The organism is Pseudomonas sp. FYR_5, assembly GCF_043106315.1.
Taxonomy (GTDB): Bacteria; Pseudomonadota; Gammaproteobacteria; order Pseudomonadales; family Pseudomonadaceae; genus Aquipseudomonas; species Aquipseudomonas putida_Y.
In genome coordinates this window covers 1-40,854 of record NZ_JBICMK010000003.1, presented here as the reverse complement: position 1 = coordinate 40,854, position 40,854 = coordinate 1, and the positions used below count along the sequence as shown (strand labels likewise).

Genomic DNA, 40,854 nt, shown 5'->3' with positions numbered 1-40,854 from the left:
GTTCTGCTGCGTGGTACCAAGCGTGACGACGTTGAGCGTGGTCAGGTTCTGGTCAAGCCAGGTTCGGTCAAGCCGCACACCAAGTTCACCGCAGAAGTCTACGTCCTGTCGAAGGAAGAAGGCGGCCGTCACACTCCGTTCTTCAAAGGCTACCGTCCACAGTTCTACTTCCGTACCACTGACGTGACCGGTAACTGCGAACTGCCGGAAGGCGTTGAAATGGTAATGCCAGGTGACAACATTCAGATGACTGTTACCCTGATCAAGACCATCGCAATGGAAGACGGTCTGCGCTTCGCTATCCGTGAAGGCGGTCGTACCGTCGGCGCCGGCGTTGTGGCCAAAATCATCGAGTAATCACTCGACCGATTGAAAAAAACCCCCGCTCAGCGGGGGTTTTTTTTATTGGGTTGACACTAAATGGGGGCGTCTATAGAATCACGCCTCCTTTTAGCGGGCGTAGTGCGTCCGTTGGGAACAGCCTGGAGTCTGAAATCCAATGCAAAATCAGCAAATCCGTATCAGGTTGAAGGCTTTCGACCATCGCCTGATCGACCAATCCACCCAGGAAATCGTGGAAACCGCGAAACGTACTGGTGCACAAGTGCGTGGTCCAATTCCACTGCCTACCCGCAAAGAGCGTTTCACCGTTCTGGTTTCCCCGCACGTCAACAAAGACGCGCGCGACCAGTACGAGATTCGCACTCATAAGCGTGTTCTGGACATCGTCCAGCCAACGGATAAAACCGTTGACGCGCTGATGAAGCTTGATCTGGCGGCAGGTGTGGAAGTACAGATCAGCCTCGGCTAAGACTTCGGTCTAGTCGTGTAACGCTCTGAAATGGGCGGCCATAGCGGGTGAAAGCCCCGTACACTCATGAGGTTTACAACATGACTATTGGTGTAATCGGTCGCAAGTGCGGTATGACCCGCATTTTCACCGAAGAAGGTGTCTCCATTCCGGTCACGGTCATTGAGATCGAGCCGAATCGCGTCACCCAGTTCAAAACTGAAGAAACCGATGGCTACCGTGCAGTGCAAGTCACTGTCGGCGAGCGTCGTGCTTCGCGTGTGACTGCCGCTCAGGCAGGCCACTTCGCCAAGGCCAACGTTGCCGCTGGTCGCGGTGTTTGGGAGTTCCGTCTTGAAGAAGGCGATTTCCAGGCTGGCGATCTGATCAAAGCTGAACTCTTCACTGCAGGCCAGCTGGTTGACGTTACTGGTCAGTCCAAAGGTAAAGGCTTCGCCGGTACCATCAAGCGCTGGAACTTCCGTGGTCAGGACAACACCCACGGTAACTCCGTGTCGCACCGTGTTCCTGGTTCCATCGGCCAGTGCCAGACTCCTGGTCGTGTGTTCAAGGGCAAGAAAATGTCCGGTCACATGGGCGCCGAGCGCGTGACTGTTCAGTCCCTGGAAGTAGTTCGCGTAGACGCTGAGCGCAACCTGCTGCTGATCAAGGGTGCCGTACCTGGCGCTACTGGCGGCGACGTGGTTGTACGTCCAGCTGTCAAGGCTCGCGGTTAAGGGGAAACTGACATGCAACTTAATGTAAATGACGCTCAGGCGATCGAAGTTTCCGAACTGACTTTCGGTGGCGAATTCAACGAGACGCTGGTTCACCAAGCAGTCGTGGCCTACATGGCCGGCGGCCGTCAGGGCACCAAGCAGCAGAAGACCCGTTCCGACGTGGCTGGTGGCGGTAAGCGCCCATGGCGTCAGAAGGGTACTGGCCGTGCTCGTGCTGGTACCACTCGTGGTCCGATCTGGCGTGGCGGTGGTGTAACCTTCGCAGCTCGCCCACAAGATCACTCGCAGAAGCTCAACAAGAAGATGTATCGCGCAGCTCTGCGCTCCATCCTCGCTGAGCTGGTGCGTAGCGACCGTCTGGTCGTGGTTCAGGACTTCGCTGTTGAAGCACCGAAAACCAAAGATCTGCTGAACAAGCTGAACGGCATGGGTCTGAGCGATGTATTGATCGTTTCCGACGCTGTTGATCAGAACCTGTACCTGGCTGCTCGTAACCTGCCGCACGTCGATGTACGTGACGTACAAGGTTCCGACCCGGTCAGTCTGATCGCATACGAGAAAGTGTTGATCACTGTCTCGGCCGTGAAGAAATTCGAGGAGCTGCTGGGATGAACCAGGAACGCGTATTCAAAGTCCTCCTTGGCCCGCACGTTTCCGAGAAGGCTACCGTTCTGGCTGAGAAGAAAGGCCAGTTCGTATTCAAGGTTGCTACTGATGCAACCAAGCTGGAAATCAAGAAAGCTGTCGAAGGCCTGTTCAACGTAAAAGTTGAAAACGTGTCGACTGTTAACGTTCTGGGTAAAACCAAGCGTACCGCACGTGGTCTGGGCAAGCGTAATGACTGGAAGAAGGCGATCGTCTCCCTTCAGCCAGGCCAAGATCTCGATTTCAGCAGCAGTGCTGAGTAAGGAAGGGGTGCATCATGGCAATCGTTAAATGCAAACCGACTTCCCCTGGCCGCCGTTTCGTGGTCAAGGTGGTCAACAAGGAGCTGCACAAAGGCGCTCCTCACGCACCGCTGATCGAGAAAAAATCGAAGTCTGGTGGTCGTAACAACAATGGCCGCATTACCACTCGTCACGTTGGTGGTGGTCACAAGCAGCATTACCGTCTGGTCGACTTCCGTCGCAACGACAAAGATGGCATTCCAGCCACTGTCGAGCGTATCGAATACGATCCGAACCGTACTGCTCACATCGCCCTGCTGTGCTACGCAGACGGTGAGCGTCGCTACATCATCGCGCCTAAGGGCGTGAGCGCTGGCGACCAGCTGATCGCAGGTGCCCTGGCCCCAATCAAGGCCGGTAACTCCCTGCAGCTGCGCAACATTCCAGTAGGTAGCACCATTCACGGCATCGAACTGAAGCCGGGTAAAGGTGCTCAGATCGCTCGTTCCGCTGGTGCTTCGGCTCAGCTGATCGCTCGCGAAGGTGTCTACGTGACCCTGCGTCTGCGCTCTGGTGAAATGCGTAAAGTCCTGGCTGAGTGCCGTGCGACCCTGGGCGAAGTCTCGAACTCCGAGCACAGCCTGCGTTCGCTGGGTAAGGCTGGTGCCAAACGCTGGCGCGGCGTTCGCCCAACCGTTCGTGGTGTTGCCATGAACCCGGTTGACCACCCACACGGTGGTGGTGAAGGTCGTACCTCCGGTGGTCGTCATCCGGTATCGCCATGGGGCTTCCCAACCAAGGGTGCTAAAACCCGTGGTAATAAGCGTACCGACAACATGATCGTCCGTCGTCGCAAGTAACTAGAGGGATACGACAGTGCCACGTTCTCTGAAAAAAGGTCCTTTTATCGATCTTCACCTGTTGAAGAAGGTCGAAGTGGCGGTGGAGAAGAACGATCGCAAGCCAGTTAAAACCTGGTCGCGTCGCTCGATGATCCTGCCACAAATGGTCGGTCTGACCATCGCGGTTCACAACGGTCGCCAGCATGTTCCAGTTCTCGTGAACGAAGACATGGTCGGCCACAAACTGGGCGAGTTCGCCGGTACCCGCACCTATCGCGGGCACGTGGCTGACAAGAAAGCCAAGCGTTAAGGGGTAAGGAAATGGAAGTAGCCGCTAAGTTGTCGGGCGCTCGCATCTCCGCCCAGAAAGCCCGCTTGGTCGCCGACCAGATCCGCGGGAAGAAGGTGGGCGAAGCGCTCAACCTGTTGGCCTTCAGCAGCAAAAAAGCCGCTGAAATCATGAAGAAAGTCCTCGAGTCGGCCGTAGCCAACGCCGAACACAACGAAGGCGCAGACGTTGATGACCTGAAGGTCTCCACCGTCTTCGTCAACGAAGGGCGTTCGCTGAAGCGCATCATGCCACGTGCCAAAGGCCGTGCTGATCGCATCGTCAAGCGGTCTTGCCATATCACTGTCAAGGTTGCGGACAAGTAACGGAGTCGATCAGATGGGTCAGAAAGTACATCCCACTGGCATTCGCCTGGGAATCGTCAAGGAGCACACCTCCGTCTGGTACGCAGACGGTGCTACTTACGCAGATTACCTGTTGAAGGATCTGAAAACGCGTGAGTACCTCCAAGACAAACTAAAAAGCGCGTCCGTAAGCCGTATCGATATTCATCGTCCGGCTCAAACTGCACGCATCACCATCCACACCGCTCGTCCCGGTATCGTTATCGGTAAGAAAGGTGAAGATGTCGAGAAGCTGCGTCAGGACCTGACCAAGCAGATGGGTGTGCCTGTGCACATCAACATCGAAGAGATCCGCAAGCCGGAACTCGACGCTATGCTGGTTGCGCAGAGCGTAGCTCAGCAGCTGGAACGCCGTGTAATGTTCCGTCGCGCCATGAAGCGCGCGGTACAGAACGCCATGCGTATTGGTGCCAAGGGCATCAAGATCCAGGTGAGCGGTCGTCTCGGCGGTGCTGAGATTGCTCGTACCGAGTGGTATCGCGAAGGTCGTGTGCCTCTGCACACCCTGCGTGCCGATATCGACTACAACACCTACGAAGCTCACACCACTTACGGTGTGATCGGTGTGAAGGTTTGGATCTTCAAAGGCGAAGTTATTGGTGGTCGCCAAGAAGAACTGAAACCACAAGCACCAGCGCCTCGTAAAAAAGCTGCTAAGTAAGGGGTACGCCAAATGTTGCAACCAAAGCGTACAAAATTCCGCAAGCAGATGACTGGCCACAACCGTGGTCTGGCACTGCGCGGTAGCAAAGTCAGCTTCGGCGAATTCGCCCTGAAAGCTGTTGCTCGCGGTCGCCTCACCGCTCGCCAGATCGAGTCTGCACGTCGTGCACTGACCCGTCACGTTAAGCGTGGCGGTAAGATCTGGATCCGTGTGTTCCCGGACAAGCCGATCTCCAAGAAACCTCTCGAGGTTCGTATGGGTAAAGGTAAGGGCTCCGTGGAGTACTGGGTTGCCCAGATTCAGCCAGGCAAAGTCCTGTACGAGATCGAGGGTGTTTCTGAAGAGCTGGCGCGCGAAGCTTTCGCCCTGGCTGCTGCAAAGCTGCCTCTCGCCACCTCCTTTGTTAAGCGGACGGTGATGTGATGAAAGCGAATGAACTTCGTGAAAAATCGGCACAGCAACTGAACGAGCAACTGCTCGGCTTGCTGCGCGACCAGTTCAATCTGCGTATGCAGAAAGCAACTGGCCAGTTGGGGCAGTCGCACCTGCTCTCGCAAGTTAAGCGTGACATCGCTCGCGTGAAAACTGTGCTCAACCAGCAGGCAGGTAAGTGATCATGGCTGAAGCTGAAAAAACCGTCCGTACGCTGACTGGCCGTGTCGTCAGCGACAAAATGGACAAGACCATCACCGTTCTGATCGAGCGTCGCGTAAAGCACCCGATCTACGGTAAATACGTTAAGCGTTCGACTAAGCTGCACGCGCACGACGAAGCCAACCAGTGCAAGATCGGCGACAAGGTTTCCATCCGTGAAACCCGTCCGCTGGCCAAGACCAAGTCCTGGGCACTGGTTGAAGTCCTCGAACGCGCTGTTGAAGTCTAAGGGCTAGGGGTCGGAGAAATTTTATGATTCAGACTCAATCCATGCTCGATGTGGCCGATAACAGCGGCGCTCGTCGCGTCATGTGCATCAAGGTACTCGGCGGTTCGCACCGCCGTTACGCCGGCATCGGTGACATCATCAAGGTTACCGTCAAGGAAGCAATTCCGCGCGGTAAGGTCAAAAAAGGCCAAGTGATGACCGCTGTTGTCGTACGTACCCGTCACGGTGTTCGTCGCGCTGACGGTTCCATCATTCGTTTCGACGGCAACGCTGCTGTTCTGCTGAACAACAAGCAAGAGCCGATCGGCACTCGCATCTTCGGGCCAGTGACCCGTGAGCTTCGTACTGAGAAGTTCATGAAGATCGTCTCGCTCGCCCCTGAAGTGCTGTAAGGAGATCCGACATGCAAAAGATTCGTCGTGACGACGAGATCATCGTGATCGCCGGCAAAGACAAAGGTAAGCGCGGTAAGGTGCTGAAGGTTCTGGCTGATGACCGTCTGGTTATCGGTGGCGTGAACCTGGTCAAGCGTCATACCAAGCCTAACCCGATGGCGGGCGTACAGGGCGGTATCGTCGAGAAAGAAGCGCCTCTGCACGCTTCCAACGTTGCCATCTTCAACGGTGAAACCAACAAGGCTGACCGCGTTGGTTTCAAAGTAGAAGACGGTAAAAAAATTCGTGTCTTCAAGTCGACCCAAAAAGCGGTTGATGCTTGAACACTGCTAGGTAGAAGACCATGGCACGACTGAAAGAGATTTACCGGAACGAAATCGCTCCTAAGCTTAAGGAAGAACTTAAGCTGTCGAACGTGATGGAAGTTCCGCGCGTTACCAAGATCACCCTGAACATGGGTCTGGGCGAAGCGATCGGCGACAAGAAAGTCATCGAGCACGCTGTTGCCGACCTGGAAAAGATCACCGGTCAAAAGCCGGTCGTGACTTTCGCTCGCAAATCCATCGCTGGCTTCAAAGTCCGCGAAGGCTGGCCGATCGGCGTCAAGGTGACCCTGCGTAGCGACAAGATGTACGAATTCCTGGACCGCCTGCTGGCGATCTCCCTGCCTCGGGTTCGCGACTTCCGCGGCCTGAATGCCAAGTCCTTCGATGGTCGTGGCAACTACAGCATGGGCGTGAAAGAGCAGATCATCTTCCCGGAAATCGACTACGACAAGATCGATGCTCTGCGCGGTTTGGACATCACCCTGACCACCACTGCTCGTTCGGACGACGAAGGCCGCGCTCTGCTGCGTGCTTTCAAGTTCCCGTTCCGCAACTGATTGGAGTAGGAAAATGGCCAAGAAGAGCATGAAGAACCGCGAGCTGAAGCGTCAGCTCACGGTAGCAAAGTTCGCCAAGAAGCGTGCTGAGCTGAAAGCGACCATCGTTAACCAGAATGCCTCTCCAGAAGAGCGTTTTGCTGCCGTTGTCGCTCTGCAGAAGCAGCCACGTGACGCTAGCGCTTCGCGCCTGCGCAACCGTTGCCGCCTGACCGGTCGTCCTCACGGTGTATACCGTAAGTTCGGCCTGGGCCGTAACATGCTGCGTCAAGCTGCAATGCGTGGTGACGTGCCGGGTCTGGTCAAGGCCTCCTGGTAATCGCTGCAGGCAAGGCGCTGGTGGAAGGGGAGCAATCTTCCGACCGCCGGTGACCTCGCCAACAAACAAGCCCCTATATGGGGCTTGTTTCGTTTCTGCCTTGTGTCTAGAATGACCGGCTCACCTGAGCCTGGGTTTTTGCCCAATCCGTTCGGGTGGTTGTCATAGCCGCAAGGCTAATAATTCTTGTATCAGGAGCATCTAGCCCATGAGTATGCAGGACCCGTTAGCGGACATGCTAACTCGCATCCGTAATGCCCAGATGGCTGAAAAGTCCGTCGTAAGCATGCCTTCCTCTACCCTGAAGGTCGCGGTTGCCAAAGTTCTGAAGGACGAAGGTTACATCGCTGGCTACCAGGTAACTGGTGAGGCCAAGCCTTCCCTGTCGATCGAACTGAAGTACTTCGAAGGCCGTCCGGTCATCGAGGAACTGAAGCGCTCCAGCCGTCCAGGCCTGCGCCAGTACAAGGCCGTCACCGATCTGCCGAAAGTACGTGGCGGTCTGGGCGTGTCTATCGTCTCCACCAACAAAGGTGTGATGACGGATCGCGCTGCGCGCGCTGCCGGTGTCGGCGGCGAAGTTCTGTGCACAGTGTTCTAAGGGGGGATAGACATGTCTCGCGTCGCTAAGAACCCCGTTAAGCTGCCATCCGGTGTCGAAGTCAAATTCGCCGGTCAGCAGCTTTCGGTGAAGGGTGCCAAAGGTACTCTCGAACTGAACGTTCACTCGTCTGTTGAAGTTACCGAAGAGTCTGGTGAGCTGCGTTTCGTCGCTCGCAATGGTGACCAGCAAGCTCGTGCCATGGCCGGTACCACCCGCGCTCTGGTCAACAACATGGTCCAAGGCGTAAGCCAAGGCTTCGAGCGCAAGCTCCAGCTGGTCGGTGTTGGTTACAAGGCACAGGCTAAAGGCACCGTCCTGAACCTGGCCCTGGGCTTCTCTCACCCAGTGGACTACGAACTGCCAGCCGGTATCACCGCTGAAACACCTAGCCAGACCGACATCCTGATCAAGGGTATCGACAAGCAGCTGGTAGGTCAGGTGGCCGCTGAAATCCGCGACTTCCGTCCGCCAGAGCCTTACAAAGGTAAAGGTGTGCGTTACGCGGACGAAGTAGTCCGTCGTAAAGAAGCCAAGAAGAAGTAGGGCCTAGTAAATGACCGACAAAAAAGTTATTCGACTGCGTCGCGCTCGCAAAGCACGTCTCAAGATGCACGAACTCGAAGTCGTGCGCCTGTGCGTGTTCCGCTCCTCGCAGCACATCTACGCCCAGGTCATTTCGGCCGACGGCAGCAAGGTTCTGGCAAGCGCCTCGACCTTGGACAAAGACCTGCGTGATGGCGCCACTGGCAACATCGACGCGGCCACTAAGGTTGGCAAGCTGGTAGCTGAGCGTGCGAAAGCCGCCGGTGTATCTCAAGTTGCCTTTGACCGTTCCGGCTTCAAGTACCATGGCCGCGTCAAAGCGCTGGCTGATGCTGCTCGTGAAGGCGGGCTGGAGTTCTAAGTTATGGCAAATAACGATCAAAAGCGCGACGAAGGCTACATCGAGAAGCTGGTTCAAGTTAACCGCGTTGCCAAAACCGTAAAAGGCGGCCGTATCTTCACTTTCACCGCGCTGACCGTGGTGGGTGATGGTAAAGGTCGTGTTGGCTTCGGCCGTGGCAAGTCGCGCGAAGTACCAGCCGCGATCCAGAAAGCCATGGAAGCTGCTCGCCGCAACATGATCCAGGTTGACCTGAAGGGCACCACCCTGCAGTACGCCACCAAGGCTGCCCACGGCGCCTCGAAGGTTTACATGCAGCCTGCCTCGGAAGGTACCGGTATCATCGCCGGTGGCGCAATGCGTGCTGTCCTGGAAGTTGCTGGTGTTCAGAACGTTCTGGCCAAGTGCTACGGTTCGACCAACCCAGTGAACGTGGTTTACGCCACCTTCAAGGGTCTGAAAGCCATGCAATCTCCTGAATCCATTGCCGCCAAGCGTGGCAAGAGCGTCGAGGAGATCTTCTGATCATGGCAACCGTAAAAGTAACGCTGATCAAGAGCGTCTCGGGCCGTCTGCCTAACCACAAGCTGTGTGTTAAAGGCCTGGGTCTGCGTCGCATCGGTCACACTGTAGAAGTCCAGGATACTCCCGAGAACCGCGGGATGATCAACAAGGCTTACTACATGCTGAAGGTCGAGGGCTAATCGATGAAACTCAATGATCTGAGTCCAGCGCCGGGTTCCCGTCGCGAGAAGCATCGTCCAGGTCGTGGTATCGGTAGCGGTCTGGGTAAGACCGGCGGCCGTGGCCACAAAGGTCAGACTTCCCGTTCGGGTGGTTCGATCGCTCCTGGCTTCGAAGGCGGTCAACAGCCGCTGCACCGTCGCCTGCCGAAGTTCGGCTTCGTTTCCCTGAAGGCCATGGACCGCGCCGAAGTGCGTCTGTCCGAGCTGGCTAAAGTGGAAGGCGACGTGATCTCCGTGCAATCCCTGAAGGATGCCAACGTGATCAACCAGCACATTCAGCGTGTGAAAATCATGCTGTCTGGCGAAGTTACTCGCGCAGTCACCATCAAGGGTATCGCAGCCACCAAGGGTGCGCGTGCGGCTATCGAAGCAGCTGGCGGCAAATTCGAGGAATAAATGGCTAAGCAAGGTGCTCTCTCTTCGCTCGGTAAGGGCGGGATGTCGGAACTCTGGGCTCGTCTGCGCTTTCTGTTCATGGCGATCATCGTCTATCGGATAGGTGCGCATATCCCGGTTCCCGGCATCAATCCGGACCGTCTGGCGGATCTGTTTCGGCAGAATGAGGGGACCATTCTTAGCTTGTTCAACATGTTTTCCGGTGGCGCGCTCGAACGCATGAGCATCTTTGCACTGGGGATCATGCCGTACATTTCGGCATCGATCATCATGCAGTTGATGACGGCGGTCAGCCCGCAACTGGAGCAGTTGAAGAAGGAAGGTGAAGCTGGCCGTCGCAAGATCAGCCAGTACACCCGCTACGGCACCGTTATCCTGGCACTGGTCCAAGCCATTGGCATGTCCATTGGCCTGGCCAACCAGGGCGTGGCGTTTTCTGTAGGCCTGGGCTTCCACGTCGTCGCTGTTTCCACTTTCGTGGCAGGCGCGATGTTCATGATGTGGCTGGGCGAGCAGATCACCGAGCGCGGTGTGGGCAACGGTATCTCGATGTTGATCTTCGCAGGTATCGTTGCCGGTCTTCCGAGAGCAATCGGGCAGTCTTTCGAGTCTGCACGCACAGGCGATATCAACATTTTCGCCCTGGTCGCTATCGGTCTGCTGGCAGTAGCGATTATCGGTTTTGTGGTGTTCATTGAGCGTGGTCAGCGTCGTATCGCCGTTCATTACGCCAAGCGTCAGCAGGGCCGCAAGGTCTTCGCTGCGCAGACCAGCCACTTGCCGTTGAAGGTGAACATGGCGGGGGTTATCCCGGCCATTTTCGCGAGCAGCATTCTGCTGTTCCCGGCTTCGCTGGGTGCCTGGTTTGGTCAGTCCGAAGGTATGGGCTGGCTGCAGGACATCTCGCAGTCGATCGCTCCTGGTCAGCCGTTGAACATTCTGCTGTTTAGTGCAGGGATCATTTTCTTCTGCTTCTTCTACACAGCGTTGATGTTCAACCCGAAAGACGTAGCGGAAAACCTGAAGAAGTCCGGTGCCTTTATTCCGGGCATCCGTCCTGGTGAGCAGTCGGCGCGCTACATTGATGGCGTTCTGACCCGTTTGACCATGTTCGGTGCTCTTTACATGATGGCCGTCTGCCTTCTGCCCCAGTTCCTGGTGGTGGCAGCAAATGTGCCGTTCTACCTTGGCGGGACCTCGTTGCTGATTGTGGTAGTGGTTGTGATGGACTTCATGTCCCAAGTACAATCGCACCTCGTTTCGCACCAGTACGAATCCCTGATGAAGAAAGCCAACCTGAAAGGCTACGGTGGCAGCGGTCTGCTGCGCTGATACGCCCCTAAGGTTCGAGGAGTCGGTAATGAAAGTTCGTGCATCGGTGAAAAAGCTGTGCCGTAACTGCAAGATCATCCGTCGCGAAGGCGTCGTACGAGTGATCTGCAGCGCGGAACCGCGTCACAAACAGCGCCAAGGCTGAGTGTGATCTGCGCTTCAAACCCAGCAGCTAGTGTGCTGCTGGGTTGATTATTCGTTTCTACAGCGATATTATCTCGCGCCCTATTTCTTGGCTTCCGGGGCGTAGGTAGCTGTCAATTGGAGTCCCACTGAATGGCCCGTATTGCAGGCGTCAACATTCCAGATAACAAGCATACTGTTATCTCGCTGACCTACATCTATGGTGTCGGTCGCACAACTGCACAGAAGATTTGTGCAGACGCTGGTGTAAACCCAGCCGCTAAGATCAAGGATCTGAGCGACGAGCAAATCGAAACCCTGCGTGGCGAAGTCGCGAAGTTCACCACCGAAGGTGACCTGCGTCGTGACGTCAACATGAAGATCAAGCGCTTGATGGACCTGGGTTGCTACCGCGGCCTGCGTCATCGTAAAGGTCTGCCGGTTCGCGGTCAGCGCACCAAGACCAACGCACGCACCCGTAAGGGCCCGCGTAAGCCGATCCGCAAGTAATCGCCCAGGAATATAGACATGGCAAAACCTGCTGCTCGTCCTCGTAAGAAAGTCAAAAAGACAGTGGTTGATGGCATCGCCCACATCCATGCTTCTTTCAACAACACCATCGTGACCATCACCGACCGTCAGGGCAATGCTTTGTCCTGGGCGACCTCCGGTGGTTCGGGTTTCCGTGGTTCGCGCAAATCCACCCCGTTCGCAGCCCAGATCGCTGCTGAGCGTGCTGGTCAAGCTGCGCTGGAATACGGTCTGAAGAACCTCGACGTTAACGTCAAGGGTCCAGGTCCAGGTCGTGAGTCCGCCGTTCGTGCATTGAACAGCTGCGGCTACAAGATCGCCAGCATCACCGACGTGACGCCAATCCCGCACAACGGGTGCCGTCCGCCGAAGAAGCGTCGCGTGTAATCAGGAGACAGAAGAATGGCACGTTACATTGGTCCAAAATGCAAACTGTCTCGTCGTGAAGGCACTGACCTGTTCCTGAAGAGCGGCGTTCGCGCTCTGGAATCGAAGTGCAATATCGAAGCAGCCCCAGGTATCCACGGCCAGCGCCGTGGCCGTCAGTCCGACTACGGCACCCAGCTGCGTGAGAAACAAAAAGTCCGTCGTATCTACGGTGTTCTGGAGCGTCAGTTCCGCGGTTACTACCAAGCTGCTGCCTCGAAAAAAGGCGCAACCGGTGAGAACCTGCTGCAACTGCTCGAGTGCCGTCTGGATAACGTCGTTTACCGTATGGGCTTCGGCTCGACTCGTTCCGAGTCCCGTCAGCTGGTTTCGCACAAAGCGATCAGCGTCAACGGTAAAACTGTAAACATTCCATCCTACCAAGTTCGTCCGGGTGACGTGGTCGCAGTCCGCGAGAAATCGCTGGGCCAGTTGCGCATTGTTCAAGCCCTTGAACTGTGCGCCCAGCGTGGCCGCGTTGAGTGGGTTGACGTGGATGCTGCTAAAAAGTCGGGCGTTTTCAAGAACGTTCCTGCTCGCAGCGACCTGTCTGCCGACATCAACGAAAACCTGATTGTCGAGCTCTACTCCAAGTAAGGGCTAGAAAATAGGTGCATCCATGCAGATTTCGGTAAATGAGTTCCTGACTCCCCGCCATATTGATGTGCAGGTAGTCAGTCCGACCCGCGCCAAGATTACGCTCGAGCCTCTCGAGCGTGGTTTCGGCCATACCCTGGGCAACGCGCTGCGCCGCATCCTGTTGTCCTCCATGCCTGGCTGTGCAGTAGTCGAGGCCGAGATCGATGGCGTACTCCATGAGTACTCCGCGATCGAAGGTGTTCAGGAAGACGTAATTGAAATCCTGTTGAACCTGAAAGGCCTGGCTATCAAACTGCATGGTCGTGACGAAGTTACGCTGACCTTGTCGAAAAAGGGTTCGGGGGTGGTTACCGCTGCCGATATTCAGCTGGATCACGATGTCGAGATCGTCAACCCCGATCACGTAATCGCGAACCTGGCGTCGAACGGCGCTCTGAACATGAAGCTCACTGTAGCTCGTGGTCGTGGTTACGAGCCGGCCGACTCCCGTCAAACCGACGAAGACGAAAGCCGTAGCATTGGCCGTCTGCAGTTGGACGCTTCGTTCAGCCCGGTGCGTCGTATCGCCTATGTGGTCGAGAACGCCCGTGTTGAACAGCGTACCAACTTGGACAAACTGGTCATTGATCTGGAAACCAACGGCACCCTGGATCCTGAAGAGGCTATCCGCCGCGCTGCGACCATTCTGCAACAGCAGCTGGCCGCGTTCGTCGACCTCAAGGGTGACAGCGAGCCTGTCGTAGTCGAGCAGGAAGACGAGATCGATCCGATCCTGCTGCGTCCGGTTGACGACCTGGAACTGACTGTACGTTCGGCCAACTGCCTCAAGGCGGAGAACATCTACTACATCGGCGACCTGATTCAGCGTACCGAAGTAGAGCTGTTGAAGACTCCTAACCTGGGTAAGAAGTCCCTGACTGAAATCAAGGACGTTCTGGCCTCTCGTGGTCTGTCTCTCGGCATGCGCCTCGACAACTGGCCGCCTGCAAGTCTTAAGAAAGACGACAAGGCGACCGCCTGATCGTCGTAATCACCGAACGTAGTGTTTGGTAAGGAATGAATCATGCGTCATCGTAAAAGTGGACGTCACCTGAGCCGCACCAGCTCTCACCGCAAGGCTATGTTCCAGAACATGGCAGTGTCGCTGATCGAGCACGAGCTGATCAAAACCACCCTGCCGAAAGCCAAGGAACTGCGCCGCGTTGCCGAGCCGCTGATCACCCTGGCCAAGGAAGACAGCGTTGCTAACCGTCGTCTGGCCTTCGACCGTACCCGTTCGAAGTCCGCTGTTGGCAAACTGTTCAACGATCTGGGCAAGCGTTACGCCACCCGTCAGGGCGGCTACCTGCGCATCCTGAAGTGCGGTTTCCGCGCTGGCGACAACGCGCCTATGGCGTACGTCGAGCTGGTTGATCGTCCGGTCGGCGGTGCTGTAGAAGCTGCTGAGTAAGACGTTCTGTCTGCTACAAAAAACCGGGCCTAGTGCCCGGTTTTTTGTTTGTATGGCCATTGTTTATTTCTATTGATGTAAGTCATGTAATAAATTTGTCCCTGTGATCTCGCTCGGCAATACTCTCTTCACAGCCGATTAGCCGGCGTTTGAAGACCGATAAGGAGAGCCCATGAGCAAGATTCTCACTACCGCTAGCGGTGCACCTGTAGCCGACAACCAGAACTCCCGCTCCGCCGGCCCGCGCGGTCCGCTGCTGCTCGACGACTTCCACCTGATCGAGAAGCTCGCCCATTTCAACCGCGAGAACATTCCAGAACGCCGCGTCCATGCCAAAGGCTCGGGTGCCTATGGCACTTTTACCGTTACTCACGATATTACCGGCTATACCAGCGCCAAGCTGTTCGAAGAGATCGGTAAACAAACTGAGACTTTCTTACGTTTTTCCACCGTTGGTGGCGAGCGCGGTTCGGCAGATACCGAGCGTGACCCGCGCGGTTTCGCGGTGAAGTTTTACACCGAGGAAGGCAACTGGGACATCGTCGGTAACAACACGCCAGTATTCTTCATTCGCGACCCACTGAAGTTCCCGGACTTTATCCACACCCAGAAGCGCCATCCGCAGTCCAACCTGAAGAACGCTCAGATGATGTGGGATTTCTGGTCGCACTCTCCTGAAGCGCTGCACCAGGTAACCATCCTCTTTTCCGACCGTGGCATTCCGGACGGCTACCGCCATATGCATGGCTTTGGCAGCCACACCTACAGCCTGATCAATGCAAAGGGTGAGCGCACTTGGGTCAAGTGGCACTTCAAGACTCAACAAGGCATCAAGAACCTCACCCCGGCAGACGCTGCACGCCTTGCAGGTACCGACCCGGATTACGCTCAGCGAGATCTGTTTGAGGCCATCGAACGTGGCGACTACCCGCGCTGGACGGTCTGCATTCAGGTGATGAGCGAAGCCGAGGCTGCTAGCCGTGACGAGAACCCATTCGACGTGACCAAGACATGGTCGCAGAAGGACTATCCGCTCATCGAGGTGGGTGTGCTGGAGCTCAATCGTAACCCGCTCAACTATTTCGCAGAGGTCGAGCAGGCTGCGTTCGGGCCGAGCAATATGGTGCCCGGCGTCGGTCTTTCGCCAGACCGCATGCTGCAAGGCCGCGTATTCGCCTACGCTGATGCGCACCGCTATCGCGTGGGTACCAATCACCAGCAATTGCCAGTCAACGCGCCACGCTGCCCGGTTAACAGCTATCAGCGCGACGGCTCCATGGCCACCGGTGGCTACGGTAGTGCACCGAACTATGAACCAAACAGCTACAGCGGCGCCCCGAAACAGTCCCCACGTCATGCTGAGCCAGCATTGGCCATGAATGGTTCGGCTGATCGCTACGATCACCGCGAAGACACCGACTACTTCAGCCATGCCGGCGCTTTGTTCCGTTTGATGAGCGATGAGCAGAAGGCCCTGCTGATCAGCAACATCGCCGGTACCATGGCGGGCGTCAGCGAAGACGTGATCCAGCGTCAGTTACAGTACTTCTTCAAGGCGGATCCGGCCTACGGTGAAGGGATTGCGAAGGCTTTGGGCATCAATCTCGCCTAAGTCGAAGTGATAAGAAGAACCGCCCTCATTTGGGCGGTTTTTCAATGAATATCACTACTGTTTAACCGATTTTTTGCGTCTGATTGCGCGTTTTTCAGTGACCGTAGACAAAAGCTGGTTCACACTATGTGGCATAGACGTTTTCACATGGAGAATCAGGGCGATGCAAGGCCACCCGGATGTAATCAACTATCTCGTCACGCTGTTGAAGGGCGAACTGGCGGCACGCGACCAGTACTTCATTCATTCGCGCATGTACGAAGACTGGGGCCTGTCCAAGCTCTACGAGCGCATCAACCACGAGATGGAGGAAGAGACGCAGCACGCCGATGCCCTGATGCGTCGTATCCTCATGCTCGAAGGGACCCCTGACATGCGTGCGGATGACCTGGAGGTCGGCAGCACCGTGCCGGAAATGATCGAGGCAGACCTCAAGCTCGAATACAAGGTGCGCGGTGCGCTTTGCAAAGGCATCGAGCTGTGCGAATTGCACAAGGATTACGTCAGTCGTGACATCCTGCGTGCGCAGCTGGCCGACACCGAAGAAGATCACACTTACTGGCTCGAGAAGCAGCAGGGCCTGATCAAGGCCATCGGGCTGGAAAACTATCTGCAGTCGCAGATGTAAGTTATCCACAGACACAAGTAAAAGCCCCTGGCACCAACGGTACCAGGGGCTTTTTCATTGCGTTGACGGCACTCAGGCCCGATCCCGCTCCAGCAATGGTTTCAGGTAATGGCCGGTATACGACTGTTTCATCACGCTCAGCTCTTCTGGCGTACCGCAGGCAATGATCTGCCCACCCTTGGAGCCACCCTCAGGGCCCAGGTCAACCAGCCAGTCGGCGGTCTTGATCACATCCAGGTTATGCTCGATCACCACCACGGTATTGCCGTGGTCGCGCAGGCGATGCAATACGTCCAGCAGTTGCTGGATATCGGCAAAGTGCAGGCCGGTGGTAGGTTCGTCGAGGATGTACAAGGTCTTGCCGGTATCGCGCTTGGACAGCTCGCGCGACAGTTTCACCCGCTGCGCCTCACCGCCGGACAGCGTGGTCGCTGACTGCCCCAGTTTGATGTATGACAGGCCCACGTCCATCAACGTTTGCAGCTTGCGCGCCAGCGCCGGCACCGCATCGAAGAACTCTCGGGCATCCTCGATGGTCATTTCCAGCACCTCGTGGATGTTCTTGCCCTTGTACTTGATCTCCAGGGTTTCGCGGTTGTAGCGCTTGCTCTTGCACACGTCACACGGCACGTAGATGTCCGGCAGGAAGTGCATTTCCACCTTGATCAGGCCATCACCCTGGCAGGCCTCGCAACGGCCACCCTTGACGTTGAACGAGAAACGCCCCGGGCCATAACCACGCGAGCGTGACTCCGGTACACCAGAGAAAAGTTCGCGGATCGGCGTGAAGATGCCGGTGTAGGTCGCCGGGTTGGAGCGTGGGGTGCGGCCGATCGGGCTCTGGTCGATATCCACCACCTTGTCCAGGTGCTGCAGGCCGTCCATGCTGCTGTGTGGCGCGGCTTCCAGGCTGCTTGCGCCATTGAGGGCGGTGGCGGCCAAGGGGTAAAGGGTATTGTTGATCAGCGTCGATTTACCCGAGCCGGATACACCGGTCACGCAGGTCAGCAGGCCGATCGGTAGTTCCAGGTCGACGTTCTGCAGGTTGTTGCCACGCGCACCCTTGAGCTTGAGCTGCAGCTTCTTGTTGCGCGGTGTGCGCTTGGCCGGCACAACGATCTTCTTGCGCCCGGACAGGTACTTGCCAGTCAGCGAGTCAGGGTGGTCCATGACCTCCTGAGGCGAGCCTTCGGCGACGATCTGCCCGCCGTGCACACCAGCGCCAGGGCCGATGTCGACCACGTAGTCGGCCAGCCGGATGGCGTCCTCGTCGTGCTCCACCACGATTACCGTGTTGCCCAGGTCGCGCAAATGGTTGAGGGTGGCCAACAGGCGGTCGTTGTCGCGTTGATGAAGGCCGATGGACGGTTCATCGAGGATGTACATCACCCCCACAAGACCGGCGCCGATCTGGCTGGCCAGGCGGATACGTTGCGCTTCACCACCGGACAGGGTGTCGGCGCTACGATCCAGGGTCAGGTAGTCGAGGCCGACGTTGACCAGGAACTGAAGTCGTTCGCAGATTTCCTTGAGGATTTTTGCCGCGATTTCGCCACGCCGGCCGGTCAGGGTCAGTTCGCCAAAGTAGTTGCTGGCTTCACCGATCGGCATATTGGTTACCGCCGGCAGGGTCTTCTCGCCCACCCACACATGGCGCGCCTCGCGGCGCAGGCGCGTACCCCGGCAATCCGGGCACGGTTGCGTGCCAAGGAATTTAGCCAGTTCTTCACGCACCGTGGCCGATTCGGTTTCGCGGTAGCGGCGCTCAAGGTTCGGCACAATGCCTTCGAACGGGTGCGATCGCTTGACGATGTCGCCTCGGTCGTTGAGGTACTTGAAGTCGACACTCTGCTTGCCGCTGCCCTGCAGGATCACCTTCTGGTGTTCGGCCGACAGCTCGCCGAAAGGCTCTTCCAGGCTGAAGCCATAGTGCGCGGCTAACGAACCGAGCATCTGGAAGTAGTACACGTTACGCCGGTCCCAGCCGCGGATCGCGCCTTCGGCCAAGGTGAGTTCGGTGTTGACCAGGCGTTTGGTGTCGAAGAACTGCTTGACCCCCAGGCCGTCGCAGGTCGGGCAGGCGCCAGCCGGGTTGTTGAAGGAGAACAGCTTCGGTTCCAGCTCGCTGATCGCGTGGCCGCACACCGGGCAGGCGAAGCGCGCGGAGAAGATCGTCTCTTCGCCTTGTTCGCCGTCCATCGGTGCCACCAAGGCAATACCATCGGCCAGCTTCAACGCGGTCTCGAACGATTCGGCCAGGCGCTGTTGCAGGTCGGCGCGGACTTTGAAACGGTCCACCACCACATCGATGCTGTGCTTCTTCTGCTTGTCCAGCTTGGGCAACTCATCGAGTTCGTAGAGCTTGCCGTTGACCCTGGCCCGCACGAAGCCCTGGGCGCGCAATTCGTCAAACACCGCCAGATGCTCACCTTTGCGCTCGCGCACTACCGGCGCGAGCAGCATCAGCTTGCTGCCTTCCGGGTTTTCCAGAACCAGGTCGACCATCTGGCTGATCGTTTGCGCCTCCAGCGGAATATCGTGGTCCGGGCAGCGTGGCGTACCGACGCGGGCGTACAGCAGGCGCAGGTAGTCGTAGATTTCGGTGATGGTGCCGACCGTGGAACGCGGATTGTGCGAGGTCGATTTCTGCTCGATCGAAATCGCCGGCGACAGGCCTTCGATGGTGTCGACGTCGGGTTTTTCCATCATCGACAAAAACTGCCGGGCGTAGGCCGACAGCGACTCCACATAGCGGCGCTGGCCTTCGGCGTACAAGGTATCGAACGCCAGGGACGACTTGCCGGAACCGGACAAGCCGGTGATCACGATCAACTTGTCCCGGGGCAGGGTCAGGTCGATGTTCTTCAGGTTGTGGGTACGTGCCCCACGAATCAGGATCTTGTCCACTACGGCCTCGCTCGGCGGGCATAAACAAGGAAGTATACGGCGCCCTGCCAGTACGCGGCAAAGCGTCGCGTAGATGCCGTCAAGCTGTCGGACTGATAGAATCGCCGCCGGTTCACACGAGGTTAATCCATGCACGACACCCACAACGAACGCATGAGTGGCGGCGAAACCCGCGCCGCTGGCGGCCTTGCCCTGGTCTTTGCCTTTCGTATGCTGGGCATGTTCATGGTCTTGCCGGTACTGGCCACCTACGGCATGGACCTGGCTGGCGCCACGCCTGCGCTGATCGGCCTGGCCATTGGTGCCTATGGCCTGACCCAGGCGGTATTTCAGATCCCGTTCGGGATGATTTCCGACCGTATCGGTCGCCGGCCGGTGATTTATCTGGGGCTGGTGATCTTTGCCCTTGGCAGCGTGCTGGCGGCCCAGGCCGACTCTATCTGGGGCGTGATTGCCGGGCGCATCCTGCAGGGCGCCGGGGCAATTTCTGCCGCGGTCATGGCGTTGCTGTCCGACCTCACCCGCGAACAACACCGGACCAAGGCCATGGCCATGATCGGCATGAGCATCGGCTTGTCGTTTGCTGTCGCCATGGTCGTTGGTCCACTGCTGACAAGTGCCTTTGGTTTGTCAGGTTTGTTCCTGGTCACGGCTGGGCTTGCCCTGGTCGGCATCCTGTTGATCGCGTTTGTCGTGCCCAACACCCACAGCATCCTGCAGCACCGCGAGTCGGGTGTGGCGCGCCAGGCCATCGGCCCGACCCTGCGCCATCCGGACCTTCTGCGCCTGGACATAAGCATTTTCATCCTGCACGCCATCCTCATGGCCAGCTTCGTTGCGCTGCCGCTGGCGTTCGTCGAGCGTGGTGGCCTGCCCAAGGAGCAGCACTGGTGGGTGTACCTGACCGCGCTGTTCATCTCATTTTTTGCAATGGTCCCGTTCATCATCTACGGCGAAAAAAAGCGCAAGATGAAACGTGTGTTGGCCGGCGCGGTCAGTGTCCTGCTGCTGACAGAGATATACTTCTGGGAGTGGGCTGACGGTTTGCGCGGACTGGTGATTGGCACCGTGGTATTCTTTACCGCATTCAACCTGCTGGAGGCTTCGCTGCCTTCTCTGGTGAGCAAGGTGTCGCCTGCCGGTGGCAAGGGGACGGCAATGGGGGTGTATTCCACCAGCCAGTTCCTCGGTGCTGCGTTAGGCGGGATTCTGGGTGGCTGGCTGTTCCAGCACGGTGGGCTGGACACGGTGTTCCTCGGTAGCGCGGCGCTGTGTGTTATCTGGCTGATCGTTGCCTTGCGCATGAACGAGCCGCCATATGTGACCAGCCTGCGCATGCCCCTGACGCCTGAGGCGGTCCGGGAAGCCGGCCTGACCGAGCGCCTGATGGCCGTGCCGGGTGTGACCGACGCTGTGGTGGTGGCAGAAGAAGCCGCCATCTATATCAAACTGGATACGAAAATTTTGGACCGTGCGACCCTGGAGCGACTGGTGAATCCAGCCTCTTCGGCGTGCGAAGCCTAGGAGAACGTTATGGCCCGTGGGGTTAACAAAGTCATTCTGGTCGGTACCTGTGGCCAGGATCCCGAAGTCCGCTACCTGCCCAACGGTAACGCCGTGACCAACCTGAGCCTGGCCACCAGCGAGCAGTGGACTGACAAGCAGTCGGGCCAGAAGGTCGAGCGTACCGAGTGGCACCGGGTGTCGCTGTTCGGCAAGGTTGCCGAAATCGCTGGCGAATACCTGCGCAAAGGTTCGCAGTGCTACATCGAAGGCAAGCTGCAGACCCGCGAGTGGGAAAAAGACGGCATCAAGCGCTACACCACCGAGATCATCGTCGATATCAACGGCACCATGCAGCTGCTCGGCGGTCGTCCGCAAGGCCAGCAGCAGGGCGGCGACCCGTACAACCAGGGTGGCGGCAATTACGGTGGCGGCCAGCAGCAACAATACAACCAGGCACCGCCACGCCAGCAGGCCCAGCGCCCGCAGCAGGCCCCTCAGCGCCCAGCGCCGCAACAGCCTGCGCCGCAGCCGGCTGCTGATTTCGACAGCTTCGATGACGATATTCCGTTCTGATCAGAGCGGTAAGGCGTTCAGCAAGACCAGAAACCCGGGGCAGTTGCCCCGGGTTTTTTTATGGGCCGCACCGCGTATCTGACAGCGCTTTCAATAAAACAACCGCGGCTCAGGCGAATCCAGCAGGCTTGCCAGCTTGGTCAGGGCAAAGGCCAGTTCCTGGCGGCTGGGTGCCATCAGGGCGATGCGCACACCGCTGGTGGCGTGGCTGCGTTCTGGCAGAAACTGGCTGCCGCTGACCACCGTTACGCCGTTGTCACGCGCCAGGTTGGCAAACTCGTCGCTGGTCCACGGTTCTGGCAGCTCCAGCCAGATATGGAAGCTATGGGGCTGAATGCGGATCTTGTATTGGCCAAGAATCTCCCTGGCCATGCGCTGGCGCGCGGCCGCCTCTTCCTGCTGCATACGCACCAACTGGTCGGCCTTGCCGCTGTTGATCAGGTTACTGGCCAGTTGCGCCATCAATGGCGATGGCATCCACACGCTGCTGCGTACCATCGATGATAACCGTGACAGGGTTTGCGGCGGGGCGTACAGGTAGCCGATGCGCAGCGCCGGCAGCACGCTTTTGGACAGGCTGGTGAGGTATACCGAGCGCTCTGGCGCATACGCTGCAAGCGGCTTGTAGTCTGGGCTGGGCTCGAGAAAACCGTAGATATCGTCATCCACGATGAACAGGTCGAACTCACGGGCGATCTCGGCAATAGCCTGACGCCTTGCTGGGGGCATGATCGAGTTGGTCGGGTTTTGGTGCGTGGTGACGCACACCAGCAGGGAAGGGCGGTGTTCCAGGCAGGCCGCGCGTAATGCCTCCGGGATGAGCCCGTGTTCGTCCACGGCGACGCCGCGCAGGCGTCGGCCCATGCTGTGGGCCAGGGATATGATGCCCGGGTAGCAGAGCGACTCGCACAGCACCACATCGTCACTCTTCGACAGGCTGCTGATGGCCACCAGCAGCCCATGCTGGGCGCCAGCGGTCAGTACTACCTGTTGCCAGCGCGCATCAGGCAGCCAGCGCTGTAGCCAGGTCGCACCGGCTTGTTTGTGGGACGTGTGGCCACCCTCTGTCACATAGTCGAGTACCTGCCCCAAGTCCGAGGAGGCGGCCAGTTCGCTGATAGCCGTGCCTAGCCATTCGCTCATGTGAGCGTCGTTGGGCTTGATGATCGAGAGATCAATCTGGCTGCTCTCTCCGGCCACAGGGGCGGGCACCGACGGGGCGGTTAATGGCTGTCGCAATTGCCTGACAAATGTGCCTCGGCCTACCTCGCCCGCCACCAAGCCGCGCTTGGCTGCTTCGTCGTAGGCCCTGCCAACAGTGCCGGGGGTTACGTTCAGCGCCTCGGCGAGGTCCTTGAGTGTGGGTAAGCGATCGCCTTCTGCAAGCCGACCACTTTCGATGTCCTGTTCAAGGGCATCAGCGATCATCAGGTAAACCGGCTGTGTTTGATGGCTGTATTGAGGGACCCACATGGAGATGGCACCAGACGCTGCAAGAGCGCGAAAGCCTAGCATGAAAGCTCTGATGCAGGTAATGATAGTAATTGGTTGGATTGAGTTGGTTTTATTTTAGATTGAATCGATTCAATTTTTGAAATTACAATCATCGCACCGATCAGGCCAGCCGCACTCGGGCTGTGCCTGGCTTAAACGCTCCACTGGATGGACATTGCTATGGAAATTTTGGGTTCTTACTGGGCGGAGCACTGGTTGCTGGCCATCCTCATGCTTGGCGCGATCGCCTTCGTTGCAGGTTTCGTCGACAGCATTGCCGGTGGTGGTGGTTTGTTCCTGGTACCGGGCTTTCTGCTGGTTGGCATGCCGCCGCAGGTGGCACTGGGTCAGGAAAAACTGGTCAGTACCCTCGGCACACTGGCGGCTATACGAAACTTCCTGGCCAACAGCAAGATGGTCTGGCAGGTAGCGTTGGTCGGGGTGCCGTTTTCGCTGCTAGGCGCCTATCTGGGGGCTCACCTGATCGTATCGATCTCGCAGGAAACTGTGGGCAAGATCATCCTGGCACTGATCCCGCTCGGCATTCTCATTTTCCTTACTCCCAAGGACCGCCCGGTCGAGGAGCGCGAACTGTCATCGCGCATGCTGTTCACCGTGGTCCCGCTGACCTGCCTGGCCATTGGCTTCTATGACGGCTTCTTCGGCCCCGGCACCGGCAGCATGTTCATCATCGCTTTCCATTACCTGTTGCGCATGGACCTGGTCTCCAGTTCGGCCAACTCCAAAACCTTCAACTTCGCTTCCAACATCGGCGCGTTGGTCGCCTTCGTCAGCGCAGGCAAGGTCGTTTACCTGCTGGCATTGCCACTTGTGGCCTGCAACATCCTCGGTAACCACCTGGGCAGTTCCCTGGCCTTGCGTAAAGGTAACGACGTGGTGCGCAAGGTGTTGGTGTTCTCGATGCTCTGCCTGTTCACCAGCCTGGGCGTGAAGTACCTGACCTGACCCATTGATAGGAGATAACGAATGAAAACCGCATTTGTAACCGGTGCTTCCTCAGGCTTTGGCCGCGCCATCTGCTGCACTCTGATCGGCAAAGGCTACCGCGTGGTCGGTGGGGCCAGGCGCATGGACAAACTGAAAGCACTGGAGGCTGAACTGGGCGCCAATTTCATTCCGCTGGCGCTGGATGTCACTGATTCAGTATCGCTCGAGAAGGCGGTCGAGCAGATGCGTGAGGCGTCGCTGCAGATCGATCTGCTGGTCAACAACGCGGGGCTGGCGCTGGGCGTGGACCGTGCCCAAGCCAGCAGTGCCGCAAACTGGCAGCAGATGATCGACACCAACATCACCGGCCTGGCCATGGTCACCCACAAGATTCTGCCGCAGATGGTGGAAGCCGATAGCGGCATGATCATCAACATCGGCTCGATCGCCGGCACTTACCCCTATCCCGGCGGTAACGTGTATGGCGCCAGCAAGGCGTTCGTCCGCCAGTTCAGCCTCAACCTGCGTGCTGACCTGGCTGGCACCCGCGTGCGAGTGAGCAACATCGAGCCGGGGCTGTGCTCAGGCACTGACTTCTCGGTGGTGCGCCTGAATGGCGACCTTGACGCCGTGCAGGCCCTGTATCGGGATGTAGAGGCCCTCCTGCCGGAGGACATTGCAGCAACGGTAGCCTGGGTTGCCGAGCAGCCGGCGCATGTAAACATCAACACCATCGAGATCATGCCTGTGGCGCAGAGCAGTGCGGCACTGAATGTGGTGCGCAACCTGCCACGTACCTGATCGGTGCTGTACCACTGACTCAGGTCATCGCACCTTCTGGATTCTTGACTAGTCTTATCGTTTGGCGGCTATCAATTGGCCGCCACCGTGACTACCAAGAGGCGCCGGCAATGTTCCGTGCGTCCACCACCTGATCAGGAGTGCACGATGGACCTGAACCGTCGGCAGTTCTTCAAGGTCGCCGCCGTCGGCCTTGGAGGCTCGAGCCTTGCAGCGTTGGGCATGGCCCCGACGCCGGCATTCGCCGAGCAGGTGCGTCACTTCAAGCTGGCGCATACCAAAGAAACCCGTAACACCTGCCCATACTGTTCGGTCGGCTGCGGCCTGATCATGTACAGCCAGGGTGATGCGGGAAAAAACGTCAAACAGAACATCATCCATATCGAAGGGGACGCCGACCACCCGGTCAACCGCGGCACCCTCTGCCCGAAAGGCGCCGGCCTGTTGGACTTTATCCACAGCCCGAGCCGCCTGCAGTACCCCGAGGTTCGCAAGCCGGGCAGCAAAGAATGGGTGCGGGTCAGCTGGGACGAGGCGCTCGACCGCGTCGCCGACCTGATGAAGCAGGACCGCGATGCCAACTTCATCGAGAAGAACGCCCAAGGGCAAACAGTCAACCGCTGGCTCACCACCGGTTTTCTTGCTGCCTCCGCCGCCTCCAGCGAGGCTGGTTACCTGACCCACAAGGTCGTCCGCGCAACAGGCATGCTGGGGTTCGATAACCAGGCACGTGTCTGACATGGCCCGACGGTGGCAAGTCTTGCCCCGACGTACGGCCGTGGCGCCATGACCAACCACTGGTCCGATATCGCCAACGCGAATCTGGTCCTGGTGATGGGTGGCAACGCAGCAGAAGCGCACCCGTGCGGCTTCAAGTGGGTGACCGAGGCCAAGGCGCACAACAAGGCGCGGCTGATTGTGGTCGACCCGCGGTTTACCCGTACCGCTTCGGTGGCGGATTACTATGCACCGATCCGTACTGGTACCGACATCGCCTTCATGGGCGGGCTGATCAACTATCTGCTTAGCACAGACAAGATCCAGCACGAGTACGTGCGCAACTACACTGACGTGTCGTTCATCGTCAAAGAGAACTATGGCTTCGAGGACGGGCTGTTCAGCGGCTACGACGAGGCCAAGCGTGTGTACGCCGACAAGTCCGGTTGGGGTTACGAGTTGGGCGAGGACGGCTATGCCAAGGTCGACCCGACACTGCAGCACCCTCGCTGCGTGTTCCAGTTGATGAAGCAGCATTACAGCCGCTATACCCCGGAACTGGCGAGCATGACCTGTGGCATGCCACAGGACGCCATGATGAAGGTCTGGGAAGAGATCGCCTCCTGCTCGGTACCGGGCAAGACCATGACGATCCTCTATGCGCTCGGCTGGACGCAGCATTCGATCGGCGCGCAAATCATTCGTAGCGCGGCCATGGTCCAGTTGCTGCTGGGCAACGTCGGCATGCCGGGTGGCGGGGTCAATGCGTTGCGTGGACACTCCAACATCCAGGGCCTGACCGACCTCGGCCTGTTGTCCAACTTGCTGCCGGGTTACCTGACCTTGCCCGGCGATGCCGAGCAGGATTACGCCGCCTACATCGACAAGCGCGCCTCCAAGCCACTGCGCCCGGGCCAGCTGTCGTACTGGCAGAACTACGGCAAGTTCCACGTCAGCCTGATGAAAGCCTGGTACGGGGCCAACGCCACGGTAGAAAACAACTGGGGCTACGAGTGGCTACCCAAGCTCGACGTGCCGGGCTACGACGTGCTGCGCATGTTCGAGATGATGGACCAGGGCAAGGTCAACGGCTATATGTGCCAAGGTTTCAATCCGATTGCAGCGCTGCCGGACAAGAACCGTGTCACCGCGGCGATGAGTAAGCTCAAGTGGCTGGTGGTCATGGACCCGCTAGCTACCGAGACATCGGAGTTCTGGCGCAATGCCGGGCCGTTCAACGACGTCGACACGGCCAATATCCAGACCGAAGTGATCCGCTTGCCCACTACCTGTTTCGCCGAGGAAGACGGGTCGCTGGTCAACAGCAGCCGTTGGCTGCAATGGCACTGGAAGGGCGCAGACGGCCCGGGCGAGACCCGTACCGACGTGCACATCATGAGCGAGTTGTTCCTGCGCCTGCGCCAACGCTACCAGGCCGAGGGCGGCGCCTACCCCGACCCGATAATGAACATCAGCTGGCCGTACAAGATACCTGAGGAGCCATCCCCGGAGGAGTTGGCCAAGGAGATGAACGGCTGGGCGGTGGCCGATGTCACCGACCCGACTGGCGCGGTGATCAAGGCGGGCCAGCAACTGGCGGGCTTCGGCCAGCTCAAGGACGATGGCAGCACCGCGTCTGGCTGCTGGATCTTCGCCGGCTGCTGGACCGAACAGGGCAACCAGATGGCTCGCCGCGACAACAGCGACCCGTATGGCATGCACCAGGTGCAGAACTGGGCCTGGGCCTGGCCGGCCAACCGCCGCATCCTCTACAACCGGGCCTCCAGCGACCCGCAAGGCAAGCCTTGGGACCCGGAGAAAAAGCGCCTGGTGTGGTGGAACGGCAAGGCCTGGACCGGCACCGACGTGCCGGATTTCAAGGTCGACTCGCCGCCCGAAGCGGGGATGAACCCGTTCATCATGAACCCCGAAGGCGTGGCGCGTTTCTTTGCCATCGACAAAATGGCCGAAGGCCCGTTCCCCGAGCACTATGAGCCATTCGAAACACCGATCGGCATCAACCCGCTGCACCCGCAGAACAAGAAGGCCACCAGCAACCCGGCCGGGCGCATCTTCGATTCTGTATGGGACACCCTCGGCACGCACGACGAGTTCCCCTATGCGGCGACCACCTACCGGCTGACCGAGCATTTCCACTTCTGGAGCAAGCATTGCCGGCTCAACGCCATTGCCCAGCCCGAGCAGTTCGTCGAGATCGGCGAGGTGCTGGCCAACGAGAAAGGCATCAAGGCCGGCGACCGGGTACGGGTGTCGAGCAAGCGTGGGCATATCGATGCGGTGGCGGTGGTAACCAAGCGGATTCGCCCGCTGCAGGTCAACAATCAGACCGTGCACCAGATCGGCATCCCGCTGCACTGGGGCTTCACCGGCGTTACCCGGCATGGCTACTTGACCAATACCTTGGTGCCGTTCCTCGGTGATGGCAACACGCAGACGCCAGAGTCCAAGTCGTTCCTCGTCAAAGTGGAGAAACTCTGATGGCCAGCCAAGACATCATCGCCCGCTCGGCCACCACTACCGTCCCGCCCTCGGTGCGTCAGCAGCAGGAGGTCGCCAAGCTGATCGACACTACCAAGTGCATCGGCTGCAAGGCCTGCCAGGTGGCGTGCTCGGAGTGGAATGAACTGCGTGACGAGGTTGGCCATAACCACGGCACCTACGACAACCCCCAGGACCTCACTGCCGAGACCTGGACACTGATGCGCTTTACCGAGCACGAGCGCGACGACGGCAACCTGGAGTGGCTGATCCGCAAGGACGGCTGTATGCACTGTGCCGACCCAGGTTGCCTGAAGGCCTGCCCTAGCCCGGGTGCGATCATCAAGCACGCCAACGGTATCGTCGACTTCAACCAGGACCACTGCATCGGCTGCGGCTACTGCATCGCCGGCTGCCCGTTTGACATCCCGCGCATCTCGCAGAAAGACCACAAGGCGTACAAGTGCACCCTGTGTTCCGATCGCGTGAGCGTGGGGTTGGAGCCGGCGTGCGTGAAAACCTGCCCTACCGGTGCGATCGTGTTCGGCAGCAAGGACGAGATGAAAGTGCATGCGGCCGAGCGCATCGTCGATCTGAAGTCGCGGGGCTACGACAACGCCGGGTTGTACGACCCGGACGGCGTCGGTGGTACCCACGTGATGTATGTGCTGCACCATGCCGACACGCCGAAGCTGTATGCCGGCCTGCCGGACCAGCCAGTGATCAGCCCGTTGGTGGGGTTGTGGAAGGGCTTCACCAAGCCGCTGGCGCTGCTGGCCATGGGTGCGGCGGTGCTGGCGGGGTTCTTCCACTATGTGCGCATTGGCCCACAGCGGGTTGAGGAGGATGAGCACCCGACACCGCCGGACGAAAGCGTGCATCAAGTGGACCCGTCGGTCCATGTCTATGATCCGAAGCAGCCCGGTGGGCAAGGGGAGCAGCGGCCATGAACGACAACAAACCCATCCTGCGCTACAACGCCAACGAGCGTAGCAACCACTGGGTGGTGGCGATCCTGTTCATCCTGGCTGGGCTGTCGGGGCTTGCGCTGTTCCATCCGGCGCTATTCTGGCTCAGCAACCTGTTCGGCGGCGGGCCGTGGACGCGCATTCTGCATCCCTTCATCGGGGTAGCGATGTTCGTGTTCTTCCTCGGCCTGGTAGTGCGCTTCTGGCGGGCCAACTTCATCACTGCCAACGACCGCCTGTGGCTGCGCCGGGTGGACCGGGTAATGCGCAACGAGGAGGAGGGGGTGCCGCCGGTCGGCAAATACAATGCCGGGCAGAAGCTGCTGTTCTGGACCCTGCTGGTGTGCATGCTGGTGCTGCTGATCAGTGGCGTGGTGATCTGGCGGGCATACTTCAGCCATTGGTTTGGCATCGATGCCATTCGTTTGTCTGCGCTGTTGCATGCGCTGGCGGCCTTCGTGCTGATTCTCAGCATCATCGTGCACATCTACGCCGGCATCTGGATCAAGGGCTCGATCGGCGCCATGCTGCATGGCTGGGTCAGCCGCGCCTGGGCACGCAAGCATCATGAGTTGTGGTACCGCGAAGTGACCGGCGAAAAGACGCCGGGTGATCACGGACGAAAAAAAGGATGAGCGCTTGAGCATCATACTTGAACCCGGGCAGATCGAAGCGTCGGCGGTCACGCCGCCATTTCTGCACCTGCCTGCTGGCAACCTGTTTGAACTGCGCGCCGCCCGCCTGGAGCAACTGGCTGAGGGCAACGCGCTTGGCGACTACCTGAGGTTGATTGCGCGTTTATGCCGCATCCAGCAGCAGCTTGTGGATAACCCGCCCAGCGGCTTGCCCGTGGCCGAGGAGCGTCAGCGCCTGTGCATGGACCATGGTTTGCCGCCGCTGGCGGCTGACAGCCTGGTGCGTGAAGGGCCGTGGCTGGTCTGGTTGCAGGCACTGCTAGAGCACCTCAGCGGCGAACGCAGTGGCCCGCTGGGTGAGGCGCTGCAGCTGCTACGAGGCAGTGATGACTATCAGCGCAAGGGCTGGGGCATTGCTTTGCTGGCAGGCCAGTACGATGGTGTGCCCGCAGCACTGGTGCCGTTCCTCGGGGCCGCGTTGCAGGCGGCTTGGTCCAGCTGGTTGCTGGCGCTGCCCGTACACCAGCTCAAGCCTGCCGGCAGCCTGGCTCAATGCCCGGCTTGTGGTTCGCCGGCGATGGCCGGGGTGGTGCGCAACCGTGGAAAGCACAACGGCTTGCGTTACCTGGCCTGTTCGTTGTGTGCCTGTGAGTGGCATGTTGTGCGAGTCAAGTGTGTGTACTGCGAGTCGAGCAAGGACTTGCGTTACACCAGCCTTGAGGATGATCGCCATGCACCCGGCAAGGCGCCACTGCGCGCCGAGTGCTGCCCAGGTTGCGACAGCTACCTGAAGCAGAACTACCTGGAGAACGATGCGGCGGCCGAGCCGCTGGCCGACGACCTGGCCAGCCTGGCCTTGGATATACGCCTGGACGGGGAGGGTTTCCATCGCCTGGCGCCCAACCTGATGCTCGCCCCGGGTAGTGGGTGAGGGTCTACACTGAAACACCGACTTGCCTTCGTAGCTACAGGTAATTGCGCCAACCTTCAGGATGACGCTGTACTTGTAGGAGCGGGTTCACCCGCGAATGGGCCAGCACAGACAACGGATCAGTCCAAGGTAGTACCGCATGTCCAACAGCCTAGCCAGCGACACCCCACGCCTTCCGTCCATCGATACCCTCCTGCGCCACCCGGCTTGCCTCCCGCTGATCGACCGCCACGGTCGCGACGCCGTGCTGACTACCCTGCGCCAGTTGCTCGACGACCTGCGCGAGCCCGCCCGTAATGGCGAACTCGGCAGCGCCGAGCTGGCCCCGGAAATCCTCCTTGGCCGCAGCGGCGAACGCCTCGCCCTCCAGCAACGTAGCCAGGTTCGCCGCGTGTTCAATCTCACCGGCACCGTGCTGCACACCAACCTGGGCCGCGCCTTGCTACCGGAAGAAGCCATCGAGGCCATGCGGACCGCCGCTCGTTATCCGCTCAACCTGGAATTCGACCTGGCCACCGGTAAACGGGGTGATCGTGATGACCTGATCGAAGGCTTGATCCGCGAGTTGACCGGTGCCGAAGCCGTCACCGTGGTCAACAACAATGCCGCCGCCGTGCTGCTAGCGCTCAACAGCCTGGGCGCGCGCAAGGAAGGCATCATCTCTCGCGGCGAGCTGATCGAGATCGGTGGTGCCTTCCGGATTCCCGACATCATGGCCCGTGCCGGCGTCAAGCTGCATGAGGTCGGTACCACCAACCGTACTCACGCCCGCGACTACGAGGCCGCCATCGGTCCGCGCACTGGCCTGCTGATGCGGGTGCATTGCAGTAATTACAGCATCCAGGGCTTCACCACCCAGGTGGCTACTGCCGAGCTGGCACGTATCGCCCACCAACATGAATTGCCGCTGCTTGAAGACTTGGGCAGCGGTAGCCTGCTCGACCTTACCCGCTGGGGCCTGCCCGCCGAACCCACGGTACGCCAGGCCCTGGCCGATGGTGCCGATATCGTCACCTTCAGTGGCGACAAACTGCTGGGTGGTCCGCAGGCCGGGATCATCGTCGGCCATAAGGACCTGATCACCAGGATCAAGAAAAATCCGCTCAAGCGTGCGTTGCGCGTCGACAAGATCACCCTCGCTGCACTCGAGGCGGTGCTGGCGCTGTACCGCAATCCCGATCGCCTGGCCGAGCGCCTGCCCAGTCTGCGCTTGCTGACTCGCAACCAGGCCGAGATCCAGGCCCAGGCCGAGCGCCTGGCGCCTGAACTCAAGGCGCGCCTCGGTGAGCAATGGGCAATCAGCGTAGAGCCTGCGTTGGGCATGATCGGCAGTGGCAGCCAGCCGGTTGCGCGCTTGCCCAGTGCTGCGCTGTGCCTGCGCCCGCAAGTGTCGAAGAAGCTGCGCGGGCGCAGCCTGCATGTGCTGGAGCGAGCCCTGCGCGACCTGCCGGTGCCGGTGCTGGGCCGGATTGACGACGATGCCCTGTGGCTGGACCTGCGCCAACTGGATGACGAAACCCAGTGGCTGGCCCAGTTACCAGCTCTGCAGCTGGGGCCGGTGCAGTGATCGTTGGAACCGCTGGCCACATCGACCATGGCAAGACCGCACTGCTGCAGGCGCTAACTGGCCAAGCCGGCGACCAGCGGCAGGAGGAGCGTTCCCGTGGCATGACCATCGACCTTGGCTACCGCTATGCGGCGCTGAGCGAAGGCGCGCCGTTGACCGGCTTCATCGATGTGCCGGGCCACGAGCGTTTTATCCATAACATGCTGGCCGGCGCCCATGGCATCGATCTGGTGCTGTTGGTAGTGGCTGCCGACGACGGGGTCATGCCGCAGACCCGTGAGCACCTGGCGATCATCGAGCTGCTGGGTATTCCCCAGGCCTTGGTGGCGATCAGCAAATGCGACCGGGTCGAGCCGTCGCGCCTGGCCGAGGTGCAGATGCAAGTCAGTGAACTGCTGGCGCGTGGGCCGTATGGCGGTGCGCGGCAGTTTCCGCTGTCGAGCATCAGCGGGGAGGGCGTGGGAGCGTTGCGCCAAGCCCTGCTGGAGGCCGAAGCAGGTACGCGGCAACGCAGTGTGCACGGTGGTTTTCGCCTGGCCGTCGACCGTGCCTTTGCGGTTACCGGCGCGGGTGTGGTGGTCACCGGCACGGCACTGGCAGGGCGGGTCAGTGCGGGTGATACGTTGCTGCTGGGCAAGGCTGGCAAAGTGGTGCGCGTGCGTGGCCTGCATGCTCAGAACCAGGCCGCGTTGGTGGCAGAAGCCGGTCAACGGGTGGCGCTGAACATCGCTGCCGAGCGCCTGGCCGTGGAGCAGGTGCACCGGGGCGACTGGCTGGTGCCCGAGTGGTTGCATGCGCCCAGTGTTCGGGTGGATATCGAGCTGAACCTGTTACCTGATGAGACGCGTACTTTCGAACATTTCAGCGCCGTGCATGTGCACCTCGGCACTCAGGATGTCACGGCCCGGGTCGCCTTGCTCGAAGGCGAAAGCCTGGCTGCCGGCCAGCGCATGTTTGCCCAGTTGTTGCTCAACGCGCCGTTGCAGGCCGTGCACGGCGACCGCCTGGTGCTGCGCGATCAGCGTGCTCAGCGCACATTGGGCGGCGGCAAGGTGCTCGACCCGTTCGCACCAAGCCGCCAACGCCGTAGCGATGCCCGTCTGCAGCAGTTGCAGGTGCTGCGCGACGCAGCGGATCTGGAGCAGGCACTGCCAGCACTGCTCGCCAGTGCACCGGGCGGCATTAGCCCGCAGCGGCTCGAGCGGCAGTTCAACCGCCTGCGGGAAACCTGGCAGTTACCGGACAATGTGCGGGTGGTGGCCACCCGGCAGGGCCAACTGTTGTTCGCCAACGCCCAATGGCAGGCGCTCAAGCAGCAGGTTCTGGAACAGCTGGCGCGCTTTCACGAGCAAGAGCCTGACCAGCTCGGCCCTGACCGTGATCGCTTGCGGCGCTTTGTAGCCTTGCCCCTGGAACGGCCGGCATTCGTCAGCCTGCTGGATGAGCTGCTCGACGACAGCGCCATCGCCAGCAGTGGACCATGGCTGCATCTGCCCGATCACAAGGTCCAGTTGAGCGAAGCCGACAGTGCATTGTGGGCACGTCTGCAGCCGAAGTTGATCGCAGGGCAATATGACCCACCTTGGGTCAGGACACTGGCGAGTGAGGAGAACCGTGCCGAAGCCGATGTGCGCCTGTTATTGCGCAAGTTGGCGCGGCTGGGCTTGGTACATCAGGTGGTGCGCGACCTGTTCTACCCAGAGGCGACGCTACAGCGCATCGCAGCGTTGATGCTGGGGCAGGCCAGCGAAACGACGATAGTGCAGGTTTCTGCGTTTCGCGATATGTTGGGCATCGGTCGCAAGCGCAGTGTGCAGATTCTGGAATACTTCGACCGTATCGGCCTGACCCGGAGGGTGGCCGACCAGCGTCACATCCGCGCCGACAGCGCCCTGGCCCAACAGCAGGCCAGGCACTGAGTTCAAGGAAGGCAATCGCGCCCGGTGGCGCGGCCGGGCTTCAAACCCGGTTGGGGACGGCAGCCGTTCCCGGGCAGGTTCGACTCCCGCTGCCTTCCGCCATTTTTTCACCCTTTAGGGCCTCTTCGCGGGTGAACCCGCTCCTACACAGGAAACGCTATCGTCGTAGGAGCGGGTTTACCCGCGAAGAGGCCCTCAAAGGCGCTGATCAAGCCCGTTCGCCACACAAATCCAGGACAAACCAGCGGTCTGCTGCGTCAGCATCCAACCCTGCGCCCAGCAGTGCCACCATCTTGCCCAGTGCTGCTTCACGGGTCATGCCACCGCCACTGACCAGCCCGGCCCCGCGCAAGCGGTTGCCCGCTGCATAGGTGTCGAACACCACCGAGCCTTCCGGGCACTGGCTGATCGCTGCCAGCATCACGCCGCGCTGGCGCGCTGCGCTCAGAACATTCAGCAGCGCCTGGTCATCCGACGGCCCGGTACCGCTGCCGTAGCACTCCAGCAGCAAACCCTGCACACCACTGTCGATCAAGGCCTGCAAATGCCCGGCCTGCAGCCCTGGGAACACTGGCACGACCGCCAGGTTGACCGGCTTGCGCGGCTGCCTGTAGCCCAGCTCGGCAGGGATCGTATCGGCCCGCTCAGCGTCACGATGGCGTGGCAGCGCCGCAAAGGCATCGAACGCTTCGCTGCGCAGCTTCGACGCCCGACAGCCATGCAGCAGCTGACCGTGGAAGTACAGCTGCACGCCCTCTTCCAGGCCTTGTTCGAACTGGCGCAATGCGCCGCACAGGTTGTCCCAGGCATCGCTGTCCGGGGCACCTGCCGGCAGCATCGAGCCGGTCAGCAACACTGGTACGGGCAAGCCAAGCAACAGGAACGACAACGCTGCAGCGCTGTAGGCCATGCTGTCGGTGCCGTGCAGCACCAGCACGCCATCGTGGCCCGCTACATCCACCGCCTCGACGATGGCATCGCGCATCGCCAGCCAGTTGTGCTGTTGCATGTTGGCGCTGTCGAGCAGCGGGTCCAGCTCGTGCAGCGTCCATTGCACCTGGGGTGCATTGGCCATCTGGGCAAAGTGTTCACGCATCCGCGCTTCAAAACCACCGGCCGGTGCCAGGCCTTCGGGGGTTTCGAGCATGCCGATGGTGCCACCGGTATAGAGAACGAGAAGATTCTTTACTGCGCGCATGGAAAGCATCCGTAGCAGTGAGCGGAGAAAGAAAAGCCGCCCGCGGAAGGGGCGGCTGGGCAGGGGAGGATATCAGCGCTGCGGCTGAACTTGGCCGACTGCTTTGTCAGTGGCTGTTTCCACCTGAGGATTGGCAGGCCAGGCATTGCGGTCCAGGTCCAGGTCGGCAAACTTGGACGAGTCGAACACAGGCTGCTTTACACCGGCCTTGCGCTGGTCGTCGTAGTCGCGCATGACTCGCAGGCCGACCTTGAACAACATGGCCAGGGCCACCAGGTTGACGAAGGCCAGGCAGGTCATGGTGATGTCGGCGAAGGCGAACACGGTCGACAGGTCTTGCATCGAACCCCACACGACCAGTGCCAGCACCAGGCCACGGAACACCATCAACACTACGCGGTTACGGCTGAGGAACTGCAGGCTGTTCTCGCCGAGGTAGTAGTTGTAGAGGATGCAGGTGAAGACGAACAGCGACAGCGCCACGCTGACGAACACCCGGCCCCAGTCACCGACTACGGCGGCCAGCGAGTTCTGGGTCAGGACAATGCCGTCGCCCTCGAAGCCCGGGGTGTAGAAGCCCGAAAGCAGGATCAGCAGTGCGGTGCAGGTGCAGATCAGGAAGGTGTCGAGGAACACGCTGAAGGCCTGGACCACGCCCTGCGCGCCCGGGTGTTTCACGGCAGCCACGGCAGCGACGTTTGGCGCACTGCCCAGGCCGGCTTCGTTGGCGAACACGCCACGCTTCACACCCATGACGATAGCGCTGCCGAGCAGGCCGCCGAAAGCCGGGTCGAGGCCGAAGGCGCTCTTGAAGATGGTTTCAAGCATGGCTGGCACGTGTTCGATCTGGGTGCCGATCACGTACAAGGTCACGCCGATGTAGGCCAGGGTCTTGACGGGTACCAGCAGGTCCGACACCGCCGCGATGCGCTTGATGCCGCCGATGAAGGTGATGGCCATCAGCACGGCCAGGACAATACCGCTGTGGCTTGGGTCGAAGGCAAAGGCGTTCTGCAGCGAATGGGTCATGGTGTACGACTGCAGGCCGATGAAGGCGAAGCCGTAGGTGACCAGCAGCAAGACCGAGAACACGATGGCCATGTTCTTGCGTTTCAGCCCGTGCTGGATGTAATAGGCCGGGCCGCCACGGTACAGGCCATCGCCATCAGCGCGCTTATACACCTGGGCGAGGGTGCATTCGAAGAAGCTGCTGGACATGCCTACCAGTGCGGTGACCCACATCCAGAACACCGCACCTGGGCCACCCAGGGTGACTGCGATACCGACACCGGCGATGTTGCCGGCGCCCACGCGGCCGGCCAGGCTCAGCATCAGGGCCTGGAAGGAGCTCAGCTGGCCTGCCTGGCCACGCAGCGATTCCTTGAACACGCTGAACATATGGGTGAAGTGGCGGAACTGGACGAACCGGGAGCGGATGGTGAAGTAGCTACCCAGCCCTACGATCAGCACGATGAGGAGTTTCCCCGAAAGGAAATCGTTGATTACTTCGAGCATTGGAAAATGACCTCGATTCTTATTCTTCGTGTGGAAAGACCAGCGGACGGCAGGCGCACCGCTATTCGTTGGGGCGCATGGTTGGCTATGACAAGAGTGGTTACAATTTCGCGGATTGCTCTGACTTGATGCGAGTTGATGCTACAATGGCGTCATTCGCGTCACCTGGATCCCGCATATGAGCGATCATTTCGCTACCAACCTCAAACTTGCCTGCAGCCACTACCGCTCTATTTCCGAAGTTTGCCGCCAGCTCTCGATCAACCGCGCGCAGTTCAACAAGTACCTGAGCGGGCAAAGCCGTCCGACGGCTTTCAACCTGAAGCGTATCGGCGACTTCTTCGGTGTCGAGGATTACGAACTGAACCTGCCCGCCGAGCAGTTCGCCCGTCTGATCGGTGCGCGGGTATCGCCCCGGGCCCAGCAGTCCAGTGACCCGATCAGCGAGTTGTTCCGCCCGTTGCACGAACATGGCGGCAACCTTTCGCGCTATTGCGGTTACTACTTCGAGTACTCCAACTGCATGTCGGTGCCGGGCACGATCCTCGTGTCGCTGGTGCACCTGTGGGAAGAACGCGGCCGTTTTCTGTTCGAGCGCCAGGAACGGCAGGAGCGCTCCAGCGCCACCGATCAGCATGCCGAGGTACGCTGTCGCTACCTGGGGGCGGCGTTCCAGTTGCAGGACCGGATGTTCCTCATCGACTACGAGTCGCTGACGTTCAACGAGATGAGCCAGACCATCCTCATCCCCAGCTTCAAAAGCCGCATCACCCGGTTGAATGGCCTGAAGGCCGGCGTATCCAGCGGCGACCGGCGCAACCCGGCCTGTACCCGGGTGGTATGGGAATACCTGGGCGAGGAGATCAATCGCATCAATGCGTATCGACAGGTGAAACTGTACCGGCCGGATGATCCACGCATAGACGACGATGTGCGTAAGCGGTTGAGTGTGGCGCCGTTGCGCGATGGTCTGTTCGAGATCGAGTAATGCTCAACGCCTTAAGCATTGTCGAGGATGAACGTTGCTACTGCGTCCGCAACCTGGTCCGCTATCGCTGGAGCCCTGCGCAAATGTGCCGCGATGCCATGGTCGCAGTCGGTAAGAAACAGGCATTGCAAGCGCGACGCTGAAACTGCTCGCATCAAGGCGAGGGTAACTTCTTCAGGAATCGGGCTATAGCGTTCAGTGCCGGCAATCCACAGGTTGCCAGCGCTGGTGCCAGGGCCTTTACCGAATCTCTGGGAGTTGAGCCCGTCGTACTCGCCGATCACCATCAATACTCTTCCACGAAACTGGTTGAGGAAGGTGTAGCTATCGCTCTCCAGAAAACCGAAAGGCTTGTTGATGGCAGCAGTGAAGGCTGGGCCGAACGGCGCCTGGTAGGCGTGGTCTGGATAAACTGCTGGGCAGATTAATACGATGTTGTCCACTTGTGGCAACTGTGCTGCAAGCTTGAGCGTAATTGCCGCGCCAAGGCTGTGGCCTATGAGCGTTCGGCATCGAGGCGCGATATGCGCGTGGAAACGCTGTGCTTCATCAAGGTTCGTAGCCAGTGACGGCGACATTGCGCCTGGCTCGCTGGCGAGGCTATGACCTGACAGATTGCCAGTGAGTGAACCAATGCCTGCGGCTTGTAGGCGATAAAGCAGGGGGTTGAGCCGGGTAAAGTCGGAACGCGCTCCCCCCAAAACGAATGCTGGAGCTGCGCGCTCGATATCAGGTACCAGCAATCGCGCCTGTTGCTGATAGTTTCCAAAGACTTCATTGATGAACAGCTCTTTGCCTGGAGCGGGCTCGTCAAACTGCCACTTCATGCGCTGCGGGGAAGTCTTTTGAATGTGCATGGTGCTCTCTAGAAGAACTGGTTGAGCCATTCGCCGAGCGGGTTGCCCGTATCGAGCAGCAGTTTGAGTGCCATGATGCAGTAGACGCTGACCAGCAGCGGTTTTATGAGGCGCGAGCCGAAGCGTACTGCGCAGCGTGCCCCCAATTGCGCGCCCAGAAAGGCGGCGAGCGCCATTGCCAGCGCCAGCGGCCAGATGATCGCCCCGCTGAGAGAAAAGACTGACAATGCGCCCAGGTTACAGGCTGCGTTCAAAAGCTTGCTGGTGCATACGGCTTGAATGAGGTGCTGGCCCAGGAGGACCACGCAAGCCAGCATGAAGAACGAGCCGACTCCAGGGCCGAAGATGCCGTCATAAAAGCCAATGAATGGTGCAGCCGTCACGCAGAATAGGCTAGTCGATACCTTTGCCTTGCGCGCTTGTTCATTCGGCTTTGGGCTGAAGGCAAAGTAGGCGGCGATAAGGATCAGCAGTGGTGGGACGCACGCCTGCAAAACGCTTTTGGGGACGTAAGTTATCGACAAGGCTCCCAACGCCCCACCGATGAACGACATGACAGCCATGGGACTGCCTCGTCTCCAGTCGATCATGCCTTTGCGGGCGAAGGCGCACGTAGCCGAAACCGTAGCCGAAGCTGCCTGGAACTTGTTTGTGGCAATAGCTGCCAAGGGTTCTACACCGGCAATGAACAGCACCGGGAGCGTGATAAGGCCACCGCCGCCGGCGATAGCATCAAAAAAGCCGGCCATCAGTGCAACCAGTGCGAGTAGCAGAACAAACGTCAAGTCGATTTCGATCATGGGGTATTTCCTGTGCTCAACCACGGACCAGCAGCGGGTCTTCAGCGAGCACCAACGGTACGGCGAAGGGGGAGTATCCGAACTGACGGATAAGCAGGCGCCGGTTGTCCTGGACCTTGTCGCGGCCGTGCAAGGCTCGGCTGTTGTTGATCAACAGTGCGCTATCAGGTTGCAGGGCAAACGTCAGCGGTTGTGCAGTGCTCAGTGCTTTTTGAAAGGCGCTGAACGCGCGCGCCGCAGCGTTGCAGGCACGTTCATTCAGACTGAAGCGATAGCTGTTGTATCGAACAGAGAAACCACCATTGGGCTCGAACTGCAGCATTGAAACTGCTTTGCCAGCATTGCCCTGTCCCTGAGCGAAGCAGTCACTGCGTGTGAAGTCGAAAGACTTTGAAGTCAGCGCAAGTGTGTCCAGGTTACTCAAGCGTTCGATGATTTCCCGGAGTGGGAAGACATTCGTAGGTTCATTGGCGGGGTTCCAGCGCGCAGTGAGAATCAGTGCTGAGGGAGCAGGGGAGTGAGCGTTGCTGGCGTTTGTTGAGCAGTTGTAAGGTGCTTCAGTGTGTGGCCCTAAGCGCAAGCCCGCATGCGAGCTGGTTTCAACCTCCAGGCAGGGATCTTCGTCGGGTCGCGGGACGCGGCCACCGCCCTTGAAGTTGCCGACCAGGCGGACCTGTTTGCCATCGTTGTCGATATCGAAGGCGAAACTGCGGTGGCGTACGAGCTCCAGCAGCAGTTGATTGCGCGAGGCAAGGTATTGGCTGCGAGGGCTTTGCGCCAGGGCGGTAATGTCGGGTAGGTATTCTGGTATTGGCTCGTTGGCACAGTGCATCTGCCTGTACATCAAGGCAGATAGATGGCCTTCACTGAAGCGCCGGAGGAGCGCACGCTGTTCTTCACTCAAGGCTTTTTCGAGTTGATCGGCGAATATACGAGCCTGAAGTGCTACTCCTTTAGCCTCCGGTCCACCCAAATCAGCAAGGGTTTGGCTTGCAAAGGCTATGGCCTGGCTTTGCTCTGGGTAAAAATCCAGGTACGCAGCTTCGGAATGAGGCATTGAACGTTCCTTGTAGTTTTTTTGTGAGGCTCCCTGCCTGGCAAGTGGGGAGTCGACTATTCAATGCAGTTATGCCGATACGTGGAAGTCAGCCCATTCCTTGTGTGTCGTAGGAGATTTCTGCCTGTGGCGGTATTGAACGGTGAAACTGTGGAATCGCTCGGAAGTGTCAGATTTTTTGTGTGCGGGCCGGTAACGGCCTGCCGTCAGGCAGGCCTTGATTTCACCAGGTTGGCCTGATGAACCGGTCTCCGTACAGAATCGCAAATTGATTCATCGCGCTTTTCCAATCATGGGCCGGTTTCCCCCAATTGGCTGTTATGTTGCGCAATCCCAGCCAAATCAGTTTGGTCGCTGCGTCATCATTCGGGAAGTGCCCGCGAGTCTTGATGACCTTGCGTAGCTGGGCGTTGATGCTCTCGATGGCGTTGGTGGTGTAAATCACCTTCCTGATGGCCGGTGGGAAGACGAAAAATGGAATCACTCGATCCCAGGCGCGCCTCCAGGCAGCCACCACCGTCGGATATTTCTCTCCCCACGGCCCGTT

General features: G+C 59.3%; 49 protein-coding genes, 1 tRNA gene and 1 pseudogene. 43 read left to right on the top strand and 8 right to left on the bottom strand.

Annotated features, from left to right (window positions below; translation table 11 throughout):
• The 31 genes and pseudogenes from ACF8RA_RS00335 to bfr all read left to right on the top strand — a co-directional run.
• A pseudogene (locus ACF8RA_RS00335) lies at window positions 1-357 on the top strand (elongation factor Tu); the annotation flags it as partial.
• 142 nt (window positions 358-499) lie between these two features.
• On the top strand, window positions 500-811 hold the full coding sequence (rpsJ, locus tag ACF8RA_RS00330; RefSeq protein WP_003186070.1) for a 30S ribosomal protein S10: 312 nt from the start codon (window positions 500-502) through the stop codon (window positions 809-811).
• 80 nt (window positions 812-891) lie between these two features.
• Window positions 892-1,527 carry a 50S ribosomal protein L3 gene (gene rplC, locus ACF8RA_RS00325; protein WP_003255486.1) on the top strand — a complete coding sequence of 212 codons (636 nt, stop codon included), beginning with the start codon at window positions 892-894 and terminating at the stop codon, window positions 1,525-1,527.
• A 12-nt stretch (window positions 1,528-1,539) separates the two neighbouring features.
• Complete coding sequence (gene rplD, locus ACF8RA_RS00320) at window positions 1,540-2,142, top strand: 50S ribosomal protein L4 (RefSeq protein ID WP_003255485.1); 603 nt, start codon at window positions 1,540-1,542, stop codon at window positions 2,140-2,142.
• A complete protein-coding gene (gene rplW, locus ACF8RA_RS00315; RefSeq protein WP_003255484.1) occupies window positions 2,139-2,438 on the top strand; it encodes a 50S ribosomal protein L23 in 300 nt (99 codons plus the stop codon). Before rplD ends, rplW begins: the two co-directional genes overlap by 4 nt.
• A gap of 14 nt (window positions 2,439-2,452) precedes the next feature.
• On the top strand, window positions 2,453-3,277 hold the full coding sequence (rplB, locus tag ACF8RA_RS00310; protein ID WP_003255483.1) for a 50S ribosomal protein L2: 825 nt from the start codon (window positions 2,453-2,455) through the stop codon (window positions 3,275-3,277).
• Window positions 3,278-3,293: 16 nt separating this feature from the next.
• Window positions 3,294-3,569 (top strand): 30S ribosomal protein S19, encoded by a 276-nt coding sequence (gene rpsS / locus ACF8RA_RS00305; RefSeq protein WP_003255482.1) that lies wholly within the window; start codon window positions 3,294-3,296, stop codon window positions 3,567-3,569.
• Window positions 3,570-3,580: 11 nt separating this feature from the next.
• Window positions 3,581-3,913, top strand: coding sequence for a 50S ribosomal protein L22 (gene rplV / locus ACF8RA_RS00300; protein ID WP_003103908.1), 333 nt, complete (start codon window positions 3,581-3,583; stop codon window positions 3,911-3,913).
• A gap of 13 nt (window positions 3,914-3,926) precedes the next feature.
• Window positions 3,927-4,613 carry a 30S ribosomal protein S3 gene (gene rpsC / locus ACF8RA_RS00295; RefSeq protein WP_003255481.1) on the top strand — a complete coding sequence of 229 codons (687 nt, stop codon included), beginning with the start codon at window positions 3,927-3,929 and terminating at the stop codon, window positions 4,611-4,613.
• Between the two features lie 12 nt (window positions 4,614-4,625).
• On the top strand, window positions 4,626-5,039 hold the full coding sequence (gene rplP / locus ACF8RA_RS00290) for a 50S ribosomal protein L16 (RefSeq protein ID WP_003255479.1): 414 nt from the start codon (window positions 4,626-4,628) through the stop codon (window positions 5,037-5,039).
• Entirely contained in the window at window positions 5,039-5,230 is a 192-nt protein-coding gene (rpmC, locus tag ACF8RA_RS00285) for a 50S ribosomal protein L29 (RefSeq protein WP_002555481.1), read from the top strand. Before rplP ends, rpmC begins: the two co-directional genes overlap by 1 nt.
• Window positions 5,231-5,232: 2 nt before the next feature.
• The gene (gene rpsQ / locus ACF8RA_RS00280; RefSeq protein ID WP_003255478.1) at window positions 5,233-5,499 is read left to right on the top strand and encodes a 30S ribosomal protein S17; all 267 of its coding nucleotides are present in this window, start codon (window positions 5,233-5,235) and stop codon (window positions 5,497-5,499) included.
• Between the two features lie 23 nt (window positions 5,500-5,522).
• Complete coding sequence (gene rplN / locus ACF8RA_RS00275; protein ID WP_002555479.1) at window positions 5,523-5,891, top strand: 50S ribosomal protein L14; 369 nt, start codon at window positions 5,523-5,525, stop codon at window positions 5,889-5,891.
• An 11-nt stretch (window positions 5,892-5,902) separates the two neighbouring features.
• Window positions 5,903-6,217, top strand: a complete 315-nt coding sequence (gene rplX / locus ACF8RA_RS00270) for a 50S ribosomal protein L24 (RefSeq protein WP_003255476.1) — start codon at window positions 5,903-5,905, stop codon at window positions 6,215-6,217.
• Between the two features lie 20 nt (window positions 6,218-6,237).
• The gene (rplE, locus tag ACF8RA_RS00265) at window positions 6,238-6,777 is read left to right on the top strand and encodes a 50S ribosomal protein L5 (RefSeq protein WP_003255474.1); all 540 of its coding nucleotides are present in this window, start codon (window positions 6,238-6,240) and stop codon (window positions 6,775-6,777) included.
• 13 nt (window positions 6,778-6,790) lie between these two features.
• Window positions 6,791-7,096 (top strand): 30S ribosomal protein S14, encoded by a 306-nt coding sequence (gene rpsN / locus ACF8RA_RS00260; protein WP_110637824.1) that lies wholly within the window; start codon window positions 6,791-6,793, stop codon window positions 7,094-7,096.
• Window positions 7,097-7,304: 208 nt separating this feature from the next.
• The gene (gene rpsH, locus ACF8RA_RS00255; RefSeq protein WP_003255471.1) at window positions 7,305-7,697 is read left to right on the top strand and encodes a 30S ribosomal protein S8; all 393 of its coding nucleotides are present in this window, start codon (window positions 7,305-7,307) and stop codon (window positions 7,695-7,697) included.
• A gap of 12 nt (window positions 7,698-7,709) precedes the next feature.
• Window positions 7,710-8,243 (top strand): 50S ribosomal protein L6, encoded by a 534-nt coding sequence (rplF, locus tag ACF8RA_RS00250; protein WP_003255469.1) that lies wholly within the window; start codon window positions 7,710-7,712, stop codon window positions 8,241-8,243.
• A 10-nt stretch (window positions 8,244-8,253) separates the two neighbouring features.
• Window positions 8,254-8,604, top strand: a complete 351-nt coding sequence (gene rplR, locus ACF8RA_RS00245; protein ID WP_003255467.1) for a 50S ribosomal protein L18 — start codon at window positions 8,254-8,256, stop codon at window positions 8,602-8,604.
• 3 nt (window positions 8,605-8,607) lie between these two features.
• Entirely contained in the window at window positions 8,608-9,108 is a 501-nt protein-coding gene (gene rpsE / locus ACF8RA_RS00240; protein ID WP_003255465.1) for a 30S ribosomal protein S5, read from the top strand.
• Between the two features lie 2 nt (window positions 9,109-9,110).
• Entirely contained in the window at window positions 9,111-9,287 is a 177-nt protein-coding gene (gene rpmD, locus ACF8RA_RS00235; RefSeq protein WP_003255463.1) for a 50S ribosomal protein L30, read from the top strand.
• A gap of 3 nt (window positions 9,288-9,290) precedes the next feature.
• A complete protein-coding gene (gene rplO, locus ACF8RA_RS00230; RefSeq protein WP_003255461.1) occupies window positions 9,291-9,725 on the top strand; it encodes a 50S ribosomal protein L15 in 435 nt (144 codons plus the stop codon).
• Window positions 9,726-11,057, top strand: a complete 1,332-nt coding sequence (gene secY / locus ACF8RA_RS00225) for a preprotein translocase subunit SecY (protein ID WP_003257108.1) — start codon at window positions 9,726-9,728, stop codon at window positions 11,055-11,057.
• A gap of 28 nt (window positions 11,058-11,085) precedes the next feature.
• Window positions 11,086-11,202 carry a 50S ribosomal protein L36 gene (gene rpmJ, locus ACF8RA_RS00220; RefSeq protein ID WP_002555468.1) on the top strand — a complete coding sequence of 39 codons (117 nt, stop codon included), beginning with the start codon at window positions 11,086-11,088 and terminating at the stop codon, window positions 11,200-11,202.
• A gap of 131 nt (window positions 11,203-11,333) precedes the next feature.
• Window positions 11,334-11,690, top strand: a complete 357-nt coding sequence (gene rpsM, locus ACF8RA_RS00215; RefSeq protein WP_012316515.1) for a 30S ribosomal protein S13 — start codon at window positions 11,334-11,336, stop codon at window positions 11,688-11,690.
• A gap of 18 nt (window positions 11,691-11,708) precedes the next feature.
• Window positions 11,709-12,098 carry a 30S ribosomal protein S11 gene (rpsK, locus tag ACF8RA_RS00210; protein ID WP_003255454.1) on the top strand — a complete coding sequence of 130 codons (390 nt, stop codon included), beginning with the start codon at window positions 11,709-11,711 and terminating at the stop codon, window positions 12,096-12,098.
• Between the two features lie 15 nt (window positions 12,099-12,113).
• On the top strand, window positions 12,114-12,734 hold the full coding sequence (gene rpsD, locus ACF8RA_RS00205; RefSeq protein ID WP_003255453.1) for a 30S ribosomal protein S4: 621 nt from the start codon (window positions 12,114-12,116) through the stop codon (window positions 12,732-12,734).
• 22 nt (window positions 12,735-12,756) lie between these two features.
• Entirely contained in the window at window positions 12,757-13,758 is a 1,002-nt protein-coding gene (locus tag ACF8RA_RS00200) for a DNA-directed RNA polymerase subunit alpha (RefSeq protein ID WP_003255452.1), read from the top strand.
• 42 nt (window positions 13,759-13,800) lie between these two features.
• Window positions 13,801-14,187 carry a 50S ribosomal protein L17 gene (rplQ, locus tag ACF8RA_RS00195; protein ID WP_003255451.1) on the top strand — a complete coding sequence of 129 codons (387 nt, stop codon included), beginning with the start codon at window positions 13,801-13,803 and terminating at the stop codon, window positions 14,185-14,187.
• A gap of 172 nt (window positions 14,188-14,359) precedes the next feature.
• Complete coding sequence (locus tag ACF8RA_RS00190) at window positions 14,360-15,799, top strand: catalase (RefSeq protein ID WP_339443336.1); 1,440 nt, start codon at window positions 14,360-14,362, stop codon at window positions 15,797-15,799.
• A 163-nt stretch (window positions 15,800-15,962) separates the two neighbouring features.
• The gene (bfr, locus tag ACF8RA_RS00185) at window positions 15,963-16,427 is read left to right on the top strand and encodes a bacterioferritin (protein ID WP_003255449.1); all 465 of its coding nucleotides are present in this window, start codon (window positions 15,963-15,965) and stop codon (window positions 16,425-16,427) included.
• 72 nt (window positions 16,428-16,499) lie between these two features.
• Here bfr and uvrA read toward each other — a convergent pair whose 3' ends face one another.
• The gene (uvrA, locus tag ACF8RA_RS00180) at window positions 16,500-19,334 is read right to left on the bottom strand and encodes an excinuclease ABC subunit UvrA (protein WP_392461633.1); all 2,835 of its coding nucleotides are present in this window, start codon (window positions 19,332-19,334) and stop codon (window positions 16,500-16,502) included.
• A 129-nt stretch (window positions 19,335-19,463) separates the two neighbouring features.
• Here uvrA and ACF8RA_RS00175 point away from each other — a divergent pair, with 129 nt between their 5' ends.
• Window positions 19,464-20,858, top strand: a complete 1,395-nt coding sequence (locus tag ACF8RA_RS00175; RefSeq protein ID WP_209968305.1) for an MFS transporter — start codon at window positions 19,464-19,466, stop codon at window positions 20,856-20,858.
• 9 nt (window positions 20,859-20,867) lie between these two features.
• Window positions 20,868-21,413 carry a single-stranded DNA-binding protein gene (locus ACF8RA_RS00170; RefSeq protein ID WP_003255446.1) on the top strand — a complete coding sequence of 182 codons (546 nt, stop codon included), beginning with the start codon at window positions 20,868-20,870 and terminating at the stop codon, window positions 21,411-21,413.
• A 90-nt stretch (window positions 21,414-21,503) separates the two neighbouring features.
• Here ACF8RA_RS00170 and ACF8RA_RS00165 read toward each other — a convergent pair whose 3' ends face one another.
• Entirely contained in the window at window positions 21,504-22,886 is a 1,383-nt protein-coding gene (locus tag ACF8RA_RS00165; RefSeq protein WP_392518663.1) for a PLP-dependent aminotransferase family protein, read from the bottom strand.
• A 201-nt stretch (window positions 22,887-23,087) separates the two neighbouring features.
• Between ACF8RA_RS00165 and ACF8RA_RS00160 the strand changes: the two genes are divergently transcribed.
• From ACF8RA_RS00160 to ACF8RA_RS00120, 9 genes are all read left to right on the top strand, one after another.
• Window positions 23,088-23,873, top strand: a complete 786-nt coding sequence (locus ACF8RA_RS00160; protein ID WP_021783899.1) for a TSUP family transporter — start codon at window positions 23,088-23,090, stop codon at window positions 23,871-23,873.
• A gap of 21 nt (window positions 23,874-23,894) precedes the next feature.
• The gene (locus tag ACF8RA_RS00155) at window positions 23,895-24,656 is read left to right on the top strand and encodes an SDR family NAD(P)-dependent oxidoreductase (RefSeq protein WP_176684329.1); all 762 of its coding nucleotides are present in this window, start codon (window positions 23,895-23,897) and stop codon (window positions 24,654-24,656) included.
• Between the two features lie 147 nt (window positions 24,657-24,803).
• A complete protein-coding gene (gene fdnG / locus ACF8RA_RS00150) occupies window positions 24,804-27,872 on the top strand; it encodes a formate dehydrogenase-N subunit alpha (RefSeq protein ID WP_392518662.1) in 3,069 nt (1,022 codons plus the stop codon).
• The gene (gene fdxH / locus ACF8RA_RS00145; RefSeq protein WP_392518661.1) at window positions 27,872-28,822 is read left to right on the top strand and encodes a formate dehydrogenase subunit beta; all 951 of its coding nucleotides are present in this window, start codon (window positions 27,872-27,874) and stop codon (window positions 28,820-28,822) included. The genes fdnG and fdxH overlap by 1 nt, the downstream gene beginning before the upstream one ends.
• The gene (locus ACF8RA_RS00140) at window positions 28,819-29,475 is read left to right on the top strand and encodes a formate dehydrogenase subunit gamma (protein ID WP_392518660.1); all 657 of its coding nucleotides are present in this window, start codon (window positions 28,819-28,821) and stop codon (window positions 29,473-29,475) included. Before fdxH ends, ACF8RA_RS00140 begins: the two co-directional genes overlap by 4 nt.
• A 4-nt stretch (window positions 29,476-29,479) precedes the next feature.
• A complete protein-coding gene (gene fdhE, locus ACF8RA_RS00135; protein WP_392518659.1) occupies window positions 29,480-30,406 on the top strand; it encodes a formate dehydrogenase accessory protein FdhE in 927 nt (308 codons plus the stop codon).
• A 139-nt stretch (window positions 30,407-30,545) separates the two neighbouring features.
• Window positions 30,546-31,973 (top strand): L-seryl-tRNA(Sec) selenium transferase, encoded by a 1,428-nt coding sequence (selA, locus tag ACF8RA_RS00130; protein WP_176684334.1) that lies wholly within the window; start codon window positions 30,546-30,548, stop codon window positions 31,971-31,973.
• The gene (gene selB / locus ACF8RA_RS00125; protein ID WP_392487505.1) at window positions 31,970-33,892 is read left to right on the top strand and encodes a selenocysteine-specific translation elongation factor; all 1,923 of its coding nucleotides are present in this window, start codon (window positions 31,970-31,972) and stop codon (window positions 33,890-33,892) included. Before selA ends, selB begins: the two co-directional genes overlap by 4 nt.
• Window positions 33,893-33,898: 6 nt before the next feature.
• A tRNA-Sec gene (locus tag ACF8RA_RS00120) sits at window positions 33,899-33,994 on the top strand.
• 106 nt (window positions 33,995-34,100) lie between these two features.
• On the opposite strand, the gene ACF8RA_RS00115 is transcribed toward ACF8RA_RS00120, so the two are convergent.
• The gene (locus ACF8RA_RS00115) at window positions 34,101-35,099 is read right to left on the bottom strand and encodes an asparaginase (RefSeq protein WP_392461598.1); all 999 of its coding nucleotides are present in this window, start codon (window positions 35,097-35,099) and stop codon (window positions 34,101-34,103) included.
• Window positions 35,100-35,162: 63 nt separating this feature from the next.
• A complete protein-coding gene (locus ACF8RA_RS00110; RefSeq protein ID WP_176684337.1) occupies window positions 35,163-36,605 on the bottom strand; it encodes a sodium:alanine symporter family protein in 1,443 nt (480 codons plus the stop codon).
• A gap of 178 nt (window positions 36,606-36,783) precedes the next feature.
• Between ACF8RA_RS00110 and ACF8RA_RS00105 the strand changes: the two genes are divergently transcribed.
• Entirely contained in the window at window positions 36,784-37,593 is an 810-nt protein-coding gene (locus tag ACF8RA_RS00105) for a helix-turn-helix transcriptional regulator (protein WP_176684338.1), read from the top strand.
• Window positions 37,594-37,604: 11 nt separating this feature from the next.
• Here ACF8RA_RS00105 and ACF8RA_RS00100 read toward each other — a convergent pair whose 3' ends face one another.
• From ACF8RA_RS00100 to ACF8RA_RS00085, 4 genes are all read right to left on the bottom strand, one after another.
• Window positions 37,605-38,450 (bottom strand): alpha/beta hydrolase, encoded by an 846-nt coding sequence (locus tag ACF8RA_RS00100; protein ID WP_392518658.1) that lies wholly within the window; start codon window positions 38,448-38,450, stop codon window positions 37,605-37,607.
• An 8-nt stretch (window positions 38,451-38,458) separates the two neighbouring features.
• A complete protein-coding gene (locus ACF8RA_RS00095; protein ID WP_392518657.1) occupies window positions 38,459-39,250 on the bottom strand; it encodes a TSUP family transporter in 792 nt (263 codons plus the stop codon).
• A gap of 16 nt (window positions 39,251-39,266) precedes the next feature.
• On the bottom strand, window positions 39,267-40,307 hold the full coding sequence (locus ACF8RA_RS00090; protein ID WP_392461596.1) for a hypothetical protein: 1,041 nt from the start codon (window positions 40,305-40,307) through the stop codon (window positions 39,267-39,269).
• Window positions 40,308-40,530: 223 nt separating this feature from the next.
• A partial coding sequence (locus tag ACF8RA_RS00085; protein ID WP_392518656.1) for a transposase occupies window positions 40,531-40,854 on the bottom strand: 324 nt, incomplete at its 5' end.

Coding starts and splice junctions, on each gene's coding strand:
- rpsC (WP_003255481.1), top strand. CDS start 3,927: ATGGGTCAGAAAGTACATCCCACTGGCATTCGCCTGGGAATCGTCAAG.
- ACF8RA_RS00115 (WP_392461598.1), bottom strand. CDS start 35,099: ATGCTTTCCATGCGCGCAGTAAAGAATCTTCTCGTTCTCTATACCGGT.
- ACF8RA_RS00095 (WP_392518657.1), bottom strand. CDS start 39,250: ATGATCGAAATCGACTTGACGTTTGTTCTGCTACTCGCACTGGTTGCA.
- rplE (WP_003255474.1), top strand. CDS start 6,238: ATGGCACGACTGAAAGAGATTTACCGGAACGAAATCGCTCCTAAGCTT.
- rplP (WP_003255479.1), top strand. CDS start 4,626: ATGTTGCAACCAAAGCGTACAAAATTCCGCAAGCAGATGACTGGCCAC.
- rplW (WP_003255484.1), top strand. CDS start 2,139: ATGAACCAGGAACGCGTATTCAAAGTCCTCCTTGGCCCGCACGTTTCC.
- rpsE (WP_003255465.1), top strand. CDS start 8,608: ATGGCAAATAACGATCAAAAGCGCGACGAAGGCTACATCGAGAAGCTG.
- rpmJ (WP_002555468.1), top strand. CDS start 11,086: ATGAAAGTTCGTGCATCGGTGAAAAAGCTGTGCCGTAACTGCAAGATC.
- rplQ (WP_003255451.1), top strand. CDS start 13,801: ATGCGTCATCGTAAAAGTGGACGTCACCTGAGCCGCACCAGCTCTCAC.
- rplR (WP_003255467.1), top strand. CDS start 8,254: ATGACCGACAAAAAAGTTATTCGACTGCGTCGCGCTCGCAAAGCACGT.
- rplF (WP_003255469.1), top strand. CDS start 7,710: ATGTCTCGCGTCGCTAAGAACCCCGTTAAGCTGCCATCCGGTGTCGAA.
- ACF8RA_RS00100 (WP_392518658.1), bottom strand. CDS start 38,450: ATGCACATTCAAAAGACTTCCCCGCAGCGCATGAAGTGGCAGTTTGAC.
- selA (WP_176684334.1), top strand. CDS start 30,546: ATGTCCAACAGCCTAGCCAGCGACACCCCACGCCTTCCGTCCATCGAT.
- rplB (WP_003255483.1), top strand. CDS start 2,453: ATGGCAATCGTTAAATGCAAACCGACTTCCCCTGGCCGCCGTTTCGTG.
- rplN (WP_002555479.1), top strand. CDS start 5,523: ATGATTCAGACTCAATCCATGCTCGATGTGGCCGATAACAGCGGCGCT.
- ACF8RA_RS00170 (WP_003255446.1), top strand. CDS start 20,868: ATGGCCCGTGGGGTTAACAAAGTCATTCTGGTCGGTACCTGTGGCCAG.
- ACF8RA_RS00110 (WP_176684337.1), bottom strand. CDS start 36,605: ATGCTCGAAGTAATCAACGATTTCCTTTCGGGGAAACTCCTCATCGTG.
- rpsM (WP_012316515.1), top strand. CDS start 11,334: ATGGCCCGTATTGCAGGCGTCAACATTCCAGATAACAAGCATACTGTT.
- ACF8RA_RS00200 (WP_003255452.1), top strand. CDS start 12,757: ATGCAGATTTCGGTAAATGAGTTCCTGACTCCCCGCCATATTGATGTG.
- bfr (WP_003255449.1), top strand. CDS start 15,963: ATGCAAGGCCACCCGGATGTAATCAACTATCTCGTCACGCTGTTGAAG.
- ACF8RA_RS00105 (WP_176684338.1), top strand. CDS start 36,784: ATGAGCGATCATTTCGCTACCAACCTCAAACTTGCCTGCAGCCACTAC.
- ACF8RA_RS00160 (WP_021783899.1), top strand. CDS start 23,088: ATGGAAATTTTGGGTTCTTACTGGGCGGAGCACTGGTTGCTGGCCATC.
- rplC (WP_003255486.1), top strand. CDS start 892: ATGACTATTGGTGTAATCGGTCGCAAGTGCGGTATGACCCGCATTTTC.
- rplD (WP_003255485.1), top strand. CDS start 1,540: ATGCAACTTAATGTAAATGACGCTCAGGCGATCGAAGTTTCCGAACTG.
- ACF8RA_RS00090 (WP_392461596.1), bottom strand. CDS start 40,307: ATGCCTCATTCCGAAGCTGCGTACCTGGATTTTTACCCAGAGCAAAGC.
- rpsJ (WP_003186070.1), top strand. CDS start 500: ATGCAAAATCAGCAAATCCGTATCAGGTTGAAGGCTTTCGACCATCGC.
- rpmD (WP_003255463.1), top strand. CDS start 9,111: ATGGCAACCGTAAAAGTAACGCTGATCAAGAGCGTCTCGGGCCGTCTG.
- ACF8RA_RS00190 (WP_339443336.1), top strand. CDS start 14,360: ATGAGCAAGATTCTCACTACCGCTAGCGGTGCACCTGTAGCCGACAAC.
- ACF8RA_RS00165 (WP_392518663.1), bottom strand. CDS start 22,886: ATGTGGGTCCCTCAATACAGCCATCAAACACAGCCGGTTTACCTGATG.
- rpmC (WP_002555481.1), top strand. CDS start 5,039: ATGAAAGCGAATGAACTTCGTGAAAAATCGGCACAGCAACTGAACGAG.
- secY (WP_003257108.1), top strand. CDS start 9,726: ATGGCTAAGCAAGGTGCTCTCTCTTCGCTCGGTAAGGGCGGGATGTCG.
- rpsD (WP_003255453.1), top strand. CDS start 12,114: ATGGCACGTTACATTGGTCCAAAATGCAAACTGTCTCGTCGTGAAGGC.
- rpsQ (WP_003255478.1), top strand. CDS start 5,233: ATGGCTGAAGCTGAAAAAACCGTCCGTACGCTGACTGGCCGTGTCGTC.
- rplO (WP_003255461.1), top strand. CDS start 9,291: ATGAAACTCAATGATCTGAGTCCAGCGCCGGGTTCCCGTCGCGAGAAG.
- rpsK (WP_003255454.1), top strand. CDS start 11,709: ATGGCAAAACCTGCTGCTCGTCCTCGTAAGAAAGTCAAAAAGACAGTG.
- rplV (WP_003103908.1), top strand. CDS start 3,581: ATGGAAGTAGCCGCTAAGTTGTCGGGCGCTCGCATCTCCGCCCAGAAA.
- rplX (WP_003255476.1), top strand. CDS start 5,903: ATGCAAAAGATTCGTCGTGACGACGAGATCATCGTGATCGCCGGCAAA.
- ACF8RA_RS00155 (WP_176684329.1), top strand. CDS start 23,895: ATGAAAACCGCATTTGTAACCGGTGCTTCCTCAGGCTTTGGCCGCGCC.
- ACF8RA_RS00175 (WP_209968305.1), top strand. CDS start 19,464: ATGCACGACACCCACAACGAACGCATGAGTGGCGGCGAAACCCGCGCC.
- ACF8RA_RS00140 (WP_392518660.1), top strand. CDS start 28,819: ATGAACGACAACAAACCCATCCTGCGCTACAACGCCAACGAGCGTAGC.
- rpsN (WP_110637824.1), top strand. CDS start 6,791: ATGGCCAAGAAGAGCATGAAGAACCGCGAGCTGAAGCGTCAGCTCACG.
- rpsH (WP_003255471.1), top strand. CDS start 7,305: ATGAGTATGCAGGACCCGTTAGCGGACATGCTAACTCGCATCCGTAAT.
- fdxH (WP_392518661.1), top strand. CDS start 27,872: ATGGCCAGCCAAGACATCATCGCCCGCTCGGCCACCACTACCGTCCCG.